The sequence below is a fragment of the Novosphingobium pentaromativorans US6-1 genome (assembly GCF_000767465.1).
Taxonomy (GTDB): Bacteria; Pseudomonadota; Alphaproteobacteria; order Sphingomonadales; family Sphingomonadaceae; genus Novosphingobium; species Novosphingobium pentaromativorans.
Window position 1 is genome coordinate 3367320 of record NZ_CP009291.1, and the last position, 51809, is coordinate 3419128.

The window sequence follows — 51809 nt, forward strand, 5'->3', positions numbered from 1 at the left end:
GCCGTCTCGACGTTCGTGTAGATCTTGTCGCCTTCGAACACGAAGCGCAGCGGGTAACCGGCCTGGAGCGGAAAATTGAAGGGCCCGCCTTCCGGCAGGTCGGTCGCATCATCCTCGACCCGGCGAATACCAAGGGGTGTCTCCATGTCGTTCGGGACCGCATAGGCATATAGCCATTCCGCCGGGCGATCATTGGCCACCTCGGCCAGCACGACGCGGCGGCGACCGAGTGGAATGTTGTCGGACCAGCTGATCATCTCGTCGAGCAGGGGCTGCGCGAAGCGCACGCACTCGCGCGATTCGAGCGTATCCTCGTTGAGGCTCTGGATCTGGCCCTTCGCGACATTGGCGAGAGCCCGGTTGCACAGCTGGATAAGGCTAGCCATGCGGCACACCTATCTACCAATGCAACGCCATTGAATCGCAGTCAGACGCTATATGCCAGCGAGGCAATGATCACAGAGCCATCTGTCGCCGGATAGCCGTTGGCATATGTAAACACGGTGGCGCCGCTTTCACCGGCGGGTCCCAATACTTGCAGTCCCGCGCCGCTGATCGCGTTCTCACGCCCGTGCCCGACATAATCCCCACCGGCAATGCTGAAGGGAAGGGTGAACTTCACGCTGACTGCCCCGGTCCCGTTCGCAGTGATGGTGATCGTTACCGAGCAGAACACCATCCGGCCGATCTTCGTGTATGTGCCAGTTGCGGAATACGACGATATCGATCCAGACCCAGCCGTAACCGTGGGCGTCCACGTACCCTCCTCATAATCATCCAGCGTGTTGGGATCGGTGCTGGGCGATTGCGTGGCAGGAAATGAAACTCCGGATCCGGACGCGCTGGGAGCTGTGCCGACGCCGATAGTATCGGTGAACTGAGGCCGCGTTGCACGCGCAAGAGAACCGGAGCCAGTCCCTGCGGCCAGGCTCAGTGTCCCCCCACTAAAGGAAAGATCGGAGCCCATCGAGACCGCCGACCACGCACCTGCGCCGGAACGATAGTAGATCGTGTTCGTGCCGCTCAGTGCCGAGAGAGCATCGAGATCTGCATCCCAAGCCTGGACATTTGTCCCGATCGTCAGGCCGAGGTTGCTGCGCGCTGTCGCCGGGTCGACCACGTCGGACAGATTGCTCGCGGAAAGCAGCGCACCTTGCAGGTTATGCTCGAGCACATACCAGTTCGCGCCGACGCTGGCCTCGGTCCCGCCTGCATTGTCAGCTGAGCAGATCAGGAAGTCACCCACATCGACAGGCTTGCCAGACCCGCCGCCGATCTTGCCGGATGCGGTAATGGCGTAGGAATCGCCTTTCAGCCCGGCCGGATAATCAGGATCGGCCGAAGCATCGATGCCGCCGATGTATTCGAGCAGGCCAACGACTTTCGCATCGATATACGCCTTGACCGCCGCCTGCGTCGGCAACAGCGCCGAACTGTTCGCGGCGAGGGTACTGTCATTGTCGTAGTCCAGCGTTCCGCCAGTGCCGACGCCGAGCGCGGCGCGCCAGGTCGCACCGCTTGCACTGTTCACTATGGAAAGCGTGAAGGCGCTAGGCGTGGCCCCGCCTGCATATGCGGAGAGTACAGCGCCGGCAGAGATTATGCCGGTTACGTTATCATACGAGAGCGTGGTGTCGGCGCTCAGCGAAGTGCGGGCGCGGCTCTGTGTGAAGTAGAGGTTCGTGACGCCTTCAGCGACATCATCTGTCGTCAGGTCGCTGACTGCGGCTGCAAGTGCGTCGAAGTCTGTCTGAGAAGCCCTTGGCCTGTCCGGATAAACCTGGACGCCCCGCAAGGGGATGCGCGATCTGTTGAGAGGGTTGCTCTGGCGCTGTTGCATGTAGCGAATTGGCCCCGGGCGGGAGAGGTTTCGCCCGGGGCCAGCCCCCGTCAGCCTTCGGCCGACTTATCGTCGGAAGAAGAAGCGGTGGAGGCGGTGCGACCCCCGCGCTTTTTCTTCTCTTCGATCGGATTGCCGTCTTCGTCGAGCCAGGTGCTGCCCGGTGCGACGGTGTCGGGCACAGTGAACTTCTGGCCCTTGTAGACCATGCGACCTTCGGTCGACACGTAAACCGGCTCGCTCGCGGTGTAGGTTACGGTGCCCATTACGCACCCCCGTAGGAGTTGTTGGTCTGGCGCGCCATGACCGGGCCGGCAGTGATCTTGCCGGTGGTCGGAGCGGTGCCGGTGACGTCGTAATACAGGCGAACGTAGCGCGCCTTGGTTCCCTCGGGGAACTCGTAGGGCACATCGAACTGATAGCCTGCGACGAGATCGGCAGCAGCGACGACCTTGCCGCCCTGGATGGTGGTCCAGGTCGAGTTATCGGGCGACGTCTGGACCTGGACCTGCAGCGAGGTGAGGTTGTTGAACGCCTCGGTCACGCTGACCTGCAGCGGAACGCCGCCGCCGATCCCGATGTCGCGGGTCAGGGCAACGCTGCTGCCATACGGGGTGCCGGTTGCGCCCAGATCGATGACGTTGGTCGACGCGGCATCGGCCGTGATCGCCTGATCATCGCTGAGCAGAAGGCTGTTATCGAAGATCATGAGTAATCCTCCTTCTCAGGCCGGGGCTTACGCCACTGCCGTTTCGGTGTTGAGCAGCGCGTCGGTCTCGCGGATCGGCATGCCACGCCAGGTGAGGACTTCCTCGCCCTGGATCTCCATGGGACGCAGGCGGACGGCGGAACCGGTCGCGGTGCTTTCCGCGTCGAGCGCCTCCATCATCGTGCTGTTCATGTAGATGACGGTACGGCCGGGGCTCATCTCGCCGGGCTTTTCCATCTTGTAGGAGCGGCGGCCCTGCAGCTTGTAGTAGGCCTTGCGCATCAGTGCATTGACGCCAACGTTACCGGCAATGACTTCCGAGACGTCGATGTTGGCGACGCGGGCATTGAAGCGCCAGTCCTTGACGGTCACGCCTGCGTGCTGCGTGAAGATTTCTTCCTTCACGTAATAGGGGTCGCCATTCGCGTCGGTCACACGCTGCTCGCCCTTGTCCTCGCGTACGACGCCAGCCGGGATGTTTTCCGGGGTGAGCATCGAGGTCTGGCCGTCGCCATGGGTGACGAACCAGATCGAGGTGTTGTCCGAACCCGAACCAGCGCCGTCGATGACGTTGTTGTTCGCCAGCGAGTTGTAACGCGGCGCGAGGCCGTGGAACTGCTTGCCGTTGATGTTCACGTTCGAATAGAACACGGCGCTTTCCAGCGTCTGCGCGATGATTTCAAGGAAGCCGCCGGCTTCCATGAGGCGCAGCTTGGCTGCCTGATCGGGCTTGAGCTTCAGGAGGCGCGTGTCGACGGCCGACATGCCTTCGATGAAGCCGGTCGTGTCCTCGACCTGGGTATAGGCACCCTTGCTCTGGGCGATGCCCTGGTAGAGCGCACCCCACGAAACCGACGGCAGGCCGGTGCGGATCGACGAAGCGTGCTTTGCACCCTTGTTACAGGTGATGACGTTCGCGTCCTTCATGAAGGGCGTGAGCTGCGTCAGAGCCTCGACAACATCGCCGATGCCGTCGCCGCCCGCATTCAGGACACTGATGAGGTCCCAGTAGGAGTTGCCGAGAATGGCCATAGTAGTTTCCCCTTAGTCGTTGGGATACATCCGCTTCTCGACAGAGAGCGGGGTTGCAGGATCTGCGCCGGAGCGCGGGAACCCGTCTTCGGACGCCATCTCGCCGATCTTGCGCATCATGCGCACCATCTCGGGATGATTGCCGAAGCCGGTCTCGGTGAGCACCTTGCGGAATTCCGAACCCTCGGGATAACCGAGCGCGTCCAGAGCCTTCGCGCTGAGGTGCAGCGTCTCTTCAAGCTTTGCGCCGCCGATGTCGGGATCGGCCTTCGTCGCATCGGCCCAATCGGACTTCTGCTTCGCGCCGGCGTCGACGAGCTGTTGCAGCGTCTGGTTCGCCACGCTGTCGCGGAACTTCGCGGCGGCGGGCATGATCTTCTGGGCCTGCTCGTTGGTAAGCCCAGCTTCCTTGAAGATCGGCGTCGCTTCCTCGATCGCAGCGGGATCGAGATCCATGCCTTCGACCTTCAGCTCGTAAGCCTCGGGCACGACAGGATCGCCAGCCGCGGGCTTTTCTTCGCCGGGCTTGGGATCGTCCGGCTTCGCGTTCGGATCGGCCGGAGGATCACCAGCCGCAGGCTTGGGCGCTGCCGCGCCGCCGAGCAGCGACGTTTCGCCATCATCCTTGGGGCCGTCAGCAGGCGGGGTGCCGGGCGCGGGATCAGCCGGAGGGTCACCAGCCGGCGGCGTTGCAGGCGCGGCAGGATCTGCAGGGGCAGGGGCAGGGGTCGCAGGGGCGCCACCGGTGCCGGCGTCGTGATCAGGGGCACGCATCAGGCGGCCGTGCAGTCGCTCCATCGCCGTCGGCCGGATATGGCCGGACAGGATCGCCACGCGGGCGGTCTTATTCGTCGATGAATTCTGCATACGGGTCGCGTCGTTTTCGGGGTCCATGGGTTCTCTCCTTCGGATCGGGGTTCATCGCTTCGCGGATCGCTGCGCTGATCGTTGCCAGGGCCCCGGGAGTGCGGAGCGCTTCAGGCTGGCCTTGCTCGACCATCTGCAGGATCTCGAACCCCAGGCTCCGGCGCCCCTCGATGAAGCTGAGGTCACGCTCTATTGGCCCATGAGCGGGACCTTCATGAGCGAGGAGGCCCGCACTTTGAATCGCAGCGAAAAGGAAGCGGCGAAATTCGGGACGAGCGAGCAGACACTCAGCGTCTTCCCGCGAGATCTCTGACATCAGGACATCGCCCCGGTCTTCGGATCGACCGTGCCGTCACCGAAGCGCTGCGGTCCGCGCGGCTGCTTGTTCTTGGCTCCACCGGCGATCATCGTCCCGGCGATTCCGCCGAGCGCCGCTGCACGTCCTGCCTTGCTGGTGAGCATGCCCATCGGGTTCGCGGTGCACATGGTCAGCCTCCCATCATGGCGGCGAGCGCGCTGCGGCCGCCTGCATCGGTTTCTGAAAGGAGCTTGGCCGCGTCGGCACCGTCCTTGACGGCCGGCATCATGGCTGCCGCCTGTGCCGCCTGTTCCTGCTTGGCGCGGTTGGCGCGCAGTTGCTCGACCTCGGTCTCATCCCGCAGGATGCGGCCCGGGACGCCGAGCCGGTCGTAGTATTCGCGCAGCGCCTCGTCGGTGTTGACGTTGTCCATGACTTCCGGCTTGGCCGCGGCGAGGTTCCCGGCCATGCCAAGGGCGCGCTCGATCTGGCCGGCGCCAACGGCACGCTGCATGCGCGCAAGGATCGAGACGAACTCGACATTGATCTGCGCGCCGCCAGCTTCAGCGAGCGCGGCAGGGGGAGGCGGCAGCAACCCGCCCCGCATCATGATTCCGAAGGTGCGGTCGATCGCTACGTGCAGCTTCTCGCCGTTCACGCTATCGATGACTGGCCCGAGCTGGGTCAGCTTTTCCTCGTTGCGGCTGGCGATTTCCTCGATGTTGCGTGGCTGGATGCCCCGCATGTTCGTGATCGCGTTGAACAGGTCGGCAAACGACGCACTGTCGATCTGCTGGTAGATCTTCTCGATCTTGCCCTCGATCGCCTGCACCGCCTGGTAAGGGATCTGGTATGCTGGCATGGCCGCGTACTGATCGAGGTTTGGCACACTACGCGTGGCGCCGGGCTCGCCGGTTACGCGAATGCCCTGCTTGACCAGCATCTCGGGCTTCACCAGCTTGTCGACGGCTTCGTTCAACCGCTTTGCGTGGAACTGCAGCTCGCGCAGCGCAGGCAGCGCCTCCATGCCGGGAGAGACGCCATAGGTGTCACCGCCGATCGTGCCCCAACGCGGCGCCCAGAACGGCTGCTCGTTATAGCCGCGCACGTCCATCATCCGGCCCGCTTTGTCCTCGGGCAGCCAGTAGGCCGAGATCCACGGCTTCGAACCGAAGCGACCGGGGATGTACTCGCGATTGGGCTCGATCAGGTTGTAGTAGGTGAACGACTGGTCGCTGCGCTTGCCGGTATAGGCCTGCTTGACCAGGTCTGGTGCCTTGCCGCCGAAGGCTTGCACCAGCTGGCGCGCCGACATCGTGCATTCGCGCACAAGCGTGTCTGGGGTGAGGGCGTCGGACAGGCCGATCCAGTATTCGCCCGCCGTCATGGCATGGCACACCGAACCAGCGGTCATGTGCTCGGCCATGACACAGGCCTCGGTGCCGAACAGGCCCATCTCGGCATAGCCCGATTTGGCCGCGCCGTAGAAGTTGGTGCGGGCGAGGAAAGCGTACATCGCCTTCTCGCAATCGGAGAGCCACCCGCGCACGCCGGGGAGTTCGTTCAGGTCCTCGTCGGCCAGACGTAGCGTGAACCACGGGCTGGACGATGGCGTAAGCCCGCTCGTCATTCCGTTCGCGAGCGTGCGGAACGCCTCGATGCCGTGTGGATCGAGCAGCCGGTTATTGCGCGTGCGGCGTCGCGTGCCTTTGTTGCTCTCCGAGGCAAGGAAGCGCGACCGGGCCGGCTGCGCGAAGCGCGAGATGTCTCGCCACTCCGCCTCGTAATCCGAGCGCAGGCACTTGAGCGCGTCGAGGCGAGTCTGGCAATGGTCGCGCAGGTCGCTCATCAGCCGAGCGTCGGCGTCCCGACGGAGGGCGAGCCCACCGTTCCCGAGGGCGACGTCATCAGACCGGCGATGATCGCGCGGCGACGACGGCTGTTATCGGTCGATCCCTCGGGCGCGCCGTTGTCAGGCAGCTTCATGGCCTGGCGTTCGGGGACGGATGGGATGTCAGGGGTGCCGGTGCACATCAGCGCGCTCCTGTGATTAGGCCGAGAAAGCCGATTGCGAGGATGAAGCAGAGGCCGAGGTGGAACGTCTGGCGCTCGAACTCGATCAGCTCGTCTGCCATGAAACGAGCACGGTCCTTGACTGCGATGTAGGCGATCCATGCCCACATGCCGCCGCAGTAGACTGCAGCGAGGATGAGCAGGGCGATGATGATGGCGGCCAGGAACGTCATTCGACGATTCCCCAGTCCTCGCACAGAAGGTCGCTCTGCGACGCTACCCACGGCACGACGTCGCCCTGTGCGGTCTTCATGTCGATGTGCGGGCGGTAATCGATGCCTGTGCCTTCGGGATAGATCCCGAGAAGAGGCGGACGATTGACCTTGAAGTGCGAGCCGGGGACAAGGAACAGGAACATGCCCTTGCCGTTCCAGCCAGCGCGAGAAACGCGCTTGCCGTCTTTCAGTGCCACGAGGGCAGAGCCGAAATCCATTGATGCCTCCTGATGTCAGGAGGCGGTATGCGGCCTATCAGTCTGGCGTTGAATCGCGCGCGGACACTACCATTCGTCGTCGCGGCCGAAGCCTATGGGACGCGGCATGCGCCAAATCTCGTTGCCGTCTTGATCGAGTAGACCGGTGCGCACAGGCTCATGCATATCCACTTCGGGCACCGGCTCAAGGCGCTGGCCCTCCCACCACTCGCAGTCCGCTGCCCGGTGCGCGCGCGAAACATACCGGGGCATCGTCAAAGTCCCTTGTACGGGTCGTAGGGTTCAGGCGTCGGATCCGGGCACCGCGGCATCTCTGCACCGCCATTCTTGTGAAAACGCTCCACCAGGACTGTCATGTTGTTACGAACCCAATCACGCGGATAGCCGAGCGAGCCAAGGGACTTGAGCCACGCCTCCAGCGCTGGATCAAATGTCGTCATATGGATCATATCCTCCAGAATTGGCCTGCATCTCTTCCCACACTTCAGCCTTCACGGTTGAAAGATTGGCGAGGCAGCACGCGTCGCCGTCATCGGGTGAGTGGCCCAGCCGCTTCTTTTGCTGCTCTTTGGGCTCTATGAAGATACCGGCTGGGCGAAGCTCCCATCGGTAGCTTGCGAGGTCGCGTCGTAGACGGGGATCGGGCGGCAATGCGATCGGGTTTGGATTTTGCGGGTCGAGCTCTTCGCGCATTCCCCAGATCACCTCGGCGCGCAGGTTCACAAACTTGAGCGTGCCATCTGCCGTCGTCCCCTTCGATCCGTTGGCAAAATTCACCGGAACGACCTGCACACCATTGGCCGTGAGGAAGTTGCAGCATGAAAGCCCCCAGCCGATCACGTCAGCATGCACAACGGCACGGTCCTTGCGGTTTTCGATTACCTTGGCGGCTGCTATCGGCCCGGCGCGTTCTTGCGGGATCTCTATGCCGGGAATGCGAACCGGCTTCGCGAACCAGGTCCCATGACGCGGGTAGATCGTCATATTGTCCTTGCCGCCGGCAGCCGGGTCGACGCCCATACTATCCATAGGACTCGGTGCTTCCTTCGGCGCCCAGCGCGCCATGGCCGCGTCGATCCATGTCGTTGGAATAACCTGCCAGGGATCATCCTGCACGCCCGCATTGAAGTCGCCTTCCAGCATCTGGGAGCGCAGTGGCTCCGGTAGCGATTGCAGCGTCTGGATGTAGCCCGAGCGGACATAGAAGTAGTTGTCGGTAACGCGAGACGGGATGAAGGTCCGAGACCGCGCTGTAATCACCTTTTCAGGCGAGAACTCTGACGGATCGAAATCATACAGTGGCTCACCGCGAAATAGCACGAAGGGCCGGTCGTCCTCGCATTCCACATCTTTTCCGCGGATCGTCGTGAACCAACGCAGCTCGCCTGGCTTGGCTGGATTCGGGTGGTTTGGATCAAGCCATGGTCCGAAGTAGTCAATCACCCAGCGGCCCTCGGTCGTGGTAGGCGGATTGAATGTCATGAGCACGCGGCATCGCTGGATCGGATCGTTCGAACGGGTCCAGCCCATGGTGAACCGCACTTGCGTTTCGCGCTGCTCCGTCACCTCGTCGTAAGCTTTCAGGTCATGGGGGCGCCCCTGCCACTTCTGGTGATCGGTTGGATTGTCCAATCCCGCGAATTCAATCAGGCGCTCTCCCACACGCCATGCCGACTTCTGCGAGTTGTAGCCGCTGGTTGACCCGAGAATCTCAGTAAGACGCTGGATGATGCCTTCGGTCTGCGTCTTCTCCCGGCGGAAGATGGCAGAGCGCTTGTGCTCGGTCAGCGCGAGCCCTGAGATCAGGTCGGACTTACCGCCACCGGCTGCACCGCCATAGCCCGTCACAAACGCCAGACTGTCCGCAGCCTCTGACTGCCTGCCAACCTGCGCGCGCCAGATGTGGTGTGCAAGGTCAGCTTCTAGCAGCGCGTCGATCTCCGCGCGCAGTTCGGGCGATGCCGCGTAGTAAAGCGCTTCCCACTCAGCCGGCGTCGTCGGCAGGCTCATCGCCCTGTTCTCCGATCATGCTGTGGGCTTGCGCTGCTATCGCCGCGAGACGCGTAAACTTGGCAACGTCGTCCAGCTCGATCTTCTCGCCGTCCGCATCAGCGTGCTTCACCGTTGTGGCGTCCCCGTACTTTTTCGGCTGGAGCTTGCCGGCCATCCACTTGCGCGCATCGATGCGTAGCTTCGACCGCTGGACATGCTCCGCGTCGAACGCCTGGTATTCCGAGCCGTCGTCACGCGTGCGTGTGACATAGTCGTTGCTACCATCGTCGGCGATGTCGAGGATCTCGTCGAAGATCGCATCAGCCTGCGCCTCGCGCGCGCGCGCATAGCGCTCCGAAAAATCAGGGTGTAAGTCGCGGGAAAGCCAATAGAAAACTGTGCTCTGCGCAGGTATCCCGTCGTCTAGGCAGATGCTGCGAAGACTGCGCCCCTCCACCAATGCGGCGCAGATGCGGTCAGCGATCTCTTCAGAGTAGGCCGATGGCCGACCAATCTTCGCGCCACTGGCCCGCATGGACTTGATGGCCTCCTGCACGTCCTCGCGAGCGAGAAGAGCCGCAGCCTTTTTGGCAGCAACACCTGACGACACCCGATAGCCAGCACGAATATATGCTTTCGGCCCGTCCAGGTCGACGAGGTACTCCTCGACGAACCGCTGCTGCTTCGGAGTGAGCGGCTTACTCACACTGCCCCCTTGCGAACCTGCACCTTGCCGCCTGCGCGCGAACCGGCGCCGCACCCGCGGGGCACGTGGCGGCTGGTCGTCTGCTGGTTCGGCGCTTTCATGGTCCACTGGCCTGTAGCGCAGATCTGCACACGCCTGAATCGCTGGAACCGGATCACCTTGATCAGGCCGCGTTCCTCAAGCCTCTTGACCACAGTCGGTGCGCCGCTCGACGAGCTGCAGCCGATCATCATCTCCAGGTCGAGATTGAGCGGGCAGGGCTCTCCGGCCTCAGCCGCCCGGCACAGCTCATCATAGATGATCGTCTCGTTCGGCGTCATCTCGGTGCCGGTGCGCGGATTGATCGACCGCATTTTCATTCCCCTTCCTCACGATTGCCGCGCCCGTAGCGGCTGAGCCCAAGACGCCTGACCTGGCGCCGGTAGTTGGTCGCCGGCTGCACCGTGACGACCACGAAATTCCTGATGATGATCCGCTGGCCGCCCGGCAGGCGGACGCACTCGCAGCCGAAGTCGGCGGCGCACTGGACGGCTGGTGTCGAACGCGCCGCGCGAGCCTCGTCCTCCGTGCAGCGCCGTACGCTCTCCATGTACCGGCTGATGGCGTAGCTCGACACCCGGATCATGCCGCGCTGTCCTCCTCCCAGAACAGGCGGCCGTCGCGCTCAACGATCCAGCCTTGCGAGAGCCCGATGCGCTTCAACTCCGCGCTCAGCGTTTCCGGATCGGGCAGCGGCTCGGTCCTGATCGGACGCTCTGGGGCGACGAGGCGCAGCATCGGCGGCGTCTTGGGCCGGTTGTACCAGGCGAGGTCCTCGCGCGTCGCCTCGATGATCGCGGGCACGATCTGGGCATGATGCGTGCACTTCATGCGCGCCGCGCGGATTCCTGCCTCGAAGATGTGCAGGGGAAGATGGGCGAGCGTCTCGAGCGCGACGTCGAGCCATTCGTCCGCCTCCTGGGGCGACATGCCGACCGGACGCACAAGGGCGAGACTGGCTGACAGCATGGCTCCCATAACCATTTCCGGTTCATCGTTCACCGATTGCGATCCTTTGCTGGTGTTGTTCCTGATCAAGCCTGCGCTGGCGGCGGCGCTCTGCCACTTCGAAGCCGATCTGTTTCGTCGATGGGCGCTCAGGTGCGCTGCCCTGGTGGAATGAAACCCGACCGGCAGCGCGCTCTGCCTCCGCCTTCAGGCCCGCCGTGATCCACTCCACCGGGTTTTCCGGCGTGTGCTTCTGGCACCGGGCCAGCACGGCGATTACCACGCTCTCGTGGTAGTTCTTCTTCCAGCGCCCGATGATCGAGCGGGCAGGCTGCTCCTTGTGCCCGGCATCCATCAGGATCGTCAGGCCGGTCCGGAAAATCGTCGCCGCAAAATCGAGGGCCAAAGGAGGCGGCGCGTCGTCGCGCCCGTCAGCTTTAGCTGACGGAATATCTCTTGTTCCCTTGTTCCCTTGTTCTTTTGTTGTCCGGTCGCTGTCCGGTCGCTGTCCGGTTTCCTGTCCGGCTGCTTGTCCGGTCTTGGTTTCGACGTCCTGATATTTGGCGTAGTTGCAGATGGTTATGATCGTCTTGCCCTGTCCGGTTGCCCGTCCGATCATTTGTTCGGTTTCGAGACGGGTCAAAAACCGCTCCACCGCCGAAGGGGACCAGCCCCATGCTTCGGCCAACTGCGAGCGGCTGGCGCAGAGCTGCCCGCGCTCAAGCGAGATGACCTTGCCGCTGATGTCATAGGGCGTCGGCTTCCAGCATGCCTTGGCAACCAGCCAGAAGAACGCGCGAAAGCGTTCCCCGTCCTTCAGGAGGGGATGATCAAGTGCGTCTCGCTCCATGACGATGAAGCCCGTCAAATGACGATCTCCACGCGCCCGGGCGTCGCCGGTTCGTGGAACTCTGGGTAGGGCACGAAGCGCTTGTCGTTGACCTTCAGGGCATCGGCGATGCCGTCGAAGATCGGCTTCATGCGGTTCATGAAGTTCGCGCGGTCGCTGCGCCTGTCGGGCGGATAGAAGCGCACGACGATCTTGATGTCGCCATCCGCCGGTACCGCTGGATGGGCCTCCAGCGCGGCTACGAAGGCCCATGCGCGCCACTTCTTGGTAATGGAGGCCTTGCGCCGCCAATGGCCCTTGGCGTGCCCAGAGAGCGCAGACGGAGGGAAGGGGAGTTCGATCAAGGCTCTACCCCCACTGTAACGCCCATCATGAAATCCAGCTCGTCAGCAGAGCGGGCGGCTTTCAGGACGCAAGGCGCGTTCGCCATCCACGCATCAACGAAGGCCTGGTCGCGCATGCCGACATCGAAGAATGCCTTGACCGAGTGGATGGCCGTGCTGTGGTCGCGTCCGCCCATGAATCGACCGATCTGCGGGTAGCTGTTCCTGCGCGCCCGCAGCACCGTTGCTGTGAGTTGCCTGACGCGCACGATGTCGCGCTTGCGCGATTTGCCGATGATCTCTCCCACCGTGATACCGAAGGGATCGCCACACCGCTCCATGACGTCGTTTATCGTGATGGCAGGCCAGGCAGGGACACGCTTGACCGGCGGTGGAGGGACCACATTTTCCCGGCGAAGCACGACAGCCAGTCGCCGACTTCGCTCCACGACAGAGGACGCAAGGTGGCCGATGGAGCGCGCGTAGTCCTGCTCGGGCTCGTCGTCAGCCTCCTCGGCCCATTCTTCCTCGTCGACAGCGCGAAGCGCCGCACGGCTGGCAACGAGGCCGGTCCAGTCTTCTCGCCATCCGCGGATCTTTTCCAACGAGGGCGCGGTCGTGTAGCGATCGAGCACACGAGCGCGGACGGTAGAGGCGTCGGATATGTACCGGACCAGCCTCTGCGCATATGCGGCGGCGGTTACGGGCTCGGAATCCGGAAGGCCGCAGCTCGCGAACCATTCGGTATTGGCGGTGCGACCGCTCAGGATATTGCGTGCAACCATCAGTCGCCTCTCAGAACATCATCATCTGCGGATCGTCGTTGTTCGCGATCCAGTGGTCCCGGGCAGCACGCGCGCTCTCCAGCGCGGTGGCCGCATCATCGTGCTCGGCGGTTGCCCGCTGCAGCCGCACGGCGGCACGCTCGACGCGCTGCTCGCAAAGCGTGACGATCGTCTCCAGCCGGGGAAGATCCGGCTCGGCTGGTGTCAGGCCGGGAATGTCTGCCGCACTCGCCATGGTTCACCCGGCAGCGCGCAGCGGGATCACGGCCTCGCCCAGGCCGGTCTTCTCGCAGTCGCTCACCTCTCGGCCAGCCGGACTCGCGGGATGGTGCGCCGCGCTCTTGATGCGCAGGAACTCGTGGCAGTGCTTCTCGTACTCGTCGAAGTCGATGCCTTCCGGAACACGCTGGATCACGAAGCCCGAGGGCAGGAGCAGAGACAGCAGCTCGAGCGGCAGCGCCTCGGTTTCGATCAGGCGGAACAGCGATGCGACGGACATCGTCGCCGGTTCACGGTCGGCATCGGCCGGGAAGTAGGAAAGCACCGTGGATGGGGAGGTCCAGCCGCCGTCCAGCTGTACCGCTTTGATGGCAATGCGCCGCTCGTCCATCTGGCGCCGGATCGACCGTTGCCGGTCGCGTACAATCCTGTCGTAGTCAGCCATTTAAAAGCGCCTTTCGCTGCCCCGAGGGCGATCGATTCAAACAGTTTTCGGAATGCGAGCAGACGCGAAGGTTCGCGCGCCGATTGTCGCGCGGGTTACGGTTGATATGATCAACCACCTGCTCCATGCTCGGCGCGACATTCAGGATGTCGTGATAGACATAGATGTTCTTAACGTGACCATCGCGACGTACTTGCCGGGCGAGCCGTTTGTCGGCCGTCACTCGCCAAGGGTAACGCCGAAGCAGATACTCGTCGCAAATGTCGAAAATAAATCTCACTTCACCCGCTACGGCGACCAATACTTCACCGCTTCGAATGATGCGAAATTTCCCAGAAGAAATACGCTCTTGCTGGATTCTCTGGCCTTTTACGGCAGCGCTAATCAGGTCACGCTGACCACGAAGCTTTTTTCGTTCTGCCTCGCTGAAATTGGCGGCGATCACACGCGAAACAGTGCGTGCGCTGATACCTAAATCCATCGCTATCTTACCTTGGGACTCCCCTAGGGCGTAGCTTTCCAAGATCGTGTTCTTATGAACCATGACTTTGCTGCACCTGCGAAGTAAAAGGGTTGCATGAAGACGAATGCGAGAAACCGGCCAGTGCCAGCCGCAATGCGGTTACGAGGTGTTGTGCCGGCCGAAGATGCGGGTGAGCGCCCGCGAGACGGCTGGGGCCGCGATGTGGTCGATGAAGAGCCAGGCAAGGATGGCGGCACCCGCGAGCTTCATGGCTCAGCGGTTCGCCCGGTAGAAGACCACCGCATAAGCAGCTGCGGCTGCCATGGCGGTTGCAGTCCACTTGAGCAGGAACACTCCAACGGTGGCGAGCGTCATGCGTCCTCTCCCTGTGTCGTCAGGCCGAATTCGGTGATGGTGACGGTGCGCCAGCCGTGGGCGCGCTCGATCGAGATCGCCCCGCTTCGTTCCAGCCGCCGCAGGGCACTGGCGCCCGATGCCGGACCGCGCCTGCCGATCGCTGCCGCGATGGCATCGTTGCAGGGGCAGGGCATGCCACGCGCAGCGCTCGACTTGAGCAAGTGGAAGGCAGCCGTGTCGCTGCTATCCTCCGTGCGGCGGATCACGCGGCGGCGTCCCGCGGGTGCCAAGGATCAACCTTCTCGAGCACATCGATCTGGTCTGCGCAGAGATCAGCTATCAGCGGGTGCTTCCAGCCAGTCTTTCGGAAAATGTGGATGGCAAGGGGACGCGAAGGGTCGCGAACACCGTTGGCGATCATGCTGGCGTAAGACTGGCTTATGCCAGTAGCTTCGCGCAACTCACGTGGCGATGGCTTATCCATACCTCCATATCACAGAATGTGAATTATGAGGCAAGGGGTGAATATCACAATCTGTGTGGAGATTTACTCATCACAATTTGCGATAATCCCCAAATGACCGGAGGTGCGGACAAAAATGGTGGGCCAAACTACCTGCAGGCATGGCGCGAGTTTCGCGGCATGTCGCAGGCAGAATTGGCGGCTGCCGTAGGCACCAATCCAAACATGATTGGATACTTGGAAGCGGGCGAGCGAGGTTTGTCAGCCAAGTGGCTTCGCCGACTGGCGCCGGCCCTCAAGACACAACCGGGGTTTATTCTTGAACATGACCCTCGCACCCTTCCAACCGATATAATTGAGATTTGGATCAATGCGAGCGACACCGAGCGGCGTCAGTTGGTGAATTTGGCACAAGCGATCGTGCGAACGGGTACTGACGGGTGAACGCTGCTCAATTCGGTCTGGCTATTTTGGGGTGGGTTTTCGGAGCGTTCGGCGGGATTTGGATTGTCTCCGCGATTGTATCGCCCATCTGGTTTGCCAATACGCTTTCGTTTGCCCGGATAACCAACGGCCGAAGAAGGCTGCATTACGCCCATTCTATCGAACGTTGGTGGCACTACCCGGTTGGTTTGCTGATGCTCTGTGCGATTGGGCGCGTCTTGTACTGCGCTACTTACGCCATCACCTTCATCATACCGCCGAATTTGGGTGTGGCTGACGACGCAGGAGACTGGGCTTCGGCCAGGTTTTCCATCCAACTCCTCATCACGGTATTGCTCACCGTCACACTTGCCCCCTGCTTGGAAAACCGGGCACTCGCCGATGAGGAGCGCCATCGGCAGCCTGATATCGCAAGGTGATTCGCCCTACATTGCGGCGGCGTATTCACAACTTGTGAATATTTTGGCTTGACTGAAAATCACAAAATGTGATCTAACATCCTCCAACAGCCCAGCGGTGAGCCGAAAGCGCCGACCCGCCGGGAGCCTGATTGGAGGGAAAGATGCCTGGCGCATCCCATTTCACCGCAGATCGCGCAGTGGCCCAGCCGGTAGCTGGTCGCCCCATCGACACCCGCAAGGTCGAGCGCGCGGTCGCCGTCAACCTGATCCGCAACTTCCTGACTGCCCTTGAAGGCGAGGGCGGCGCGGCGTCACCGTTCATGGAATACGCGCAGCGCCGTGCTGAATGGCAGCTGGAGCAGTGGGGCGAGCCGCTCCGCGAAGGCGGCGTGGCATGAAGATCCCGCGTCTCCGCAATCGCAACGGCAAGTTCCTGCGCAAGCTGGTCAGGACGCCCGAGGGGCAGCATTGCTGGCTAATCTGGTCGCGCCGCTGGCACATGTGGCACCGCCGGGATTTCGACGGCCTCACCAAGGACATCGGCGAGGCGGGCATGTTCCCGTACTCGAAGGCGCTCGCCTACCACGACGGCGAGAACAACGAGGCGTTCCACGTCTCGGACAAGGTCGACCTGATCGAGCATCGCCGCGAGGAATTGCAGCGCCTGCTCTTCGGTATCGAGGAAATGTCGCTCTCGGCACGGCAGGTGGCGGCATGATCCGGCTGCACCTTACGACCGGGCCGGTCGTCACCTTCGACAACTTCATCGACCTGTTCGACTACATGATCGACCGGATGACGCAGCGGGGTGAGCTGTGATGCGCACCATCATCGCCATCGTCCTGATCGCGCTCGGCACGCTCTCTGCGCATGTCTGGACGCAGTTCCTCCTGCGCAATCCAGCCGTCGAGGCCTTCGTGAATTCCGACCGCCTCTGGCTGGCCGTGTTCGGCGTCGTGTTCGTCTTTGGCTCGATCGCAGCCGCGTGCTGCGCCGCGCTCGTCTTTCATCCTGGCAGCCTGCCGGGTCGCAGGCCGGAGGGCGGCGAATGACCGTCCCCGGCCAACCTCTCCCAACCGCAGCTCCGATCGGCTCCCATCCCCCCGCTTGCCGATTTGCGAATACCACCCGCGGCGCCGGAGCCGTCGCGGGCAACCGGAGGCGCAGCCGCGTGACGACCGAACCGAACATGCTCCACCTCACTTACGACGAGGCCGAGGTTGTTGCCGCGTATCTCCTGCGCGTCTGGCCTGGCGCCACTGGCCTGGCGACAGCGCCGCAGTCCGAGAGGGCGGCCGACGTGGTCCAGCTCGTGCTGCGCAAGTCGCGGGAAGTGATCGCAGATCGCGATGCCGCCCAGGCCAATGGCCGGATGCACGTGCCCGAGAACGAGCTCCCCTACTGATTTCACAGCCTACTGAGGTTCTCCCACCATGAGACACAGCATTCTGCGCGCAAAGTATCGCATCAATCATCTGGTCGGCGAAGTCGGTCGCAAGCTTGTTCGCTGGTCACAACGTGACAGCAACTATCTGAAGCACGCTCGCAGCGAGTGGGCGATAGCCTTCCCGCGAAAAGGAGATGAACTAGCCGACAAGATGCAGCGCGCCATAGGTGAGAATGTTCTCGATATGGTCGCGATGTTTGGCCTCGAAGGTCACTCGGGCTCGAGTGCCAGCTACGCTCAGACCTACATCGAGAAGGCGCTCAAGTTCGAACCTTTCTCGCCGCTGACCGGTCACGAGAGCGAGTGGATGGATATCGCCTACGGCGGGCTGCAGCAGAACAAGCGTTGCGGCCACGTATTCCGAGAGGATGACGGCAAGGCCTACGACATCAATGGCCGCGTCTTCATTGAGCCGAGCGGGGCTGCATACACCAGCCGAGACAGCCGCGTTTACGTTGAATTTCCCTACGTACCGACGACCGAATACGTGCGGGTCGAGGAAGCTGCATGATGCTCTCCTACGCCACTCTCCCCGAAATGCAGGCATGGGCTGAAAGCATCATGCAGCGCGAGCCCGACTTCGTGATCGGCGACGACTATCTGCGCCGCTGGTTCATCGTCCCGCGCAACGAGCAGATGAACGTCTACCTGCACGAGATCCGCAAGAGCGACGACGACCGCGCGTTGCACGATCATCCGTGGGCGAACACCAGCTACCTGATCGCGGGCCGCTACATCGAGCACACGCCCCAGGGCGCGACTGTCCGCAATGCCGGTGACTTCGTCGAGCGCAGTGCGATGGCGCTGCACCGCCTTGAGGTCATCCCGGGCGAGCGCGCGATCTCGCTGTTCATCACGGGCCCGAAAGTCCGCGAGTGGGGCTTCGCCTGCGGCCATGGCTGGGTGCACTATCTCGATTTCGTCAACGAGGATGATCCGGGCCAGCCGGGCCGCGGCTGCGGCGAGTATGGCGACCTCTCCCCGGTCACCGAGGAAGGCCAGCCGCGCGGGGTGATGGCATGAGCGGGCACACGAAGGGGCCTTGGGAATACCGCAATCAGCCGCATGACGATTGGGGTATTGTTCGCGCCGGTCGCTATCTCATCTGCCAAGCGCGCAGCCCTGAAGTCTACACAGACGAGCAGTTGAGTGCACACCGCCGAGCGGGGACTGATCCTTGGGAAGCGAACGCCCGCCTTATCTCGGCCGCGCCTGAGTTGCTCGCACTCCTCGCTGAAGCTGATCGCCGTATTGCGTGGGAAAGCGTTGGCCTGGGCAACACCTTCTCCGATCGCGTCGAAGCCGCCATCGCCAAGGCGGAGGGCAGGGCATGAAGCTCGTCATAATGGCCTGCTCCGGCACCAAGCGCGCCGATGCAGCCCCGCTTGCCGCACTCGACCGTTACGACGGCCCGATGTGGCAGACGCTCCGCGCATGCCTCGCCCGGCATCCGGAAGCTGCCCGTTGCCTGGCATCGAAGGATCTGCAGATCTGGGTCCTCAGCGGCCTGTACGGCTTCATCCCGGTCGACGTCGAGGTGCCGGACTACGAGCAGCGCATCTCGGCCGCCCTGATCGCCAAGATGGCGCTCGATCCTTCCTACGAATTCCAGATGGTCCCCGGCCTCGTCGATGAGGCTGAGGCGGTCCTGTTCGCGGGCGGCACACTCTACCGCGACGCGATGTGGAAGGCATCGGGCAGCAATCTCTGGAACATCATGAAGATCGACGAGACGGACGGCGCCGGAATCGGCGAGCACCGTGCCCAGCTGGCCGCTTGGTTCGCAAAGCAGTTTCCAGCCGAGCAGGAGGCGCGGGCAGCATGAGCAACTGGCTCCCCGGCACCAAGAACGACTGCGGCGTCTACTGCCCGCACGAAGAGCTTAAACTCTATCGCAAGGGTGGCGGGCGCCGGGCGGCAATTGATCTCGTGGAGACCCCGGAAGGTTGGCGGTCATATCGTGGGTTCTCGTTTTTCACCGGCAGCTGGTGGGGGTCGACAGGACCGATCACTGATGACTGCCAGCCGCACCCGAGGCGTGAGGATGCGATCCGCGAGCAAATCGCGAGGTTCCACCGTGATTTCGCCAAACTGACAGACCCGTCGATGCAGCGGGAAGCCCGCGAGATCATCGAGTGGGCCGAGAGCCTCGTCCCCGACCAGATGGACCTTTTCGGAGCAGCCGCATGAAGAACAAGCTCACCGACCTCAACGATCACCTGTTCATGCAGCTCGAGCGCCTGGGCGACGAGGACATGGACGCCGACAAGATCGAGCAGGAGGCCAAGCGCGCCGATGCGATGGTCCAGGTTGCAGACCAGATCATCCGCAACGCCGACTTGCAACTCAAGGCCGCGAAGCTTCTGGCGGACAACGGCTATCATTTTGAACCTCACCTCAAGGGCATCGCGCCGAGCGTTGAGCGCAAAGCTATTAGCTACGAGGGTAACGCATGAAGGGCCGGGCTATCCGCTACAGCCCCGCCGAAATGGACTGGCTTGAGGCGCACCGCTCGATGGTCATCAGCGACTATCACCGCGCATTCGTCGCCGAGTTTGCGCGCGATGATGTCACCGCCGGCCATCTCCATGCGCTGCGCAAACGGAAGGGCTGGAAGACTGGGCGCACCGGGCATTTCGCCAAGGGGCAGGAACCGGTGAACAAGGGCAAGAAGTGTGCGCCTGGCACCGGTGGGCTGCACCCGAATGCGCGGCGCACGCAGTTCAAGAAGGGCAACCGCACTGGCAAGGCGAACCTCAACTGGCAGCCGGTCGGAACGGAGCGTGTCAGCGAGGACGGCTACCGCGAGCGCAAGGTTCACGATGGCCTGCCCATGCAAACGCGCTGGCAGCTCGTGCACCGCGTCGAGTGGGAAGCCGTCAATGGCCCCATCCCCGAAGGCTATTGCCTTAAATGCCTGGGCGACAGGCTCAACACCGATCCGAGCAACTGGGAGCTGATCCCGCGAGCGCTCCTGCCACGCCTCGCTGGCGGCAATCGCTACCGGCATGTCCTCGCCTATGACGACGCGCCCGACGAATTGAAGCCAGCCGTCCTCGCTGTGGCGAAGGTCGAGCACGCGGCACGGGAGGCGAGGAAGTCATGATCGGGCAGGAATCGAACCCGCCAGCGCATAATCGCTTTGGACACGACTTGGCTCCACACAGCCGCGCTCCACAAACCAGTGGCGGCGCGCCCGATAGCACTGATTTCGTTTCCAATTCCAGACACAAGAGCGCCACAAGCTGGCCCTTCGGCACCATGCGCCCATTCTCCTACGGCGCGCTACTGGTCGATCCTCCGTGGCACTTCCGGAATTTCAGCGGGAAGGGCGAGGGCAAGAACCCGACGGCGCACTATCAGTGCATGTCGCTCGACGACATCGCCGCGCTGCCGGTCGCGCATCTGGCCGCGCCGGACTGCGCCATGTTCATGTGGGCGACCGCGCCGATGCTTCCCGACGCTGTCGAGCTCATGCGCAAGTGGGGCTTTGCGTTCAAATCATCGGCCGCGTGGGCGAAGCAGTCGAGCACCGGCAAGGCATGGGCCTTCGGGACCGGCTACGTCTTCCGCTCTGCCGCAGAGTTCGTCCTGGTCGGCACGATCGGCCAGCCGCGCGTGCAGTCGCGCTCGGTGCGCAACCTGATTGTCGCGCCAGTCCGCGAGCACAGCCGCAAGCCGGAGGAGCAGTACGAGATGGTCGAGGCGCTCTACGCCGGACCCTACGCCGAGATTTTTAGCCGCACGAGCCGCCCGGGCTGGGATTGCTGGGGCGATGAGGCGGGCAAGTTTGATGAGGTGGCAGCATGAGCTACGCGACTATGGACCACGCCAGATGGGTGGAGTCCAACAACCACTATGCCAACCTCGCCGGGAAGAACCGGAAACGTTACAAGCCAGCTCCGGAGAAGCTCACCCAGTTCCAGGCTAAGGTGATCGACATCTGCGGCATGGTCGGCGGCGGGATCTACAATGCCCCGATCAATTGGGAGCGCGTTAATTGGGGCGCGCCAGGCTCGAACGGTCACCATTCCGGAATGTTTGTGCCGTGGCGTGATGGCCGCATGGCGACGTTCGATAGCGGCGCCCTGACGATGCTCGTCATGCTCGCACACGAGGCGCGCATCCGTGTCGAAATTCGCGCGAAGGCGTGGGGCCACATGGAGCTCTCGTTCTTTCAACGCGGCCATGACGGTGGAATTGCCGGAAGACATCCCAACATCGACGAGGCAATTGCGAGCTTTCGCCGTTACCTGCCTGAGGATCACCGCATCCGATACCAGATGCCAGCCGATGAGGTGGCAGCATGAGCGAGACCAAGCCTTCATTCTTCATCGTCTGGAATCCTGAAGGCACGCGCCCACCGACGCACAGGCACCCCACCGATTGGCAGGCTAAGGCCGAGGCATCACGCCTTGCGCTCGAAAATCCCTTGCAGGAATTCTTCGTCATGGAAGCGCGGCTCGTCGCCCGCGTGCGACAGCCTGTCGAGATCGAGGAATTTGAACCAGCCGACGAGGTGCCGTTCTGATGACCGTCTACGTCGACGACACCCGCCTGCGCCTCGGCAACATGATTATGTGTCATATGTGGTCGGAGAGCCTCGACGAGTTGCTCGCGATGGCTGACCGCATCGGTGTCCAGCGCAAGTGGATTCAGGGCCACCCGACGCTCTCGCACGGGAAGCACCGCAATGTGGCCTGGGTCCACTTCGACATCTCCCTGAGCAAGAAGGAGAAGGCCCTGCGCTACGGCGCGGTGCTCACCGATCGCTACGGTCCGGTCGAGTACACCGCGCGCCTCGACGCGAACTCCGACGATCCGAAGCGCCGGCGCAAGGGAAAGAAGATGCTCGCAGCGGTCGAGCAGGCGCGGGAACGCCGCGCGAGGGAGGCAGCATGAGCTACGAGTTTCTCGGCGAGCGCCTGCTCCGCGCCGTCCGCAAGCCGCACCGCTGCGAAGCCTGCGGGACGATGATCCATGCGCGCCAGCCGGCTGTGTACTGCTCGACCATCCAGGATGGTGACTTCTTCGGTTGGTACTCGCACCCGGAGTGCAGGGTGGCGGAAACCGATTGGAACAAACGGCGTGGTCCTTGGGGAAATGGGTCCTGGTGCGACGAGGATTACTGCTGGCTGTTCCAGGCCGTTGACGGAGAGCCCATCGAGCAAGCGTGGATGGTGGCAAATCACCCGATTGCCGCCGGTCGACTTCGCTTGTCGATCGAGGGCTGTTCCAGGGCGGAGAGCGGCCACTGGAGGTGGGCAGCATGAGCGACCACGGATGGAAGCACGACGAACTAGCCGCAGATCTGGCGCAGTACCTCCGCAACGATAAGCGGATGGTCTGGACTGACATGCAACTCGGCCCCAGCGGTTCGCCTCGCCCCGACGTCTACACACTTGAACGGTCCTACAGCAAACCGCTCCCGACTGCCTACGAATGTAAGATCAGCCGCTCTGATCTGCGTTCCGATACCACGTCGGGCAAGTGGCAGAAGTATCTGCAATTCGCGGGTGCCGTCATCTTTGCCGTCCCCGAGGGACTTTGCACACCAGCCGATATCCCGACCGGCTGCGGCTTGATAGTGCGCAAGGACAAGGTGTGGCGGAACATCCGGAAGGCCACACGCCAGCCGGTCACGCTACCGATGGATGCATGCATGAAGCTCCTGATCGATGGTGTTCATAGGTCGGTTGAGCGGACAATCCCAAAGCCGCGCGAGATCAAGCTGTGGGTGGAGCACGAAGCCGTCCGCAAGAAGTTCGGTGCCGCCGTGGCGAAGGCAGCTCGCGACCTCACTGCCGCGCAAACTGAGGCGACCAACTACGAGGCACAGCGCCGGGCCATGTGGCAACGGATCGATCTCGAAGCCGAGGCGAGGAAGAAATCCCACATCGAGCTCGCCAAGCGCGAGGCCGCTGAGTACGAGATCGCCAAGCGCGACCTTTTGGCGTGGCTAGGACTGGAAGAGCCCGCGAGCGTCTATGGCATCCGCCGCCGCATCGCTGAATTGCAGGCAGAATGCCGCGCCGATGTGCGTGTCGAAAAGGTCGAGAATGCCCTAACCCGCGCACTGCATTCCGCTCAGCAGGCAGCAAAGACCCTTGAGGCCCTCACTCAGGAGAAGGCCGCATGACCGCCCATAGCATCGCGCAGAAGTACCGCCGGGCGCTTCGCAATGGTACCGGCGCATCTTTCACCCTCGACCAGTTGCAGGAGCTCGCCGGCTACGGCGTGCTCGAAATGATCTCCCGGATTGAAGCGAACGAACTATGTCCCGTGACACCAGCCCCTATATCGTCGGCGACTACTGGCTCGATTTCCGCCGCGACGGCAAGGCCGAGGGCATCTGGCAAATCGCCACCCCCCGCGGACGGACGGTCGTTTATCGCAGCACTCGCAAGAGAACATTAGACGCAGCGAAGGCCGTCCTCGATGCTCACGTTGCCGAGATCAAGGCGCTCAGCACCCGGCAGGCACCGACGGACGCGGGAGTCGCGCCGATTCTCATCACCTACTGGAAGGAGAAGGGGCGCAAGGCGGTCAACAATGACCAGACCAGCCGCTCCCTGCGCACCTTCCTCGCCTTCCTCCTGCAGGACCAGGCGGGCGTGAATGCCGTCGTGACCGATCTGACCCCAGCGCTGTTCGAGCGCTTCCGCGAATGGCGTATGGGCCCGCATGCCTTCGATCTGGAGTGGTTCGGCGAGACGTTCGACTACCGCAGTGAGACGGGCGTCGCCGGGGCGACCGTGCAGCGGAACATCAACGACGTGCGCGCCGCGGTCCACTATGCGGCCGACAACATGCGCATCACTCACGCGCCGCGCATTCCCGATCTGGGCGAAGAGTATAAGTCGCCGCCGCGCGAGCGCGTGCTGACGATCGAGGAGATGGCGCGGATCGGCTGGTACGCCAGCCACAATCTCGACCTGTTCCGATTCGTCGCGCTCCAGTTCGCCACGGCCGTGCGTCCACAGGCTGCACTCAAGTTCGATCCCCGGACCCAGTTCAACGAGCGGTTCGGTTTTATCGACCTGCAGCCCGAGGCATCGAAGCAGACGAAGAAGCGCAACGCTGTCCTGCCTGCGATCAAGCCGCTGCGCGCGGTCCTGCGCAAGTGGAAGAGGGAAGGCGGCGCGACGGCTGGCAGCCGCAAGACGGCCTGGCGCATCATGCGCCGCACGCTCGGCCTATCCGCCGACGTGCACCCCAAGACGATCCGGCACACGATCGCGACCATGCTCTACGAGGACGAATCGGTGCCGGAGCGCGAAGTGGTGGAAATGCTTGGCCATGACGGCAAGCTGGCGCGCACGACCAAGATATATGCGAAGTACCGCCCCGAGCGGATGCGCAATGTCGTGCGAGCGCTGACCACGATCTGGCGCGCTGTCCACCGTGAGGCGAAGGCTTTTAGTGCTGACCATTTGCTGACCACCGAGGGTCAGGGGGGTCGGAATGTTGTGGTGAAGAGATCCGCTGCAAGCGAGGACCTGAGCCATCCAATGGATGGTGGGCGCGACAGGGATTGAACCTGTGACCCCACCCGTGTGAAGGGTGTGCTCTACCGCTGAGCTACGCGCCCGCTTCCAGTTGCGGAAGCGCGCCCCTAGACAACTCCGCGCGAATTGACAAGCGTCCATTGCCGACTAAAGCGCGGAGCATGACCGAAGAGACCAATTCCGGCCCTGACGTGCCGCCCGATCACATTGCCATCAACCCGAAGAGCGAGTTCTTCGATGCCGAAAAGCTGCGCCGCGGCATCGGCATCCGCTTCAAGGGCACCGTGCGCAACAATGTCGAGGAATACTGCATTTCCGAAGGCTGGGTGCGCGTGCAGGCAGGCAAGACGCTCGACCGTCGCGGCAATCCGCTGACGATCAAGCTGAATGGCCCGGTCGAAGCATGGTACGAGGATCTCGGCGAAGACGCGCCGGTCGCCAAGTAGGCGCTCTTCGCAAGGCAGAGTTTCGGGGGCGGTTCCGCGATCCCGCACAGGACCGGCCCCTTTCGGGTAAACTCAGTAGTTTCCGGCGATGATGGCGCCGATGGGGTCGCTGTGGCGGCCCTTTTTCTTGCCCTCACTCAAGGGCGGCGCCGAATCGGCTTGTGAGGCAACGCGGCTCGATCCGGCGTCCGGAAGCGATCCGGGCTGCGCGTTGTAGATGAAGCCCGCGACCGGCCAGTGCGATGCGCCCAGGTTATGGGCCGGGCCGTACCAGACGCGCACTTCGCTCCAGTCGTTTTCCGGCGAGACGTCGAGCACGCTGACGTTGCGCTCGATCTTGCCGGGGACCGACCAGTTGGCGTGGCTTACCAGGATCGTGCGGGAATCGACGATCTGCGTGACGGTTGCGACATGGCCGAGCGTGGAATTGCCATGCGGCTTGATCGCCAGGACGGCGCCGACGCGCGGTTCGAACCCGCGGGCGTACCGGCCCTTGGCTTGCTTCCACCAGGTATGGGCATCGCCATAGATCTGCAGGCCGGAAAGCTGGCGCGCAAAGGGCACGCATTCCAGGTAGTCGGAATTGCCCGCTGCGCCGGACGAACCCGATGAAAGAGGGCGGCTGCCCGCGCTGCCGGAATCGTCGTTGGACACGATCGCGTCGATGGCGCTGCGGGCACTGGCCGGAAAGATTACGGCCGCGCTCAGAGCGAAAATGATTGCTGTGCAGTAACCCTTCATGCCTGCACGATCACCTAGGCGGGGTTATCGTTTGCCTGCAAAATTGGGTTAACGGACCGGCAAGAATTTGCCGGATGTTTGCCGGGTGCTTGCCAAAGCCTTCGGAAATCCCCAAGCGAGTCGCCATCATGCTCCCGCAAGTCATCATCATCGGTCGGCCCAACGTCGGCAAATCCACCCTGTTCAACCGTCTGGTCGGCAAGAAGCTCGCGCTCGTCGACGATCAGCCCGGCGTCACGCGCGACCGGCGCTTCGGCGATGCCGAACTGCTCGGGCTGAAGTTCCAGATCGTCGATACTGCCGGTTGGGAAGACGACGAGGCGGAAACCCTGCCCGGGCGCATGCGCAAGCAGACCGAGGCTTCGCTGGCGACTGCCGACGTCGCGCTCTTCGTTGTGGACGCGCGCGCCGGACTGACACCCCTGGACGAGGAAATCGGAAACTGGCTCCGGGCCTCTCCGGTGCCGGTCATCGTGCTGGCCAACAAGGCCGAAGGGCGCGCGGGAGAGGGCGGTCTGCTCGAGGCCTACTCGCTGGGTCTTGGCGATCCGGTGGCGATCTCGGCAGAGCATGGCGAAGGCATGGGCGACCTGTTCGAGGTCCTGTTGCCGCACCTCGAACCGCTGCAGCCGGTCGAGGAAGAAGACCAGGAATACGATGAGGAGGCGCTGCTCAAGGCGCCGCTGAAGCTGGCCATCGTCGGCCGCCCGAACGCCGGAAAATCGACGCTGATCAATCGCTTCCTGGGGGAAGACCGGCTGCTGACCGGGCCGGAGGCAGGGATCACCCGCGATTCGATCGCGATCGACTGGCTCTGGACCGATCCCAAGACCGGCGACGCGCGCGAGGTGCGCCTGATCGACACCGCAGGCATGCGCAAGAAGGCCCGCGTGGTCGAAAAGCTGGAACGCATGGCGGTGGCCGATGCGCGCCACGCAATCGACTTTGCCGAAGTCGTCGTCCTCCTGCTCGATGCGACCAAGGGGCTGGAGCACCAGGACCTCAAGATCGCCTCGAAAGTCCTCGAGGAAGGCCGCGCACTGATGATCGCGATCAACAAGTGGGACGTGGCCGAAGACGCCTCGAAGCTGTTCAATGGCATTCGCGCCGCGCTCGATGACGGTCTTGCGCAAGTGCGCGGCGTGCCGCTGCTCGCGGTCTCTGCGCGCACGGGCAAGGGCCTCGACGAGATGATCGCTGCGGCCTTCTCTATCCGCGAGGCCTGGAGCCGCCGCGTGCCGACCGCCGCGCTCAACCGCTGGTTCGACGATGCGCTTTCGGCGAATCCGCCCCCGGCGCCGGGCGGCAAGCGAATCAAGCTGCGCTACATCACCCAGGCCAAGACGCGCCCGCCGGGCTTCGTGCTGTTCGGCACGCGTCTCGACATGCTGCCCGAGAGCTATCGGCGTTATCTGATCAATGGCCTGCGGCGTGAACTCGGTTTCGAGGCCGTGCCGATCCGCATGACGCTGCGCAGCCCGAAGAACCCCTTCAAGAAGGACTGACCGAGGCCCGCGGGAGCGGCAGGCGCATTCGGCTGGCTTAGCCGGGGTGCGCCTCTGCTTCCGATTCGGCGGCCGCGTCCGCCTCGCCCTCGGCTTGCGCGGCCTGGGCGCGCCTGGCCGCCTCGGTGCCCTTGATATTGGTCAGGCTGCCTGCTCCCTTCGCCTCGGAAACGAGGTTCCACACAGCGATGAACAGCGCGGCGATGACCGGGCCGACGATGAAGCCGTTGAGACCGAACAGTTCGAGGCCGGACAGGGTGGCAATCAGGACCACGAAGTCGGGCATGCGGGTATCGCGACCGACGAGGATCGGGCGCAGCAGGTTGTCGATCATGCCGATGATGAACACGCCGCAGAAGATCATCACGCCGCCTTCGACATAGTTGCCGGTCGCCAACAGGTAGCCCGCGACGGGAACCCACACGATGCCGGTGCCTACGGCGGGCAGCAGCGAAAAGAACCCCATCAGCACGCCCCACAGGAGCGCACCTTCGATGCCGATGGCCGAGAAGATCAGGCCGCCGACGAGACCCTGCATCACTGCCACGACAACGGTGCCCTTCATGGTGGCGCGCACGACCAGCATGAAATGATCGAGCAGCGCATCGCGCAGGTGCGGCCGCAGCGGGATCGCGGTGCGCACGAGTTCGCCGTAGCGTTCGCCGTCGCGCAGCAGGAAGAAGGTGAGGTAGAGCATCACGCCCAGCGCGGCGATGAAGCTGAGTGCCCCCTGGCCGACGATGAGGAGGCGCGAGGCGATGTCCTGCAGGCCGCTGGCGATGCCCGAGCCGAATTCGCGCCGTAGCGTCTCGAAATCGGTGGATGTGTAACGTGCCACCGTGTCGCCGATCTGGTCGGGCAGGGCGGTGCGGAGCCGTTGCAGCATGGCGCCAAGGTCGATCTGGCCACTGCTGATCCGGTCATAGAGCGACGTCGCCTCCTGCACGAGGCTGGCGCCCAGGAACAGGGCGGGCAGGATAAAGATTGCCAGCAGGAGAAGCAGCACCAGCGCCGCCGCCGTATTGGGCCTGCCGCCCAGCTTCACTTCCAGTTTGCGGGTCATCGGCTCGAACAGGATCGCGGCGACGATGCCCCACAGGACTGCCCCGAAATAGGGGGCCAGCAACCAGGCAAAGGCGACAGTGACAAGAATGACGAGGCCGATGAACGCGTAGTCTTCAAGGCCGTATGCTGAGGGGCGCTTTGTCTCCATTGGCGGAGCAATATCATGAAATCCGGCAATTCCATCCCCGATCTTCGCAGCTGCAAGACTGGGGTGGATTTTTTCGCCGAAGCGGGCGAGACAACAGCGCATCCCCCCACATCACGAGGTCGCTCTCTTGATTTCCACCATGAAATTCCGAATCGCCGTCAGCGCCCTGGCACTGGCGAGCGTCCCGCTGGCTCCCGCCGTTGTAGCGAAGCCGTCCTCTGCCGCCGCCGGGCCGGAGCGCAGTTTCACGCCCGATGACCTGTTCAAGCTGCAGGGCGTTACCGATCCGCAGATTTCGCCGGACGGTTCGAAGATCGTCTACGTGCGCAGCAGCGCCGACATCATGATCGACAAGGTCGAGCCGTCGCTGTGGCTGGTTGATGTATCCACGGGCGAGCAGCGTCCGCTCGTCGCCGGGCCGGGCGCGCATATGTCCCCTCGCTGGTCGCCCGATGGCAAGCGTATCGCCTATGTCTCGAGCGACGGCAGTTCCGCGCCGCAGCTTTACGTCCTGTGGCTGGCCAGCGGCGCGAGCGTCAACGTCACCGACCTGCCCGATAGCCCTGGCGCGCTGGCGTGGTCGCCGGACGGCAGGCAGATCGCCTATACCATGCGTGTTCCGGGCGAGGGTGAGAAGCTGGGCTCGCAGCCCGAGACTCGTCCCGAAGGCGCGCAATGGGCCGAGCCGCTGCAGGTGATCGACCGCGTGACCTATCGCTTCGACGGTGCCGGCTATCTGGAACCGGGCTTCGACCATATCTTCGTCGTTCCGGCCGACGGAGGCGCGCCGCGGCAGGTGACTTTCGGCAAATTCGACGATGGCGGTCCGCTATCCTGGACGGCCGACGCAAGGCGCATCGTCTTCAGCGCCAACCGGCACGAGGACTGGGAACGCGACATAAACAACTCGGAAGTCTACAGCGTCGACATCGCAAGCGGCGCGATCCGTGCGCTGACGACCCGGCAGGGCCCCGATGGCGGGGCGCTTGTCTCTCCCGATGGAAAGCACATTGCCTATCTCGGCTACGACGACGTCAACCGCTCCTACGAAAACTCCGATCTCTATGTCATGAATGCCGATGGCAGCGGCGTGCGGCTGCTGACACCGAAGCTCGACCGTTCGATCGACGCGCTGGAGTGGGCAGGCAACAACAGCCTCTACGTCCAGTACGACGACGAGGCGCAGACCCGGGTCGCCCGCGTCGGTCTCGACGGGTCGATCAAGCCGGTGGTGTCCGGCCTGACGCCCGGCGGGCACTACGACAGGCCCTACACCGGCGGCAGCTTCAGCGTCTCGAAGGGCGGACGTATCGCCTATACGGCCGGGACGACCAGCCATCCGGCGGACCTGTGGGTGTCGAACGGCGGATCGGGACGCAAGCTCACCGACCTCAACGGGACCTGGATGGCCGACAAGGCGATGGCGCCGGTCCGCAAGCTGGCCGTGACCGCACCCGATGGCAGGCCGATCGACGCCTGGCTGGTAACGCCTCCCGGTCTGCAGCCCGGCCAGCGCGCGCCCCTGATTCTCGAAATTCACGGCGGGCCGAACACCGCCTATGCGCCTGTCTTCGCCACCGATTACCAGCTCTACGCCGCGCATGGCTATGCCGTGCTCTACACCAATCCGCGCGGCAGCACGTCCTATGGCGAAGAGTTCGCCAACCTCATCGACCGCGCCTATCCGGGCACGGACTACGACGACCTCATGGCGGCGGTCGACGCGGCGGTCGCCGATGGGGTGGCCGATCCGGACAACCTGTTCGTGACCGGTGGTTCGGGCGGCGGCGTGCTGACGGCATGGATCGTGGGCAAGACCGACCGGTTCAAGGCCGCGGCCACGCAAAAGCCGGTGATCAACTGGATCAGCGAGGCGCTGACGATGGATTCCACGCCGTTCACCTCGCGCTACTGGTTCGACAAGAAGCCCTGGGAAGATCCCATGGCATACTGGAAGCGCTCGCCGCTCAGCCTCGTCGGCAACGTGAAGACCCCGACACTGGTGGTCGTGGGCAGCGACGACTATCGCACGCCGGTCAGCGAATCCGAGCAATACTACGCCGCGCTGCAGATCCGCGGGGTGCCGACGGCGATGGTGAAGGTGCCGGGCGCAAGCCACGGCGGCATCGCCGCGCGGCCCTCGCAGTCGGCAGCGAAGGCTTCCGCGATCCTTGCGTGGTTCGACAAGTACCGGACCGGCGCCAAGCCCGCTAGCGAGTAGCCGCAAGCTCCGCGGCCAGCTGGGCGACCAGCTGGGCTGCGGGCATCGGGCGGGAAAGGGGTGCCCCCTGGCCCGCCCATTGCGCGCCGAAGCCGCCTTCGCCTGCAGCCTTGGCGGCGACGTTCAGCGCCTTGCCCGCATGATAGGCGCGTGGATAGGGCGCGACCGGTGGCAGAGCTTCGCTTGCGGCCAATGCGGTGAAGCGATTGGCAAGGCAACGGGCCGGACGGCCGGAAATCGCCGCAGTCATCGTCGTGTGGCGCGCGCTTTCGCTGGCAAGCGCGGCGCGGTAGGCGGCATCCGCATTGCTTTTCGGGCAGGCGACGAAGGCAGTGCCGAGCTGTGCGGCCACCGCTCCCAGATCGAGCGCGGCGCGAATGCCGGCGCCGTCCATGACCCCTCCCGCGGCGATGACCGGCAGTCCGGACTTCGCGGCCAGCAGGCGGGTCAGGGCCAGGGTGCCGTGGCGGTCATCTGGCGCAGCGGGATCGAACACGCCGCGATGGCCGCCGGCTTCCCAGCCTTGCGCAACCACCGCGTCGATCCCGGCATCTTTGGCACGCCGAGCTTCGTCGAGCGAGGTAGCGGTGGCGAGCAGCTTGCATCCCGCGGCCTTGAGCGCTGCAATCGCCTCGGCTTCGGGCAGGCCGAAATGAAAGCTCACCACCGGCGGGGCCAAATCGACAAGTGTGCCCAGCATTTCGGCATTGCCGACAAGCGTCGGGTAGATCGTCTCGAGCTGTGCGGGCGGCTCGGCATCGAATTCGGCAAAAGCCGGAGCGAGGCTGTCCAGCCACGCAGCCTCGCGCGGCGGATCGGCCTTGCATGGCGCATGGACGAAGAGATTGACGTTGAAGGGACGGTCTGTCGCGGCGCGAAGCCGGGCGATGTCTTGCGCTGCGGCTTCGGGCGTCAGCGTGCCCACCGCGATGGAACCGAGCGCCCCGGCATTGCACACGGCCGCGGCGAGGGCGGGCGTGGAGGTGCCCGCCATCGGTGCCTGTATCAGCGGTATGGAAAGGCCCAGGCCCGAGATGAAGTCCAAGGACACCGCCTTGGCCTCACGATTCTCCTGCGGGCTCGCTCTGCAGCTGGCAGTAGTTCTGGATGCCCATGCGCTCGATCATGTCGAACTGCTTCTCCAGCCAGTCCACGTGCTCTTCCTCGCTCTCGAGGATGCGCTCGAAGACCTCGCGGCTGACGTAGTCGCGCACGGCTTCGCAGTGGGCGATCGCTTCCTTGAGGAGTGGAATGGCATCGTGTTCGAGCGCGAGATCGGCCTTGAGGATCTCCTCGACGTTTTCACCGACGCGCAGCTTGCCCAGCGCCTGGAAATTGGGAAGGCCGTCAAGGAACAGGATGCGATCGGCCAGCACGTCCGCGTGCTTCATTTCGTCGATCGATTCGTGGCGTTCGTAAGCGGCGAGCTTCTTGATGCCCCAGTTGTCCAGCATCCGGTAGTGGAGCCAGTACTGGTTGATGGCGGTCAGCTCGTTGAAAAGAGCCTTGTTCAGAAAATCAATGACTTGTGGGTCGCCCTTCATCGCGCGTGCTCCTTTTCAAACGAGCCGCGAATATGGGCGCCGGGGGTTGGCCTGACAAGGCCGACTGGCGCAAAATCAATGGCGTGGATCAATGGGCGGTCATGGCCGCCGACCGGTCTCCGCATAGTTCGTCGGCGATGATCTCTTCCGCTTCCTCGAGGCACTGGCGGCATTGCGGGGTGCGGCCAAGGGCTGCGTAGAGCGTTTCGGCATTGCCCTGACAGCAGCGCGCGGCCGCCCTCAGGTCGGTTTCCTTGATAGCATTGCAGATGCAGACATACATGGGCGAATCCTCTTGCCCGTCATCATACGCAAATGAGAATGGATCGCAATATCATTTTGAAATCCCAGAATTGCGACGGTTTTCCAGAAGTTTGCGCATGACAAGCGAGCGCCAGAGCCATTCCAGCGGTCCGCGGCGGCAATGGTGAAGCCACGGTTCGCTCCACGCCAGCATGAGCGTCCAGCCCAGCACCACGAACAGCCATTGTCCGGCCGGGCCGACCCGGCCGAACAGGTCGAGACCCCAGCCATAGAAAATCGCGGTCATCACTACGCTTGTGCAAATGTAATTGCTGAAGGCCATGCGGCCGGCGGCGATCAGGCGCTGTCCGATTCGCGTTCGCGCCAACGCCGGCGTGGCAAGCGCGAGAATCGCACCGTAGCCGATGGCGCACAGCACATGCGGTACGACAAGACCGTGCGATATCAGCATATACATGGCGATGGGCGGGAAATGGCGCGGCCAGGCCCAGACCAGCGCGGCCAGGGTGAGGGCCAGTCCTGAGGTCGTGCAGCAAATGGCGACGGCTTTCATGCGGTGCGCCGGCCAGTCGCCAGCGAAGAAGCCGTGCCGGTGCATGGCCATGCCCAGCATCATCAGCGGCAGGATCTCTCCATAAGTACTGCTGGCCATGGTGAAGAGCCAGAACGGGTCGTCCCGCAGCTTGGCGATCACGATGTCGAGATAGGAGGATGTATAGAGCGCCAGCTCTCGCGCGCTTTCGTCCCAGTACAGGTCGAGCCGGGCCAGCACTGCCTGTTGCTGAGCGATTGTCGCCGTGCCCAGGCGAACCGCTTCCTCGGCGTGGACGACGGGCAGGGCGGCCATGATTTCCCAGATGTGCGTGGTCGCGAGGATGGCGAGCGCGAGGCCGAGTATCAGCCGGGTCGAAAGCTGGCGGGAGAGCAGGGCGACGATGCCGCAGGTGGCGTAGACGAACAGGATGTCTCCCCACCACAGCAGCAGATAATGCAGCGTTCCGAATAGCATGAGCCAGGACAGGCGGCGGACCTGCAGCAGTTCGCCGTTGCCGCCGATTGCCTCGATCCTCTCGCAGAAGAGCGAGAGGCTGGCCCCGAACAGGATCGCGAAAAGCGCACGCATCTTGCCTTCGAAGAAGACGAATCCGAAAGCCCAGGCCGCTTCGTCGGCAAGGCCGGCCTGATGCGGCAGACTGGGCGTGATCGAATTGATGCTCGGGCCGGCGAAGCCTGCGATGTTGATGGCAAGGATGCCCAGCACGGCAACGCCGCGGATGAGATCCAGCGTGACCAGACGCTCGGCGCTGCCTGCGATCGCCCTGGGCGACTGCGAGGCGAACGCCGCGTCGATCAGTTTCTCACGGGGAGGCAGGCGAATTCGCCCGCCGACAGTCTTGAGCAGGCCGCGTCGGCCTCGCTCTTGGATGCGAAACCGCCGGCCTGCAATTTGGTGAGCCTTCCTTCGGGCACGAGCATCTTTGCGCGCCCGGCGAGTTCGGGGCGCCTGCCGACCCTGGACCAGAGCTTGTCGGCATTGCCGGCCACGCCGAATGCGCCAAGCTGGACCCGCCAGGGGCCGCCGGTTGCAGGTGCATGTGCCGGGGCGGGCCTTGCGGCATCCACGGGCTTGGCCGGAGCCGGGTTCGCAAGTACCTTTGCATTCGTGCCTGATGCGGATGGCATGGCGGGCGCCGGAACGCTCTTGCGCGTGTAGTCGGCCCCGGCGGTCGCCGGGCTGGCGCTGCCGGTCGCGCGCACCGCTTCGGCTACGGCATTCTCGGCGGCGACGATCTGCGGGGGGCGTACGTTGCCACCACTGGTGGAGGTGGGCAGGGTGCCGTTACCCAGCTGGGCAGTCGCGCTCTCCCGCTCCCGCGTGGCCTGCGCGTCGGCGGCGATGCGCGAGGCGAGGGCAACGCTCTTCTGGCGGTCCTCCAGCGCAATGTGCTCGTCCATCTGCTTGAGGGCATTGGTTGCCTGCTGCAGGCCGGCCTGCTGGGCAAGGCTGACGAGGGCATAGGCGCGAACCCAGTCCTTGGCGACATAGTCTCCATTGAAGTGCGCAACGCCGATGATGTACTGCGCGCGCGGATCCCCGCGCGCGGCGGAGGATTCGAGGTAAGGCATGGCCTTGGCCTGTTCACCGTCCTGAAACAGCAGCAGTCCGTAGATGTCGGAGGCCTGTATGTGGCCCTGCGCGGCGGCCTTGCCGAAAAGATCCTTGGCCTTGGCAATGTCCTCCGGCACGCCCCGGCCCATTTTATAGGCCTGGGCGAGGTTGAACTGCGCGTCCGGATCACCGGCGGCTGCCAACGGTTTCCACTCCCTCACGGCAGCAGCGTAGTCGCCCGCGCTCCACGCGTCGACTCCTGCTTTGACGTCGGCCAGGGCTTGCGCGGCGATGAGCGTGGCCAGAGTCGCGCCGAGGCCCAGATTGCGGAAAAATCGGAGAAATTTCTTCACAGCGAAAATTACTCGTTGATTGCCGCCAGGTTCCGCAATGGTAAGCGAAACTACGGTGCGGGTACCAGTCCCCGGATCCGGGCAGCGCCGATTTGCACTGGCCGGTTTCCTAAACGGGAATGGTGAAGGGGATCTTTCCAAGGCCGGAAAAACCGCATGACGACGCGAAATCGGATCCCGGTAGCCATCCGGCATTGATTAACCGGAAATTAGGACCGATCTGCGATCCCACCTCTCGAGACTTTTACTGCGTATCGCAACTTCTCGGGGGACTTTGATTTGCGAGTACTGGCTTTGGCATCGCAAAAGGGCGGTTCCGGCAAGACCACGCTTTCGGGGCATCTTGCCGTTCAGGCCCAACGCGCCGGCGCTGGGCCGGTCGTCCTGATCGACATCGACCCTCAGGGATCTTTGGCCGATTGGTGGAACGAACGTGAAGCCGAATTCCCGGCCTTCGCGCAAACGACGGTCGCCCGCCTTGCGAGCGATCTTCAGGTCCTTCGCCAGCAGGGCTTCAAGCTGGCCGTGATCGACACGCCGCCGGCCATCACCATGGCGATCCAGAGCGTGATCTCGGTTGCCGAACTTATCGTCGTTCCGACCCGTCCCAGTCCGCACGACCTGCGCGCCGTGGGCGCCACGGTCGACTTGTGCGAACGGTCGGGCAAGCCGCTGATTTTCGTGGTCAACGCGGCAACGCCCAAGGCGCGCATCACCGCAGAGGCCGCCGTCGCCCTGTCGCAGCATGGCACGGTCGCACCGGTCACGCTGCACCAGCGCACGGATTTTGCCGCCTCGATGATCGATGGGCGCACCGTGATGGAAGTCGATCCCAACGGGCGTTCCTCGCAGGAAGTCACGGCCTTGTGGAACTATGTCGCGGACCGTCTCGAAAAGAATTTCCGCCGCACCGTCTTCTCAGCCCCGATGGGCGCGCCGATGGTTCAGGGCAATCATCGTCCCGTTGGCGGCTTCGGTCGCCGCGTAGCCGGTTCCTGAGGGGGGAGAAGGCATGAGCGAGCCACGCGATTTCGCCTCGCTCTCGCCGAGGCTTCTCGCCCGCAAGGGCGGTGCTCGGCCGGCGATGCGTCCGCAGGATACGTCGAAGTTCACCGCTGGCGGGATCCCGATCGATCCGCACAAGATGGACGACCTGGGCTGGAACGACTTTGGCCAAGGCCACGGCGGCGGCACTGGTGCGGCATCCGCGCCGAGGCCGGCATCGCGCCTGACTGCCAACCGTCCGACGCTCGCGCATGCCGAACAGGCTCCGGCTCGTAACCATGACGAATCTGGCAGCGTACATGAGGTGCCCGATGTGCTGCGTCAGATCGAGCAGCTGGCTCATCGCATCCATCGCAGCGAACCGCCGGCGAGGACCATGCCGGAGGGCCGCCGCGCCGCTTTCACGCTGCGCCTCGATGCGGAACGGCATTTCCGCCTCAAGATGGCCGGCGTGGTTCTCAACCGCAGTGCGCAAGTCCTCGTGACCGAGGCGCTCGACAAGTATCTTTCTGAAATGCCGGAGCTGTTCGCGCTGACCGGCACTGCGCGCAAGCCTAGCTGAAGCAGGCAGAGGGGGGCAGAACAATGCGACGTTTAGAAAACCGGACCCGGACGACAGGGCTGACTTTATGCTCGGCAATGGCGATTGTCATGCTTTCGGGCTGCGCCGGCCAGTCGCCGTTCGCATCGAGCGCGCGGGCGCCGGTGGCACGCGGCCTCAACGATGCCGATTCCGGAGCCGCCGTGGCTCGCGCGGAACAGCGCGTGGCCCGTTCACCCGAGAGCGCCTCGGCGCGCACTGAACTGGCGCAGGCTTACCTTTCTGCCGGACGCTTCGACTCGGCTGCGACTACCTTTGAGGATGCCGTCACGCTGGGCGGGGATAACGCCCGCATCGGTCTCGGCATGGCGCTGGCCTATATCGGGGCGGGCCGCAATGCCGAGGCGATCTCGGTACTGGGCCGCTGGCGCAACGATATTCCGGCAAGCGACTTCGGCCTTGCCCTTGCCCTTGCCGGGCAGCCCGAAATGGGTGTTGCCGTGCTGACCGACGCAGTGCGCAGCGAGGACAACAACGTTAAGGCCCGGCAGAACCTGGCGTATGCCTATGCCCTTCAGGGACAGTGGATGCAGGCGCGGCTGATTGCGGGGCAGGACGTTCCGGCCGACCAGCTCGATGCGCGTCTGAGCGATTGGGCCTCGAAGGCGCGCCCCGATGCATCGCGTGCCCGGGTTGCGGGCCTGCTCGGTGCGCCGCTGCGAGCCGATCCCGGTCAGCCCGCTGCGCTGGCATTGGGCAGCAAGGACGATGCAGCCCGCCTTGCGCGCACCGACATTCCGTCTCCCGCTTTCGGTCAGGCGCCCGTCGGCGAACTGCCACCGGTGAAGACGGGTGAAAGTTTCTGGGGCCAGGGCGCACTGGCCGATCCGGCTCCCGCTGCACCTCCGGCCGAGCAGGCCTCGCTTGCCGCATTAGACGAGTCTGTCGTCAAGGCGGTCGATGCCGCGCCTTCGAACCGCTTCGTTGCCAAGCCGGTCATTCAGCAGGTCGCGAGGAGCGAAAGCAACTTCCAGGCGACATTCGACCGCATGGCGACGGAGAAGATCGCACAGCCCGAAAAGGCTCGGGCCGCCAGGCCTGAGGTCCAGACCCATCTGGTGCAGTTGGGCTCGTTCCAGTCGCGCGAGGGCGCAGAGCGGGCCTGGGGCATCTTCGTGAAGCGCAATCCTTCGCTGAAGGATCACACCATGCGTATCACCGAGGCCGTAGTGAACGGCGCTCGCTACTACCGTGTGGCCGCGGAAGGCTTCGACCGGGCATCGGCGTATTCGCTGTGCTCTTCGGTCAAGCGCCGGGGCGACGGCTGCCTCGCCTATTCCGAATCGCAATCGCTGCCCGGCGCCCTGCCGAAGGGCGGCGCCATAGGAGCCCCACTGCGCGCGCGGCGCTGAGGTTTCCTACCCAAACAGTTCCATGTGAACCTTGCAGGCCTTCGTCTTCGGACGAAGGCCTCTTTTTTTGCTCGGGCCGCTCGCTAGGCGGAGCAGACGCGGCCCGGCAACCCTCAGAACGCGGGCTTCTTCGCCTTCACGGCCATGCCGCCCTTGAACAGCGCCAGCACGCGTCCCTGCACCGGCTGCTTGTCGAACGGGGTATTGCCTGCCGCAGCGGCCATTTCGTCCGAATCGACAATCCACGGACGGTCCGGGTCGATCACGGCAATGTCCGCTTCCTTGCCCTCGGCAAGGCAACCGGCATTCACGCCCAGCAACTTTGCCGGATTGCCCGCCAGCAGATCGAAGGCCCGGTTCATCGAGATCACGCCGTCGCGAACGAGTGTCATCGTCAGCGGCAGGAGCGTCTCCGAGCCGGCCATGCCCGGTGCCGAATCGGCATAGGGAAGGCGCTTGTCTTCGGGGCCGCGCGGATCGTGGCCCGAACCGATCATGTCGATGGTGCCGTCGGCGATGGCGGCGATCACTGCCTTGCGATCGGCCTCGGAGCGCAGCGGCGGCGAAAGATGTGCGAATGTGCGGAAATTCGCCAGAGCCAGGTCCGAGAGCATGAAGTAGGCCGGACTGACGCCCGCCGTTACTTTCGCACCGCGATCCTTGGCACGGCGCACGAGGTCGACGCCGGCGGCGGTGGTCACCTTGCGGAAGTGGATTTTCGCGCCGGCCAGTTCGGCCAGGGCAATGTCGCGCGCGATTGCGAGTGCCTCGGCTTCGGCCGGAGCGCTGGGCAGGCCCAGGCGCGTCGCCATTTCCCCGGCCGTCGCGACGGCCTTGCCGACGAGGCCAGAGTCCTCGGCATGAGTCACCACGACCATGTCGAGCATCCCGGCATATTGCAGCAGGCGCAGCATCGTGCCCGAATCGCGGATCCAGCTGCGCCCGGTGGCAACGGCGCGTGCTCCGGCATCACGCATCAGCGCGATCTCGGCCAGCGAATCGCCTTCGAGATTCTTCGTCGCTGCCGCGAGGGGGTGGACCCAGAAATCAGGCTTGCCCGATTGCGCGGCAAAGCGCACGCGGGCCGGAACGTCCAGCGGCGGGTCCTGGTCGGGCATCAGCGCCGCGCGCGTCACTCCACCGAAGTGGAAGGCGGGCTTGTCGATCGAGAAGACGGCCACGTCGACGAGGCCGGGCGTGACCAGCTTGCCGCCCGCTTGGTGGACGATGTCGCCCGCCTGCGGCGAAACGTCGCCAATGGCGGTGATGAACCCGCCTTCGCAGCGGATATTTCCGGCCTCGATCCGCCCGTCGGGCAGTACCAGCTTGCCGCCGGTGACGGTCAGGGGTGCGTGGATGCTCATGCCCAGCCCTCCAGTCCGCGCGCCTTGCGGGTCAGTACGTCGAGGCAGGCCATGCGGATCGCCACGCCCATTTCGACCTGCGTGGTGATCATCGAACGGTCGACGAGGTCGGCGACGTTGCTGTCGATCTCGATGCCGCGGTTCATCGGGCCCGGGTGCATGACGAGGGCGTTGCTCTCTGCCTTGGCGAGACGCTCCAGCGAAAGGCCGTAGAGGTGCCGGTACTCGCGCGGGGACGGGATGAACTGGCCTTGCATGCGCTCCAGCTGGAGGCGCAGCATCATGACCACGTCGGCATTGCGCAGGGCCGCGTCGAAATCGTGGAAGACCTGCACGTTCATCCGCTCGATATCGGCGGGCATCAGTGCCGGGGGCGCACAGACCCGCACTTCGGCGCCGAGCGAGGTGAGGCACAGGATGTTCGAGCGGGCGACCCGGCTGTGCAGGATGTCGCCGCAGATGGTCACGCGCAGGCCGTTGAAGGCGCGTTTGGCCTGGCGGATCGTCAGGGCGTCGAGCAGGGCCTGGGTGGGGTGCTCGTGCTGGCCGTCACCGGCATTGATGACGGGGCAGTCCACCTTGTCCGCGATCAGCTGGACCGCGCCCGAGCTGCCGTGGCGGATCGCGATGGCATCGGCGCGCATCGAATTGAGCGTCATTGCCGTGTCGATCAGCGTTTCGCCCTTCTTTACGCTCGATGTCGCCACGGCCATGTTGACGACGTCGGCGCCTAGACGCTTGCCCGCGATCTCGAAGCTGAGCAGCGTACGTGTCGAGTTCTCGAAGAAGGCGTTGATGATCGTCAGGCCGGAAAGCAGGTCCCGCCGCTTCTGGGCATGGCGGTTCAGCTCCACCCACTGCTGCGCCTCGTCGAGGAGGAACATGATCTCATGCGGGGCGAGGCCCGCTATGCCTACAAGGCCGCGGTGCGGGAAGGCGGCGCTGCCTTCCGGATAAGTGAATTCTGGCGATGTCATTGAAGACGATGCCTTAGGCGTGCCTGCTGCCCGGCTCAAGCCGATTCGACCCGGCGATGCACGATGTCCCCAACCGCTACCCCAGCCACTTCTTTGCACCGCGCATCGGGGCGGGTAAGGGTGCCCTCGGAAAGGCAGGTAATTTCATGCAATTCGCGCGCAAGGTCTGGAAGCTGCTGGTCGCCTTCAAGGATGCACTCGCCCTGCTTTTCCTGCTGCTGTTCTTCGGACTGATCTACGGCGCCCTGGCGTCGCGGCCGACACCGGGCCGTGTCGTCGACGGTGCACTTCTGCTCGATCTCGACGGAGTCGTGGTGGAGGAGCGCAGCGAGGTCAGCCCCTTGCGGCTCCTGCTGTCGGCTGAGGCTCCGGCCGGCGAGTACCAGGCCCGCGACATCGAACGGGCCCTGCGCGGCGCAGCCAAGGACGATCACGTGAAGGCGGTGGTGCTGGACATGTCGCGCTTCCTTGGGGGCGGCATGGTCCACCTGCAGGAGATCGGCAGGGCGATCGACGAGGTGCGTGCGGCCGGCAAGCCGGTCCTGACTTTCGCCAACGCCTATGCCGACGACGGCGTCCTGCTGGCCGCCCATGCCAGCGAAGTGTGGGTCGATCCCATGGGCGGGGCCTTCGTGGCCGGACCCGGCGGCACCCAGACCTATTACAAGGGGCTGTTCGATCGCTTCAAGGTGAATGCTCACGTCTATCGCGCCGGAACCTACAAGAGCTACGTCGAGCCCTACATTCGCAGCGACATGTCGCCTGCCGCGCGTGAAGCCAACGAGGATCTCTACGGCTCGATCTGGGCGACTTGGAAGGCCGACGTGAAGCAGGCGCGGCCCAATTCGAAGGTCGAGCAGATTGCCGGCGACCCCATGGCCTGGGTCGAGGCTTCGAAGGGAGATTTCGCGCAAGGAGCCAAGGCTGCCGGACTGGTCGACCGCATCGGCGACAAGACCGAGTTCGAAAAGCGCGTTGCCGAGATCGCCGGGAAGGGGGCGGGCGGAGATGGTCCCGCCTATGCCCATACCCGCCTGGACACCTGGCTGGCGGCCAATCCGGCCAGGGCCGAGGGTGCCAGCATCGGCGTCATCACCATTGCCGGAGAGATCGTCGACGGCGAGGCGGGCCCGGGCAAGGCCGGTGGCGACCGGATCGCCCAGCTGCTCGATGACAACATCGATGAGGGCTTCAAGGCGCTCGTCGTGCGAGTCGATTCGCCGGGCGGCTCGGTCATGGCCGCCGAGCGCATCCGCCGCGCCATCGACCGCTACAAGGCGCGCAAGATCCCGGTCGTGGTCTCGATGGCGAACATGGCGGCCAGCGGCGGTTACTGGGTGTCCACGCCGGCCGAGCGGATCTTCGCCGAGCCGGGTACGGTAACCGGCTCAATCGGCGTCTTTGCCGTCGTCACCAGTTTCGAAAAGACCCTGGCCGATTTCGGGGTGACCAGCGACGGCGTGCGCACGACGCCGCTCTCCGGACAGCCCGACATCCTCGGCGGCTTCACGCCCGAGGTCGAGCGCATGCTGCAGGCGTCGGTCGACAACATCTACGGCAAGTTTCTCGGAGTCGTTGCCAAGTCGCGCAAGACTACTCCTGAAAGGATCGACCGGGTTGCCCAGGGGCGCGTCTGGCCGGGAGCCGAGGCGAAGGAGCTGGGGCTGGTCGATGAGATGGGCGATCTCGATGCCGCGCTGGCCTATGCAGCGAAGCAAGGCGGCGTGGGCAACGGCAAGTGGCACGCTGAGTACATCGGCGCGCGGGAAGGCCGCTTCGAATCGATGCTGCGGCGCATGTTTGCAGGGCCAAGCGATAGCGAAGCGGTCTACGACCTGACCGGCCTGGTCGCCGCGCGTCAGGAGGCTCGGGCACGGCGGATCGCAGCGCAATTTGCCGACCTCACGGGAAGCCGCGGAGCGCAGGCCTATTGCCTGGAATGCCCTGATCTGCCGTCTATGGACGATCCGCGCGAAGCGGGTCAGGGGCTGTCGCTGATGGCCAGGATTGGGGCCCTGGCAGGGCTGAAATAGCGCCGCTCAGGCGGCGTTCAGTCCTGCGGGGGCATTTCCTCGGGGGCCTCGTCCGGCTGGTCGAAATCCGGCGAATAGGGCGGCGCTTCTGCAGGTTGGCCCGGCTCGGTAGGTTCTGCCGGGGGGACCGGGGTTTCGGGCGGATTGTTCGCGGGGACGTCCCCGGGCTGCGTCGCCATGGCTACCTCTCTGGTGCTGTTCGATCTTAACGTGGGGGCGAATGGATCGCCTCGCAAGGGATGATGACGAGTCGCAGCGCTTGCCCTTTTCCGCGCGTGCTTATAAGGGCACGTCCCTTGAGTTTCAGGCTTCATCCGAATGCGGGCGTGGCGGAACTGGTAGACGCGCTGGTTTTAGGTACCAGTATCGAAAGATGTGGGGGTTCGAGTCCCTTCGCCCGCACCAGTTTCGCCGCGGTGAGAGGATGGGGCGAGAGAGTCGGTCGCGCACGCGACCTAAAGGATTGCACAGGAAGGCATCGAAATGCAGATCGTCGAAACCACCAACGAGGGCCTGAAGCGCGCCTACACGGTGACCATCCCCGCCAAGGACATTTCCGCTCGCGTCGAGGGCGAGATCCAGAAGATCGCGCCGCAGGTGCGCATGCCCGGCTTCCGCCCGGGCAAGGTGCCAGCGAACCTCGTCAAGAAGATGCACGGCGAGGCGATTCACCGCGAAGCGCTCAACACCACCATTCGCGAAGCGATGGACAAGCTCGTCGCCGACAATTCGCTGCGCCCGGCCATGAACCCGGACGTCGCGCTGGGCGAAGGCTATGAGCAGGGCAAGGACGCCGAGCTCACCGTCAGCCTCGAAGTTCTCCCGGTCATCGAGGCTCCTGCCATCGACGGCCTGAAGCTCGAAAAGCTGATCGTTCCGGTTGCCGAATCGGCGATCGACGAAGCGGTGGAGCGGATCGCCTCGCAGCAGCAGCGCTTCGAGACCAAGGACGGCGCGGCCGAAGACGGCGACCAGGTGATCATCGATTTCACCGGCAAGCTCGACGGCGTCGAATTCGAAGGCGGCAAGGCCGAGAAGGCCCCGCTGGTGATCGGCTCGGGCCGCTTCATCCCCGGCTTCGAAGAGCAGCTCGTCGGCATCAAGGCCGGTGACGAGCGCACCATCACCGTGACCTTCCCCGAGGACTACCAGGCCGAAAACCTGAAGGGCAAGGAAACCACCTTCGACATCGTCGCCCACGAGGTGAAGGCTCCGGCCGAGACCAAGATCGACGACGATTTCGCCAAGGAACTGGGTCTTGAGGGTCTCGACCAGCTCAAGGAACTGCTGAAGGGCCAGCTCGAGCAGGAAACTGCCGGCCTGACCCGTACCGCGATGAAGCGCTCGCTGCTCGACCAGCTTGCCGCCGGCCACGACTTCGACGTGCCGCCGACGATGGTCGAAGCCGAGTTTAGCCAGATCTGGCAGCAGCTGACCCACGAAGCCAGCCACGAGGAAGATCCCGAGGCTGCGCTGAAGGAAATCGAAGCCGAGAAGGACGACTACCGCAAGATCGCCGAGCGCCGCGTGCGCCTGGGCCTGCTCCTGTCGGAAATCGGCCAGACCAACGGCGTCGAGGTTTCGCAGCAGGAAATGTCGATGCTGGTTTCGCAAGCGGCGCAGCAGTACCGCCCCGAAGACCGTCAGCGCTTCATGGAATACGTCGCCAACGACCCGATGATGGCGGCCCAGTTGCGTGCGCCCCTCTACGAGGACAAGGTCGTCGACTTCCTGATCGAGAAGGCCGAAGTCACCGAGCGTGAAGTGACCCGCGACGAACTGCAGGCCGCCATCGAAGCCGACACCGACGAAGCGAGCGCCAAGAAGCCGGCTGCGAAGAAGGCTCCGGCGAAGAAGGCTGCCGCCAAGAAGGCCGACGTCGCCGCCGATGAGGGCGATGCCGAGGAGCCTGCCGCGAAGAAGGCTCCGGCGAAGAAGGCTGCCGCCAAGCAGGCCGACGACGCCGACGCGGACGAAGCCGAAAAGCCGGCTGCCAAGAAGGCTCCGGCGAAGAAGGCCGCTGCCAAGAAGGCCGACGATGCCGACGCGGAAGGCGAAGCCAAGCCTGCCGCCAAGAAGCCGGCTGCCAAGAAGGCCCCGGCCAAGAAGGCTGCCGCGAAGACCGAAGACTGATCCCGGTCAGTGCTTTTGCGATCGACGGCCCGGTGTGCTCAGGCACGCCGGGCCGTTGTCGCATCCCGGTCCCTGCCGGATTCGAGGTATCCGTGACACGATTGTCCCATTCCGGATGTCGATTGATCGGTTAATCCCCTTGAACATCGGCAAACGGCACGCGACATAGACGGTCCAACCAGAAGAGGACTCCCATGCTCGACCTGTTTGGCGCCTCGGGCGCCCAAGGAAAGTTCACCACCGATCCCGTGACCGGCGCCCTGGTGCCCATGGTCGTCGAGCAGACCAGTCGCGGTGAACGCAGCTTCGACATCTACTCGCGCCTGCTGCGTGAGCGCATCGTCTTCGTGACCGGCGAGGTCGAGGACCACATGGCTTCGCTCATCGTCGCTCAGCTGCTGTTCCTGGAATCGGAAAATCCCTCGAAGGATATCTCGATGTACATCAACTCGCCGGGCGGTGTCGTCACGGCGGGCATGGCGATCCATGACACCATGCAGTACATCAAGCCGCGGGTATCGACCGTGTGCATCGGCCAGGCCGCATCGATGGGCAGCTTCCTGCTCGCCGCCGGTGAGCCGGGCATGCGCATCGCGCTGCCCAATGCCCGCATCATGGTGCACCAGCCCTCGGGCGGCGCGCGCGGCATGGCATCCGACATCGAGATCCAGGCGCGCGAAATCCTGCGCATGCGCAAGCGGCTGAACGATCTCTACGTGAAGTACACCGGCAAGTCGCTCGACGAAATCGAGCAGGCGATGGACCGCGATACCTTCCTCGAAGCCGAGGAAGCGCTGGCCTTCGGTCTGGTCGACAAGGTCTTCGAAACACGGCCCGATGCCGAGAAGCAGACCGAAGGATGACGATAAGGGCTGATTGGCAATACGCGGTGTTAGCCATTTAGCCAGTCTCAACGAATTCGGCCTAGGATTGCAAAACCGGCCCCCCGCAGAGTAGACTAATCGAGTCGCCTCAAACGGGGGCCAAAGACGGAAAATGACGAAATTGAGCGGATCTGACGCGAAAAGCACCCTTTACTGCAGCTTCTGCGGCAAGTCGCAGCACGAAGTGCGCAAGCTGATCGCGGGACCCACGGTCTTTATCTGTGACGAATGCGTCGAGCTTTGCAACGACATCATTCGTGAGGAAACCAAGGCCGGGATCGCGGGCAAGAAGGACGGCGGCGTGCCGTCTCCCCGCGAAATCTGCGAGACGCTTAACGACTACGTGATCGGCCAGGACCGCGCGAAGCGCGTGCTGTCGGTAGCGGTGCACAACCACTACAAGCGCCTCAAGCACAGCGGCAAGCAGGGCGACGTCGAACTTTCGAAGTCGAACATCCTGCTCGTCGGCCCGACCGGTTCGGGCAAGACGCTGCTGGCGCAGACCCTGGCGAAAACTTTCGACGTGCCCTTCACGATGGCCGACGCCACCACGCTGACCGAAGCCGGCTACGTGGGCGAGGACGTCGAGAACATCATCCTCAAGCTGCTCCAGGCATCCGACTACAATGTCGAGAAGGCGCAGCATGGCATCGTCTACATCGACGAGATCGACAAGATCAGCCGCAAGGCCGAGAACCCGTCGATCACGCGCGACGTCTCGGGCGAGGGCGTGCAGCAGGCGCTGCTCAAGCTGATGGAAGGCACCACCGCTTCGGTTCCGCCGCAGGGCGGCCGCAAGCACCCGCAGCAGGAATTCCTGCAGGTGGACACGACCAATATCCTGTTCATCTGTGGCGGCGCCTTCGCGGGTCTCGAAAAGATCATCGCCGACCGCCTGCAGAAGCGTTCGATCGGCTTCGGCGCCCATGTCGCCGATCCCGACAAGCGCCGTGTGGGCGAGCTCCTGCAGAAGTCGGAGCCGGAAGATCTGCTCAAGTTCGGCCTGATCCCCGAGTTCGTCGGCCGCCTGCCGGTCATCGCGACGCTGGAAGATCTCGATATCGCCGCGCTCGTGAAGATCCTCAAGGAGCCGAAGAACGCGCTGATCAAGCAGTACCGCAAGCTCTTCGAGCTTGAGGACGTCGAGCTGACCTTCACCGACGAGGCGCTTGAGGCGATTGCCCAAAAGGCGATCGACCGCAAGACCGGTGCGCGTGGCCTTCGCTCGATCGTCGAGGGCCTGTTGCTCGACACCATGTACGACCTGCCGACCGAGACCGACATCGCCGAAGTCGTGGTCGACAAGGAAGTGGTCGACGGCCGCAAGGAACCGGTTCGCGTGCTCAAGGGCGACAAGGCCGAAGCCGCCGCCTGAGACCTAAGCGCTGACAGACTGCAAAAAAGGCCGTCCGCAGTGATGCGGGCGGCCTTTTTGCATCAGGGCGCCGCGTTTAAGGTCAGATGACCTTTTCGCTTTCCAGCGCACAGGGTGCATCGGGATCGGTCTCGACCTGCAGTGTCGGGTGGCCGATGCTGAATTCGCGTTCGAGGTCGTGAGCCAGCTGACGCAGGAACGCGCCTTCCCGGCTGATGCCGGGCATGACGAGGTGGGCCGTGAGCGCAGTTTCGGTCGTGCTCATCGGCCAGATGTGAAGGTCGTGGACGCGCATGACGCCGGGCTGTCTTTCAAGGAAGGCGCGCACTTTCGCCACGTCGATGTGGTCTGGCACGGCCAGCATGCCCATGCGCAGCGAATCGCGCAGTAGGCCCCAGCTTGACCAGGCAATGACGGCAGTGATGAGCAGGGAAGTGATTGGGTCGATCACCGCCGCGCCGGTCCAGTAGATCGCCAGCCCCGCCAGCACGACCCCGGCGGAAACCGCCGCGTCCGCCATGAGATGGACAAAGGCGGCGCGCAGGTTGAGGTCGCTCTTGCTGCCTTTCGCGAAGAGCAGGGCGGACAGCGCGTTCACCGCAATGCCGATGGCGGCCACCACGATCATGGTCATCCCGGCCACCGGCGCAGGATCGCTGAAGCGCTGGATCGTCTCGACGAGGATCGCGCCGATGGCGACCCACAGGAGCGCGGCATTGGCGATCGACGCGAGGATCGATGAGCTTTTCAAGCCATAGGTGAAACGGTCCGAGGGTGGCCGCGCGGCCAGTACGCTTGCGGCCCATGCCAGCATCAGCGACAGGACATCCGAAAGGTTGTGCCCGGCGTCGGCCAGCAATGCCATCGAGCCGCTGATCAGGCCGGCGACGACTTCGGCAATGACAAAGCCGATGTTGAGCGCGACTGCGATGGCGAAGGCCTTGCTCGCGTTGCCCGGCGGCGGCGGGGCATGATGGTGGTGCCCGTGGCTGTGACCATGGGAATGATCATGCCCGTGATGATGTCCGCTGCCCATGCGCCACTCCATCGCACGGCGGCGCATGCCCCAGCAAGCTATGAAGTATCATCACATGTCATTCTTTCTGAAAGGAAAAATGGGCGTGTCGACGATCGTCCGGTCGACGCGTGACATTTATGCCGCATAGCAATATTGAAGTCTTTTCATTAAGTCATTGAATAAATGCGATATTACAGATTTTTGGCAATATTGTGTCTGATGGAAATTTTGAAAATTACGTTATTGAGATCTAAAAGGAATCCCTGGCGTCAGAAAGTTGTCATGTGCGAGTGCTCTTAGCGGCTGCAGCAAATCCGACGCGGTTCTCTCCCACCGCAAATTTGCTTCCGCTCGTTTCGCTGCAACCCGATCTGACAATTCAGGGGTCCCCCATGAAGTTCCAAACCGCTTTGAACACCGCGACCAGCATGCTGGCCGTGGGAGCCGCTTTCCTTTCCGTTCCGGCGCTTGCCCAGTCGACCGGCTCGGTCGATTTCGAGGACGACACCATCATCGTCACCGGACGGATCGACCGTTCGGTTGCCGGCGTCGAACTGCCCGACACGCCCAAGGCCAAGCAGGTATTGACCCAGGAGTTCATCAGCCGCGGCACGCCTGGCCAGACGATCAACGAGACGATCAACCTGATCCCGGGCGTCAGTTTCCAGAACTACGACGGCTTCGGTTCCTCCGGCGGCAACCTGATGATCCGCGGCTTCGACGATACCCGCATTTCGCAGACCTTCGATGGTATCCCGGCCAACGACACCGGCAACTACGCGCTCTACACCAACCAGAACCTCGATCCGGAACTGATCGAGCAGGTCAACGTCAACCTCGGCACGACCGATGTCGACTCGCCAACGGCATCGGCCACCGGTTCGACCGTCAACTACCGTTCGCTGACGCCCACGCACGAGTTCGGCGCGCGGATGGTCGGCACGGTCGGTGACCAGAGCAAGATGCGCATCTTCGGCATGATCAACACCGGAGACCTCAACGACTCCGGAACCCGCGCCTACTTCGCCGCTTCGCGTGACACTTATGATGCCCTTTTCGGCGGTTTCGGCGAGATCAAGAAGACGCAGTTCAACGCCAAGATCTACCAGCCGCTCGGCGACAATGGCGACTTCATCGCCGTGTCCGGACATCTCAACAACAACCGCAACAACATGTCCTCCGACTGGAAGCTGACGACTACGGACGGCATTCCGCTCACCAAGTCCGAGCGTGACGACTATGTGGTGGAGCGCTGCACGATTCCGGCGGGGATTGGCGGTGTGGAGGACGTCGCGGACAAGTACGGTTGCGGATCGCTTTGGGAATATCGCTACAACCCGTCAAAGACCGGCAATATCCGCATCAATTCGCGTTTCACCCTGAGCGATAGCCTGGTCCTGACCGTCGACCCGTACTTCCAGTACACTTCGGCCAACGGCGGCGGCACGAGCGTCGGCTACGAGGGTACCTTCAGCGACACGATCACCAGCGGCTATATCGGCGGCAGCCCCTACTTCGGCGGTGCAGACCTGAACGGCGATGGCGATACGCGCGACTCGGTCCTCGTTTCGACGCCGAGCCAGACCGTTACCAACCGCATCGGTGTCATCGCTTCGCTGCGCTACGACCTGGGCGACAACAACCGCGTCCGCCTGGCCTATACTTACGATCGCGGCCGTCATCGCCAGACCGGTGAGGTCGGCTTCCTCAAGGCCAATGGCCTTGCCGAGCATTACTTCAACAACAAGAATCCGCTGACGGACGCTGCCGGAAACGTCCTGGAGAAGCGCGATCGCCTGTCCTATGCGATCCTCAATCAGGTCTCCGGTGAGTATGCCGGCGACTTCGCGAACGACTCGCTGCATGTCGTGGCCGGTGTGCGCGTGCCGTTCTTCCGCCGTAACCTGACGCAGAACTGCCTGACCACGAGCTCTTCCGGATACGTTGACTGCTTTGCCACCAACAGCGCCGACGAAGCGACCCGCGCTGCCGAAAATCCTGGCTACGGCGCGCCGGACAACCGTGTCTTCAACTACAACCGCGTGCTGCCCACGGCAGGTTTCACGTACGATTTCACGCCTGAAGCCAGCCTCTACTTCAACTACTCGAAGGGTGTGCAGGTCCCCGGTACCGACAACCTCTACAATTCCTTCTACTACGCACCCGGCACCGAGGGGGCCCGTTCGGCCAAGCCGGAAACCTCCGACAACTTCGACCTTGGCCTGCGTTTTCGCAGCGGCATGATCCAGGGTTCGTTCGGTGGCTGGTACACGATCTTCGCCAACCGCCTTTCCTCGGCCTACAATCCGGAAACGGACCGCACGACTTATACCAACCTTGGTACGGTCGACCGCTACGGCCTCGACGGTACGCTCGCCGTCAGCCCGGACAGCCACTTCAAGGCCTATGTCTTCGCGTCATACCTGTGGTCGAAGATCCGCGACGACGTGCAGACCGGGACGGACAGCTTTGCCGAGACCTCGGGGAACATGGAAGGCGGTGTGCCGAAGTACACCTTCGGTGGCCGTGTCGAAGGCAATGCCGGTCCGGTCTCGATCGGCGTTGAAGCCAAGCGCACCGGTTCGCGCTATTACAACAGCCTGAACACGCCTGCCCTCAACAAGGCCGGGGATCAGATCTGGGCGGCCAAGGTTCCTGGCTATACCGTGGTCAATCTCGACGCGCGCCTCGACCTTGGCTTCCTGGGCATGGGCGACAAGACCTACCTGCAGGCCAACGTCACCAACCTGTTCGACGAGTTCTACTACGGCTCGTTCGATGACGCTGGCGTCAGCGAGACGGCGACGACTTACGCCTATCTCGGTGCACCGCGCACGTTCTCGGCCTCGATCAACTTCCAGTTCTGATCGCTGCCGACGAAAGACCGGAAATTGCGAGGGGAGGGGACTGCGGTTCCCTCCCCTTTCCTGTGCGTGATCGCCAGCGGCTTACTGGTAGACGCAGGCGTCGTAGCCGTCGCGCTTTACGGTGCCGATGCGCGCGGCGATCGTGTTGCCGTAGCGGCGAGTGAATCCCGAGGGGCTCTTCACCGCGCGGGTCTTGGGGCTGGGCAGGGCAGCGGCCATGCGCGCGGCTTCGGTCGGGGTCAGATTCGCTGCTGACTTGCCGAAATAGCGCTGGGCGCCTGCCTCGACGCCGTAAGTGCCGATGCCGGTTTCGGCGACATTGAGATAGACTTCCATGATCCGCCGCTTGTCCCATAGGTTCTCGATCAGGAAGGTGAACCAGACTTCCAGGCCCTTGCGCAGGTAACGGGTCCAACCTTCGCCCTGCCAGAGGAACACGTTCTTGGCGGTTTGCTGGCTGATCGTCGACCCGCCACGCAGGCGGCCGCCCCGGGCGTTGCGCTCCAACGCCTTCTCGATCGCCTCGGTGTCAAAGCCGCTGTGGCTGCAGAACTTGCCATCCTCGGCGGCGACGACGGCTGCAACCATGTTCCGGTCTATCCGGCTCAGCGGCTCCCAGTCCTTGGTGATGCCATTGCCGTCCAGCACCATGGTCACGGTGACCGGCGGTGGTACGAAACGATAGAGGACTGTGAGACCCACGCTGATGGCGACGAACCAGACGACGGTTTTGGCAAGGATGCGCAGCAAGGCGGCAAGGCTCCGGAAAACAGGGTGGCGGCCGCTGGCGAATGCGTCGCGGGCCCGGTGTTCTACTAGCGATCTTGTGGCTGCCGGAAAAGCGCCTCGCTGGACAGGCATTCGGCGCGGCAGAAAGGGCGCCAATCAAAAAGGCCGGGCCGACCCCCAACGGGTTGGCCCGGCCTCTTGTCCGGTTCGCGGTTGTCTGATCCCAGGCCGCCTGCGATCAGCCCGCTTGCGATCAGGTGGCCGGCATCAGGCGCTTTTCGCCAGCGATGCGGTTCATCGCCTTCTGCAGCTTTTCGAAGGCGCGCACCTCGATCTGGCGCACGCGCTCGCGGCTGACGTGATAGACCTGGCTCAGTTCCTCGAGCGTCTTGGGATCGTCCGTCAGGCGACGTTCGGTAAGAATGTCGCGTT

At 63.7% G+C, this 51809-nt stretch carries 70 protein-coding genes and 2 tRNA genes (2 of these 72 cut by a window edge); 33 read left to right on the plus strand and 39 right to left on the minus strand.

Features of this window, described 5'->3' with window-relative positions:
* The 6 genes in view from JI59_RS15735 to JI59_RS15760 are tightly spaced (at most 50 nt apart) and all read right to left on the minus strand, a layout consistent with a single transcriptional unit that may run on beyond the window.
* On the minus strand, positions 1-386 hold the 5' portion of the coding sequence (locus tag JI59_RS15735) for a phage connector family protein (RefSeq protein WP_007011684.1). 253 nt of this gene lie to the left of the window's left edge; 386 of the gene's 639 nt are visible here — the first part of the coding sequence; its start codon is at positions 384-386; its stop codon lies off the left edge, out of view.
* A 41-nt stretch (positions 387-427) separates the two neighbouring features.
* The gene (locus JI59_RS15740; RefSeq protein WP_007011683.1) at positions 428-1840 is read right to left on the minus strand and encodes a hypothetical protein; all 1413 of its coding nucleotides are present in this window, start codon (positions 1838-1840) and stop codon (positions 428-430) included.
* A 50-nt stretch (positions 1841-1890) separates the two neighbouring features.
* Positions 1891-2106 (minus strand): hypothetical protein, encoded by a 216-nt coding sequence (locus tag JI59_RS15745; protein ID WP_007011682.1) that lies wholly within the window; start codon positions 2104-2106, stop codon positions 1891-1893.
* Positions 2106-2549 carry a Bbp16 family capsid cement protein gene (locus JI59_RS15750; RefSeq protein WP_007011681.1) on the minus strand — a complete coding sequence of 148 codons (444 nt, stop codon included), beginning with the start codon at positions 2547-2549 and terminating at the stop codon, positions 2106-2108. Before JI59_RS15750 ends, JI59_RS15745 begins: the two co-directional genes overlap by 1 nt.
* A 27-nt stretch (positions 2550-2576) precedes the next feature.
* On the minus strand, positions 2577-3581 hold the full coding sequence (locus tag JI59_RS15755) for a major capsid protein (RefSeq protein WP_007011680.1): 1005 nt from the start codon (positions 3579-3581) through the stop codon (positions 2577-2579).
* 12 nt (positions 3582-3593) lie between these two features.
* Positions 3594-4475 (minus strand): hypothetical protein, encoded by an 882-nt coding sequence (locus tag JI59_RS15760; protein ID WP_007011679.1) that lies wholly within the window; start codon positions 4473-4475, stop codon positions 3594-3596.
* Between JI59_RS15760 and JI59_RS27115 the strand changes: the two genes are divergently transcribed.
* Positions 4474-4761 (plus strand): hypothetical protein, encoded by a 288-nt coding sequence (locus tag JI59_RS27115; protein WP_038576329.1) that lies wholly within the window; start codon positions 4474-4476, stop codon positions 4759-4761. The two genes, JI59_RS15760 and JI59_RS27115, sit on opposite strands and share 2 nt — an antisense overlap.
* A 2-nt stretch (positions 4762-4763) precedes the next feature.
* On the opposite strand, the gene JI59_RS27120 is transcribed toward JI59_RS27115, so the two are convergent.
* From JI59_RS27120 to JI59_RS15860, 19 genes are all read right to left on the minus strand, one after another.
* On the minus strand, positions 4764-4934 hold the full coding sequence (locus JI59_RS27120) for a hypothetical protein (RefSeq protein WP_007011677.1): 171 nt from the start codon (positions 4932-4934) through the stop codon (positions 4764-4766).
* Between the two features lie 2 nt (positions 4935-4936).
* Positions 4937-6595: a portal protein gene (locus JI59_RS15770; protein ID WP_007011676.1), complete on the minus strand. Its 1659-nt coding sequence runs from the start codon at positions 6593-6595 to the stop codon at positions 4937-4939.
* Positions 6595-6780, minus strand: a complete 186-nt coding sequence (locus JI59_RS15775) for a hypothetical protein (protein ID WP_038576332.1) — start codon at positions 6778-6780, stop codon at positions 6595-6597. The genes JI59_RS15770 and JI59_RS15775 overlap by 1 nt, the downstream gene beginning before the upstream one ends.
* A complete protein-coding gene (locus JI59_RS15780) occupies positions 6780-6992 on the minus strand; it encodes a hypothetical protein (protein WP_007011674.1) in 213 nt (70 codons plus the stop codon). The genes JI59_RS15775 and JI59_RS15780 overlap by 1 nt, the downstream gene beginning before the upstream one ends.
* Positions 6989-7252 (minus strand): DUF2829 domain-containing protein, encoded by a 264-nt coding sequence (locus JI59_RS15785; RefSeq protein WP_007011673.1) that lies wholly within the window; start codon positions 7250-7252, stop codon positions 6989-6991. The genes JI59_RS15780 and JI59_RS15785 overlap by 4 nt, the downstream gene beginning before the upstream one ends.
* A 66-nt stretch (positions 7253-7318) precedes the next feature.
* The gene (locus JI59_RS15790) at positions 7319-7504 is read right to left on the minus strand and encodes a hypothetical protein (protein WP_038576333.1); all 186 of its coding nucleotides are present in this window, start codon (positions 7502-7504) and stop codon (positions 7319-7321) included.
* 2 nt (positions 7505-7506) lie between these two features.
* The gene (locus tag JI59_RS15795) at positions 7507-7692 is read right to left on the minus strand and encodes a hypothetical protein (protein ID WP_138921273.1); all 186 of its coding nucleotides are present in this window, start codon (positions 7690-7692) and stop codon (positions 7507-7509) included.
* A complete protein-coding gene (locus JI59_RS15800) occupies positions 7679-9262 on the minus strand; it encodes a hypothetical protein (protein ID WP_007011670.1) in 1584 nt (527 codons plus the stop codon). The genes JI59_RS15795 and JI59_RS15800 overlap by 14 nt, the downstream gene beginning before the upstream one ends.
* Positions 9237-9950, minus strand: a complete 714-nt coding sequence (locus tag JI59_RS25690) for a terminase small subunit-like protein (RefSeq protein WP_007011669.1) — start codon at positions 9948-9950, stop codon at positions 9237-9239. Before JI59_RS25690 ends, JI59_RS15800 begins: the two co-directional genes overlap by 26 nt.
* Positions 9947-10309, minus strand: a complete 363-nt coding sequence (locus tag JI59_RS15815; protein ID WP_007011668.1) for a hypothetical protein — start codon at positions 10307-10309, stop codon at positions 9947-9949. The genes JI59_RS25690 and JI59_RS15815 overlap by 4 nt, the downstream gene beginning before the upstream one ends.
* Complete coding sequence (locus JI59_RS15820; RefSeq protein WP_007011667.1) at positions 10306-10575, minus strand: hypothetical protein; 270 nt, start codon at positions 10573-10575, stop codon at positions 10306-10308. The genes JI59_RS15815 and JI59_RS15820 overlap by 4 nt, the downstream gene beginning before the upstream one ends.
* On the minus strand, positions 10572-10991 hold the full coding sequence (locus JI59_RS15825; protein ID WP_007011666.1) for a hypothetical protein: 420 nt from the start codon (positions 10989-10991) through the stop codon (positions 10572-10574). Before JI59_RS15825 ends, JI59_RS15820 begins: the two co-directional genes overlap by 4 nt.
* The gene (locus tag JI59_RS15830) at positions 10981-11805 is read right to left on the minus strand and encodes a hypothetical protein (protein WP_007011665.1); all 825 of its coding nucleotides are present in this window, start codon (positions 11803-11805) and stop codon (positions 10981-10983) included. The genes JI59_RS15825 and JI59_RS15830 overlap by 11 nt, the downstream gene beginning before the upstream one ends.
* Positions 11802-12131 carry a RusA family crossover junction endodeoxyribonuclease gene (locus JI59_RS15835; protein WP_007011664.1) on the minus strand — a complete coding sequence of 110 codons (330 nt, stop codon included), beginning with the start codon at positions 12129-12131 and terminating at the stop codon, positions 11802-11804. Before JI59_RS15835 ends, JI59_RS15830 begins: the two co-directional genes overlap by 4 nt.
* The gene (locus JI59_RS15840; protein WP_007011663.1) at positions 12128-12895 is read right to left on the minus strand and encodes a helix-turn-helix domain-containing protein; all 768 of its coding nucleotides are present in this window, start codon (positions 12893-12895) and stop codon (positions 12128-12130) included. The genes JI59_RS15835 and JI59_RS15840 overlap by 4 nt, the downstream gene beginning before the upstream one ends.
* Before the next feature lie 10 nt (positions 12896-12905).
* Positions 12906-13130 (minus strand): hypothetical protein, encoded by a 225-nt coding sequence (locus JI59_RS15845; RefSeq protein ID WP_007011662.1) that lies wholly within the window; start codon positions 13128-13130, stop codon positions 12906-12908.
* Between the two features lie 3 nt (positions 13131-13133).
* The gene (locus JI59_RS15850; protein ID WP_007011661.1) at positions 13134-13559 is read right to left on the minus strand and encodes a hypothetical protein; all 426 of its coding nucleotides are present in this window, start codon (positions 13557-13559) and stop codon (positions 13134-13136) included.
* Complete coding sequence (locus JI59_RS26225) at positions 13552-14103, minus strand: HNH endonuclease (RefSeq protein ID WP_081473924.1); 552 nt, start codon at positions 14101-14103, stop codon at positions 13552-13554. Before JI59_RS26225 ends, JI59_RS15850 begins: the two co-directional genes overlap by 8 nt.
* A gap of 290 nt (positions 14104-14393) precedes the next feature.
* A complete protein-coding gene (locus JI59_RS15860) occupies positions 14394-14645 on the minus strand; it encodes a hypothetical protein (RefSeq protein ID WP_007011659.1) in 252 nt (83 codons plus the stop codon).
* Between the two features lie 17 nt (positions 14646-14662).
* Between JI59_RS15860 and JI59_RS26800 the strand changes: the two genes are divergently transcribed.
* From JI59_RS26800 to JI59_RS26230, 20 genes are all read left to right on the plus strand, one after another.
* The gene (locus tag JI59_RS26800) at positions 14663-15286 is read left to right on the plus strand and encodes a helix-turn-helix domain-containing protein (RefSeq protein ID WP_138921271.1); all 624 of its coding nucleotides are present in this window, start codon (positions 14663-14665) and stop codon (positions 15284-15286) included.
* Entirely contained in the window at positions 15283-15705 is a 423-nt protein-coding gene (locus tag JI59_RS15875) for a hypothetical protein (protein ID WP_038576349.1), read from the plus strand. The genes JI59_RS26800 and JI59_RS15875 overlap by 4 nt, the downstream gene beginning before the upstream one ends.
* A 143-nt stretch (positions 15706-15848) precedes the next feature.
* Positions 15849-16085: a hypothetical protein gene (locus JI59_RS15880; protein ID WP_007011657.1), complete on the plus strand. Its 237-nt coding sequence runs from the start codon at positions 15849-15851 to the stop codon at positions 16083-16085.
* The gene (locus tag JI59_RS15885) at positions 16082-16405 is read left to right on the plus strand and encodes a hypothetical protein (RefSeq protein WP_007011656.1); all 324 of its coding nucleotides are present in this window, start codon (positions 16082-16084) and stop codon (positions 16403-16405) included. Before JI59_RS15880 ends, JI59_RS15885 begins: the two co-directional genes overlap by 4 nt.
* A gap of 100 nt (positions 16406-16505) precedes the next feature.
* Positions 16506-16739, plus strand: coding sequence for a hypothetical protein (locus JI59_RS15890; RefSeq protein WP_038576355.1), 234 nt, complete (start codon positions 16506-16508; stop codon positions 16737-16739).
* Between the two features lie 119 nt (positions 16740-16858).
* A complete protein-coding gene (locus JI59_RS15895) occupies positions 16859-17092 on the plus strand; it encodes a hypothetical protein (RefSeq protein ID WP_007011655.1) in 234 nt (77 codons plus the stop codon).
* Positions 17093-17120: 28 nt separating this feature from the next.
* Complete coding sequence (locus JI59_RS15900) at positions 17121-17645, plus strand: hypothetical protein (RefSeq protein ID WP_007011653.1); 525 nt, start codon at positions 17121-17123, stop codon at positions 17643-17645.
* A complete protein-coding gene (locus tag JI59_RS15905) occupies positions 17642-18157 on the plus strand; it encodes a hypothetical protein (protein WP_007011652.1) in 516 nt (171 codons plus the stop codon). Before JI59_RS15900 ends, JI59_RS15905 begins: the two co-directional genes overlap by 4 nt.
* Entirely contained in the window at positions 18154-18468 is a 315-nt protein-coding gene (locus JI59_RS15910; RefSeq protein WP_007011651.1) for a hypothetical protein, read from the plus strand. Before JI59_RS15905 ends, JI59_RS15910 begins: the two co-directional genes overlap by 4 nt.
* Positions 18465-18959: a hypothetical protein gene (locus JI59_RS15915; RefSeq protein WP_007011650.1), complete on the plus strand. Its 495-nt coding sequence runs from the start codon at positions 18465-18467 to the stop codon at positions 18957-18959. Before JI59_RS15910 ends, JI59_RS15915 begins: the two co-directional genes overlap by 4 nt.
* A complete protein-coding gene (locus JI59_RS15920; RefSeq protein ID WP_007011649.1) occupies positions 18956-19324 on the plus strand; it encodes a hypothetical protein in 369 nt (122 codons plus the stop codon). Before JI59_RS15915 ends, JI59_RS15920 begins: the two co-directional genes overlap by 4 nt.
* Entirely contained in the window at positions 19321-19590 is a 270-nt protein-coding gene (locus JI59_RS15925; RefSeq protein ID WP_007011648.1) for a hypothetical protein, read from the plus strand. Before JI59_RS15920 ends, JI59_RS15925 begins: the two co-directional genes overlap by 4 nt.
* Positions 19587-20240, plus strand: a complete 654-nt coding sequence (locus tag JI59_RS15930; protein ID WP_007011647.1) for an HNH endonuclease — start codon at positions 19587-19589, stop codon at positions 20238-20240. The genes JI59_RS15925 and JI59_RS15930 overlap by 4 nt, the downstream gene beginning before the upstream one ends.
* Complete coding sequence (locus JI59_RS15935) at positions 20237-20944, plus strand: MT-A70 family methyltransferase (RefSeq protein ID WP_007011646.1); 708 nt, start codon at positions 20237-20239, stop codon at positions 20942-20944. The genes JI59_RS15930 and JI59_RS15935 overlap by 4 nt, the downstream gene beginning before the upstream one ends.
* Entirely contained in the window at positions 20941-21444 is a 504-nt protein-coding gene (locus JI59_RS15940) for a hypothetical protein (protein ID WP_038576359.1), read from the plus strand. Before JI59_RS15935 ends, JI59_RS15940 begins: the two co-directional genes overlap by 4 nt.
* Entirely contained in the window at positions 21441-21665 is a 225-nt protein-coding gene (locus JI59_RS15945) for a hypothetical protein (protein WP_007011644.1), read from the plus strand. The genes JI59_RS15940 and JI59_RS15945 overlap by 4 nt, the downstream gene beginning before the upstream one ends.
* Positions 21665-22036 carry a DUF4031 domain-containing protein gene (locus JI59_RS15950; RefSeq protein ID WP_007011643.1) on the plus strand — a complete coding sequence of 124 codons (372 nt, stop codon included), beginning with the start codon at positions 21665-21667 and terminating at the stop codon, positions 22034-22036. Before JI59_RS15945 ends, JI59_RS15950 begins: the two co-directional genes overlap by 1 nt.
* The gene (locus JI59_RS26805) at positions 22033-22407 is read left to right on the plus strand and encodes a hypothetical protein (RefSeq protein ID WP_038576361.1); all 375 of its coding nucleotides are present in this window, start codon (positions 22033-22035) and stop codon (positions 22405-22407) included. The genes JI59_RS15950 and JI59_RS26805 overlap by 4 nt, the downstream gene beginning before the upstream one ends.
* Positions 22404-23273, plus strand: a complete 870-nt coding sequence (locus JI59_RS15960) for an MmcB family DNA repair protein (protein WP_038576363.1) — start codon at positions 22404-22406, stop codon at positions 23271-23273. Before JI59_RS26805 ends, JI59_RS15960 begins: the two co-directional genes overlap by 4 nt.
* Before the next feature lie 136 nt (positions 23274-23409).
* Positions 23410-24672: a tyrosine-type recombinase/integrase gene (locus JI59_RS26230; RefSeq protein ID WP_007011641.1), complete on the plus strand. Its 1263-nt coding sequence runs from the start codon at positions 23410-23412 to the stop codon at positions 24670-24672.
* Here JI59_RS26230 and JI59_RS15975 read toward each other — a convergent pair.
* Positions 24651-24725 (minus strand) — tRNA-Val (locus JI59_RS15975). The genes JI59_RS26230 and JI59_RS15975 overlap by 22 nt on opposite strands.
* Before the next feature lie 78 nt (positions 24726-24803).
* Here JI59_RS15975 and JI59_RS15980 point away from each other — a divergent pair.
* On the plus strand, positions 24804-25088 hold the full coding sequence (locus JI59_RS15980) for a DUF3297 family protein (protein ID WP_007011640.1): 285 nt from the start codon (positions 24804-24806) through the stop codon (positions 25086-25088).
* 72 nt (positions 25089-25160) lie between these two features.
* Here JI59_RS15980 and JI59_RS15985 read toward each other — a convergent pair whose 3' ends face one another.
* Positions 25161-25829: a CHAP domain-containing protein gene (locus JI59_RS15985; protein WP_007011639.1), complete on the minus strand. Its 669-nt coding sequence runs from the start codon at positions 25827-25829 to the stop codon at positions 25161-25163.
* A 128-nt stretch (positions 25830-25957) separates the two neighbouring features.
* On the opposite strand from JI59_RS15985, the gene der reads away from it, so the two are divergent.
* Positions 25958-27334, plus strand: a complete 1377-nt coding sequence (der, locus tag JI59_RS15990) for a ribosome biogenesis GTPase Der (RefSeq protein ID WP_013833055.1) — start codon at positions 25958-25960, stop codon at positions 27332-27334.
* A 37-nt stretch (positions 27335-27371) separates the two neighbouring features.
* On the opposite strand, the gene JI59_RS15995 is transcribed toward der, so the two are convergent.
* Complete coding sequence (locus JI59_RS15995; RefSeq protein WP_013833056.1) at positions 27372-28547, minus strand: AI-2E family transporter; 1176 nt, start codon at positions 28545-28547, stop codon at positions 27372-27374.
* 139 nt (positions 28548-28686) lie between these two features.
* On the opposite strand from JI59_RS15995, the gene JI59_RS16000 reads away from it, so the two are divergent.
* Positions 28687-30768, plus strand: coding sequence for an alpha/beta hydrolase family protein (locus tag JI59_RS16000; protein WP_038576368.1), 2082 nt, complete (start codon positions 28687-28689; stop codon positions 30766-30768).
* On the opposite strand, the gene JI59_RS16005 is transcribed toward JI59_RS16000, so the two are convergent.
* The 5 genes from JI59_RS16005 to JI59_RS16025 all read right to left on the minus strand — a co-directional run bounded on the left by JI59_RS16005 (position 30758) and on the right by JI59_RS16025 (position 35039).
* Positions 30758-31813, minus strand: coding sequence for an NAD(P)H-dependent flavin oxidoreductase (locus tag JI59_RS16005; protein ID WP_007011635.1), 1056 nt, complete (start codon positions 31811-31813; stop codon positions 30758-30760). The genes JI59_RS16000 and JI59_RS16005 overlap by 11 nt on opposite strands.
* A gap of 16 nt (positions 31814-31829) precedes the next feature.
* Positions 31830-32312, minus strand: coding sequence for a bacterioferritin (bfr, locus tag JI59_RS16010; protein WP_007011634.1), 483 nt, complete (start codon positions 32310-32312; stop codon positions 31830-31832).
* Positions 32313-32400: 88 nt separating this feature from the next.
* Entirely contained in the window at positions 32401-32595 is a 195-nt protein-coding gene (locus JI59_RS16015; protein WP_007011633.1) for a (2Fe-2S)-binding protein, read from the minus strand.
* Between the two features lie 51 nt (positions 32596-32646).
* Positions 32647-33837, minus strand: coding sequence for a DUF418 domain-containing protein (locus JI59_RS16020; protein WP_007011632.1), 1191 nt, complete (start codon positions 33835-33837; stop codon positions 32647-32649).
* Between the two features lie 89 nt (positions 33838-33926).
* Positions 33927-35039, minus strand: a complete 1113-nt coding sequence (locus JI59_RS16025) for an SPOR domain-containing protein (RefSeq protein ID WP_007011631.1) — start codon at positions 35037-35039, stop codon at positions 33927-33929.
* A gap of 279 nt (positions 35040-35318) precedes the next feature.
* Here JI59_RS16025 and JI59_RS16030 point away from each other — a divergent pair, with 279 nt between their 5' ends.
* From JI59_RS16030 to JI59_RS16040, 3 genes are all read left to right on the plus strand, one after another.
* Positions 35319-36038: a ParA family protein gene (locus JI59_RS16030; protein WP_013833061.1), complete on the plus strand. Its 720-nt coding sequence runs from the start codon at positions 35319-35321 to the stop codon at positions 36036-36038.
* Positions 36039-36051: 13 nt separating this feature from the next.
* The gene (locus tag JI59_RS16035; protein WP_007011628.1) at positions 36052-36606 is read left to right on the plus strand and encodes a hypothetical protein; all 555 of its coding nucleotides are present in this window, start codon (positions 36052-36054) and stop codon (positions 36604-36606) included.
* Positions 36607-36683: 77 nt separating this feature from the next.
* Positions 36684-37997 carry a tetratricopeptide repeat protein gene (locus tag JI59_RS16040; RefSeq protein ID WP_007011627.1) on the plus strand — a complete coding sequence of 438 codons (1314 nt, stop codon included), beginning with the start codon at positions 36684-36686 and terminating at the stop codon, positions 37995-37997.
* Between the two features lie 113 nt (positions 37998-38110).
* On the opposite strand, the gene JI59_RS16045 is transcribed toward JI59_RS16040, so the two are convergent.
* Both JI59_RS16045 and JI59_RS16050 read right to left on the minus strand, forming a co-directional pair.
* Positions 38111-39361 (minus strand): dihydroorotase, encoded by a 1251-nt coding sequence (locus JI59_RS16045; protein WP_007011626.1) that lies wholly within the window; start codon positions 39359-39361, stop codon positions 38111-38113.
* Positions 39358-40338: an aspartate carbamoyltransferase catalytic subunit gene (locus tag JI59_RS16050; RefSeq protein WP_007011625.1), complete on the minus strand. Its 981-nt coding sequence runs from the start codon at positions 40336-40338 to the stop codon at positions 39358-39360. The genes JI59_RS16045 and JI59_RS16050 overlap by 4 nt, the downstream gene beginning before the upstream one ends.
* Positions 40339-40484: 146 nt before the next feature.
* Here JI59_RS16050 and sppA point away from each other — a divergent pair, with 146 nt between their 5' ends.
* Entirely contained in the window at positions 40485-42371 is a 1887-nt protein-coding gene (gene sppA, locus JI59_RS16055; protein WP_007011624.1) for a signal peptide peptidase SppA, read from the plus strand.
* Positions 42372-42388: 17 nt separating this feature from the next.
* Here sppA and JI59_RS27410 read toward each other — a convergent pair whose 3' ends face one another.
* Positions 42389-42550 (minus strand): hypothetical protein, encoded by a 162-nt coding sequence (locus JI59_RS27410; RefSeq protein WP_007011622.1) that lies wholly within the window; start codon positions 42548-42550, stop codon positions 42389-42391.
* A gap of 141 nt (positions 42551-42691) precedes the next feature.
* Here JI59_RS27410 and JI59_RS16060 point away from each other — a divergent pair.
* The 4 genes from JI59_RS16060 to clpX all read left to right on the plus strand — a co-directional run bounded on the left by JI59_RS16060 (position 42692) and on the right by clpX (position 46763).
* A tRNA-Leu gene (locus JI59_RS16060) sits at positions 42692-42776 on the plus strand.
* Positions 42777-42854: 78 nt separating this feature from the next.
* Entirely contained in the window at positions 42855-44504 is a 1650-nt protein-coding gene (tig, locus tag JI59_RS16065; protein WP_007011621.1) for a trigger factor, read from the plus strand.
* 194 nt (positions 44505-44698) lie between these two features.
* The gene (gene clpP / locus JI59_RS16070) at positions 44699-45367 is read left to right on the plus strand and encodes an ATP-dependent Clp endopeptidase proteolytic subunit ClpP (protein ID WP_007011620.1); all 669 of its coding nucleotides are present in this window, start codon (positions 44699-44701) and stop codon (positions 45365-45367) included.
* A gap of 133 nt (positions 45368-45500) precedes the next feature.
* Positions 45501-46763: an ATP-dependent Clp protease ATP-binding subunit ClpX gene (clpX, locus tag JI59_RS16075; protein WP_007011619.1), complete on the plus strand. Its 1263-nt coding sequence runs from the start codon at positions 45501-45503 to the stop codon at positions 46761-46763.
* 82 nt (positions 46764-46845) lie between these two features.
* On the opposite strand, the gene JI59_RS16080 is transcribed toward clpX, so the two are convergent.
* Positions 46846-47826, minus strand: coding sequence for a cation diffusion facilitator family transporter (locus tag JI59_RS16080; protein WP_007011618.1), 981 nt, complete (start codon positions 47824-47826; stop codon positions 46846-46848).
* A gap of 347 nt (positions 47827-48173) precedes the next feature.
* Here JI59_RS16080 and JI59_RS16085 point away from each other — a divergent pair, with 347 nt between their 5' ends.
* Entirely contained in the window at positions 48174-50648 is a 2475-nt protein-coding gene (locus JI59_RS16085; protein WP_007011617.1) for a TonB-dependent receptor, read from the plus strand.
* A gap of 81 nt (positions 50649-50729) precedes the next feature.
* Here the strand turns inward: JI59_RS16085 and mtgA are convergent, their stop codons facing one another.
* Together mtgA and rpoH are read right to left on the minus strand one after the other, a co-directional pair.
* A complete protein-coding gene (gene mtgA / locus JI59_RS16090; protein ID WP_007011616.1) occupies positions 50730-51398 on the minus strand; it encodes a monofunctional biosynthetic peptidoglycan transglycosylase in 669 nt (222 codons plus the stop codon).
* 232 nt (positions 51399-51630) lie between these two features.
* A protein-coding gene (rpoH, locus tag JI59_RS16095; RefSeq protein ID WP_013833071.1) for an RNA polymerase sigma factor RpoH crosses the window boundary here: on the minus strand, positions 51631-51809 show its 3' end. The gene runs 733 nt beyond the window's last position; the window shows 179 of its 912 coding nt (coding positions 734-912); the start codon falls outside the window, past its right edge; its stop codon occupies positions 51631-51633.

What these genes read in the sequence shown, in the direction of transcription:
- JI59_RS15740 (WP_007011683.1), bottom strand. Translation starts at nt 1,840, where the DNA reads ATGCAACAGCGCCAGAGCAACCCTCTCAACAGATCGCGCATCCCCTTG.
- JI59_RS15745 (WP_007011682.1), bottom strand. Translation starts at nt 2,106, where the DNA reads ATGGGCACCGTAACCTACACCGCGAGCGAGCCGGTTTACGTGTCGACC.
- JI59_RS15750 (WP_007011681.1), bottom strand. Translation starts at nt 2,549, where the DNA reads ATGATCTTCGATAACAGCCTTCTGCTCAGCGATGATCAGGCGATCACG.
- JI59_RS15755 (WP_007011680.1), bottom strand. Translation starts at nt 3,581, where the DNA reads ATGGCCATTCTCGGCAACTCCTACTGGGACCTCATCAGTGTCCTGAAT.
- JI59_RS27115 (WP_038576329.1), top strand. Translation starts at nt 4,474, where the DNA reads ATGGGTTCTCTCCTTCGGATCGGGGTTCATCGCTTCGCGGATCGCTGC.
- JI59_RS15760 (WP_007011679.1), bottom strand. Translation starts at nt 4,475, where the DNA reads ATGGACCCCGAAAACGACGCGACCCGTATGCAGAATTCATCGACGAAT.
- JI59_RS27120 (WP_007011677.1), bottom strand. Translation starts at nt 4,934, where the DNA reads ATGTGCACCGCGAACCCGATGGGCATGCTCACCAGCAAGGCAGGACGT.
- JI59_RS15770 (WP_007011676.1), bottom strand. Translation starts at nt 6,595, where the DNA reads ATGAGCGACCTGCGCGACCATTGCCAGACTCGCCTCGACGCGCTCAAG.
- JI59_RS15775 (WP_038576332.1), bottom strand. Translation starts at nt 6,780, where the DNA reads ATGTGCACCGGCACCCCTGACATCCCATCCGTCCCCGAACGCCAGGCC.
- JI59_RS15780 (WP_007011674.1), bottom strand. Translation starts at nt 6,992, where the DNA reads ATGACGTTCCTGGCCGCCATCATCATCGCCCTGCTCATCCTCGCTGCA.
- JI59_RS15785 (WP_007011673.1), bottom strand. Translation starts at nt 7,252, where the DNA reads ATGGATTTCGGCTCTGCCCTCGTGGCACTGAAAGACGGCAAGCGCGTT.
- JI59_RS15790 (WP_038576333.1), bottom strand. Translation starts at nt 7,504, where the DNA reads ATGCCCCGGTATGTTTCGCGCGCGCACCGGGCAGCGGACTGCGAGTGG.
- JI59_RS15795 (WP_138921273.1), bottom strand. Translation starts at nt 7,692, where the DNA reads ATGACGACATTTGATCCAGCGCTGGAGGCGTGGCTCAAGTCCCTTGGC.
- JI59_RS15800 (WP_007011670.1), bottom strand. Translation starts at nt 9,262, where the DNA reads ATGAGCCTGCCGACGACGCCGGCTGAGTGGGAAGCGCTTTACTACGCG.
- JI59_RS15815 (WP_007011668.1), bottom strand. Translation starts at nt 10,309, where the DNA reads ATGAAAATGCGGTCGATCAATCCGCGCACCGGCACCGAGATGACGCCG.
- JI59_RS15820 (WP_007011667.1), bottom strand. Translation starts at nt 10,575, where the DNA reads ATGATCCGGGTGTCGAGCTACGCCATCAGCCGGTACATGGAGAGCGTA.
- JI59_RS15840 (WP_007011663.1), bottom strand. Translation starts at nt 12,895, where the DNA reads ATGGTTGCACGCAATATCCTGAGCGGTCGCACCGCCAATACCGAATGG.
- JI59_RS15845 (WP_007011662.1), bottom strand. Translation starts at nt 13,130, where the DNA reads ATGGCGAGTGCGGCAGACATTCCCGGCCTGACACCAGCCGAGCCGGAT.
- JI59_RS15850 (WP_007011661.1), bottom strand. Translation starts at nt 13,559, where the DNA reads ATGGCTGACTACGACAGGATTGTACGCGACCGGCAACGGTCGATCCGG.
- JI59_RS26225 (WP_081473924.1), bottom strand. Translation starts at nt 14,103, where the DNA reads ATGGTTCATAAGAACACGATCTTGGAAAGCTACGCCCTAGGGGAGTCC.
- JI59_RS15880 (WP_007011657.1), top strand. Translation starts at nt 15,849, where the DNA reads ATGCCTGGCGCATCCCATTTCACCGCAGATCGCGCAGTGGCCCAGCCG.
- JI59_RS15885 (WP_007011656.1), top strand. Translation starts at nt 16,082, where the DNA reads ATGAAGATCCCGCGTCTCCGCAATCGCAACGGCAAGTTCCTGCGCAAG.
- JI59_RS15890 (WP_038576355.1), top strand. Translation starts at nt 16,506, where the DNA reads ATGCGCACCATCATCGCCATCGTCCTGATCGCGCTCGGCACGCTCTCT.
- JI59_RS15900 (WP_007011653.1), top strand. Translation starts at nt 17,121, where the DNA reads ATGAGACACAGCATTCTGCGCGCAAAGTATCGCATCAATCATCTGGTC.
- JI59_RS15905 (WP_007011652.1), top strand. Translation starts at nt 17,642, where the DNA reads ATGATGCTCTCCTACGCCACTCTCCCCGAAATGCAGGCATGGGCTGAA.
- JI59_RS15910 (WP_007011651.1), top strand. Translation starts at nt 18,154, where the DNA reads ATGAGCGGGCACACGAAGGGGCCTTGGGAATACCGCAATCAGCCGCAT.
- JI59_RS15915 (WP_007011650.1), top strand. Translation starts at nt 18,465, where the DNA reads ATGAAGCTCGTCATAATGGCCTGCTCCGGCACCAAGCGCGCCGATGCA.
- JI59_RS15920 (WP_007011649.1), top strand. Translation starts at nt 18,956, where the DNA reads ATGAGCAACTGGCTCCCCGGCACCAAGAACGACTGCGGCGTCTACTGC.
- JI59_RS15925 (WP_007011648.1), top strand. Translation starts at nt 19,321, where the DNA reads ATGAAGAACAAGCTCACCGACCTCAACGATCACCTGTTCATGCAGCTC.
- JI59_RS15930 (WP_007011647.1), top strand. Translation starts at nt 19,587, where the DNA reads ATGAAGGGCCGGGCTATCCGCTACAGCCCCGCCGAAATGGACTGGCTT.
- JI59_RS15935 (WP_007011646.1), top strand. Translation starts at nt 20,237, where the DNA reads ATGATCGGGCAGGAATCGAACCCGCCAGCGCATAATCGCTTTGGACAC.
- JI59_RS15940 (WP_038576359.1), top strand. Translation starts at nt 20,941, where the DNA reads ATGAGCTACGCGACTATGGACCACGCCAGATGGGTGGAGTCCAACAAC.
- JI59_RS15945 (WP_007011644.1), top strand. Translation starts at nt 21,441, where the DNA reads ATGAGCGAGACCAAGCCTTCATTCTTCATCGTCTGGAATCCTGAAGGC.
- JI59_RS15950 (WP_007011643.1), top strand. Translation starts at nt 21,665, where the DNA reads ATGACCGTCTACGTCGACGACACCCGCCTGCGCCTCGGCAACATGATT.
- JI59_RS26805 (WP_038576361.1), top strand. Translation starts at nt 22,033, where the DNA reads ATGAGCTACGAGTTTCTCGGCGAGCGCCTGCTCCGCGCCGTCCGCAAG.
- JI59_RS15960 (WP_038576363.1), top strand. Translation starts at nt 22,404, where the DNA reads ATGAGCGACCACGGATGGAAGCACGACGAACTAGCCGCAGATCTGGCG.
- JI59_RS26230 (WP_007011641.1), top strand. Translation starts at nt 23,410, where the DNA reads ATGTCCCGTGACACCAGCCCCTATATCGTCGGCGACTACTGGCTCGAT.
- JI59_RS15980 (WP_007011640.1), top strand. Translation starts at nt 24,804, where the DNA reads ATGACCGAAGAGACCAATTCCGGCCCTGACGTGCCGCCCGATCACATT.
- JI59_RS15985 (WP_007011639.1), bottom strand. Translation starts at nt 25,829, where the DNA reads ATGAAGGGTTACTGCACAGCAATCATTTTCGCTCTGAGCGCGGCCGTA.
- der (WP_013833055.1), top strand. Translation starts at nt 25,958, where the DNA reads ATGCTCCCGCAAGTCATCATCATCGGTCGGCCCAACGTCGGCAAATCC.
- JI59_RS15995 (WP_013833056.1), bottom strand. Translation starts at nt 28,547, where the DNA reads ATGGAGACAAAGCGCCCCTCAGCATACGGCCTTGAAGACTACGCGTTC.
- JI59_RS16000 (WP_038576368.1), top strand. Translation starts at nt 28,687, where the DNA reads ATGAAATTCCGAATCGCCGTCAGCGCCCTGGCACTGGCGAGCGTCCCG.
- bfr (WP_007011634.1), bottom strand. Translation starts at nt 32,312, where the DNA reads ATGAAGGGCGACCCACAAGTCATTGATTTTCTGAACAAGGCTCTTTTC.
- JI59_RS16015 (WP_007011633.1), bottom strand. Translation starts at nt 32,595, where the DNA reads ATGTATGTCTGCATCTGCAATGCTATCAAGGAAACCGACCTGAGGGCG.
- JI59_RS16035 (WP_007011628.1), top strand. Translation starts at nt 36,052, where the DNA reads ATGAGCGAGCCACGCGATTTCGCCTCGCTCTCGCCGAGGCTTCTCGCC.
- JI59_RS16040 (WP_007011627.1), top strand. Translation starts at nt 36,684, where the DNA reads ATGGCGATTGTCATGCTTTCGGGCTGCGCCGGCCAGTCGCCGTTCGCA.
- JI59_RS16045 (WP_007011626.1), bottom strand. Translation starts at nt 39,361, where the DNA reads ATGAGCATCCACGCACCCCTGACCGTCACCGGCGGCAAGCTGGTACTG.
- JI59_RS16050 (WP_007011625.1), bottom strand. Translation starts at nt 40,338, where the DNA reads ATGACATCGCCAGAATTCACTTATCCGGAAGGCAGCGCCGCCTTCCCG.
- sppA (WP_007011624.1), top strand. Translation starts at nt 40,485, where the DNA reads ATGCAATTCGCGCGCAAGGTCTGGAAGCTGCTGGTCGCCTTCAAGGAT.
- JI59_RS27410 (WP_007011622.1), bottom strand. Translation starts at nt 42,550, where the DNA reads ATGGCGACGCAGCCCGGGGACGTCCCCGCGAACAATCCGCCCGAAACC.
- tig (WP_007011621.1), top strand. Translation starts at nt 42,855, where the DNA reads ATGCAGATCGTCGAAACCACCAACGAGGGCCTGAAGCGCGCCTACACG.
- clpP (WP_007011620.1), top strand. Translation starts at nt 44,699, where the DNA reads ATGCTCGACCTGTTTGGCGCCTCGGGCGCCCAAGGAAAGTTCACCACC.
- clpX (WP_007011619.1), top strand. Translation starts at nt 45,501, where the DNA reads ATGACGAAATTGAGCGGATCTGACGCGAAAAGCACCCTTTACTGCAGC.
- JI59_RS16080 (WP_007011618.1), bottom strand. Translation starts at nt 47,826, where the DNA reads ATGCGCCGCCGTGCGATGGAGTGGCGCATGGGCAGCGGACATCATCAC.
- JI59_RS16085 (WP_007011617.1), top strand. Translation starts at nt 48,174, where the DNA reads ATGAAGTTCCAAACCGCTTTGAACACCGCGACCAGCATGCTGGCCGTG.